Origin of the sequence: Parabacteroides sp. AM58-2XD (assembly GCF_003463685.1) — a bacterium.
GTDB lineage: Bacteria > Bacteroidota > Bacteroidia > Bacteroidales > Tannerellaceae > Parabacteroides > Parabacteroides segnis.
Window position 1 is genome coordinate 1 of the sequence record NZ_QSDP01000012.1, and the last position, 57,671, is coordinate 57,671.

The 57,671-nt window shown below is 43.1% G+C and carries 32 protein-coding genes and 1 pseudogene (1 of these 33 running past the window's edge); 30 read left to right on the top strand and 3 right to left on the bottom strand.

All coding sequences use genetic code 11. The features are described from left to right. Nucleotides 1-173: 173 nt before the first annotated feature. From DXA15_RS04520 to DXA15_RS25940, 3 genes are all read left to right on the top strand, one after another. Nucleotides 174-2,564, top strand: a complete 2,391-nt coding sequence (locus DXA15_RS04520; protein WP_128133263.1) for a TonB-dependent receptor — start codon at nt 174-176, stop codon at nt 2,562-2,564. 172 nt (nt 2,565-2,736) lie between these two features. Beyond that, nucleotides 2,737-3,648: a hypothetical protein gene (locus tag DXA15_RS25935; RefSeq protein WP_233566812.1), complete on the top strand. Its 912-nt coding sequence runs from the start codon at nt 2,737-2,739 to the stop codon at nt 3,646-3,648. 92 nt (nt 3,649-3,740) lie between these two features. Then, a complete protein-coding gene (locus tag DXA15_RS25940; protein ID WP_233566813.1) occupies nt 3,741-5,339 on the top strand; it encodes an ATP-binding protein in 1,599 nt (532 codons plus the stop codon). Between the two features lie 7 nt (nt 5,340-5,346). On the opposite strand, the gene DXA15_RS04530 is transcribed toward DXA15_RS25940, so the two are convergent. Both DXA15_RS04530 and DXA15_RS04535 read right to left on the bottom strand, forming a co-directional pair. Then, nucleotides 5,347-6,348 (bottom strand): PAS domain-containing sensor histidine kinase, encoded by a 1,002-nt coding sequence (locus DXA15_RS04530; RefSeq protein ID WP_128133264.1) that lies wholly within the window; start codon nt 6,346-6,348, stop codon nt 5,347-5,349. Beyond that, nucleotides 6,345-7,709, bottom strand: a complete 1,365-nt coding sequence (locus tag DXA15_RS04535) for a sigma-54 dependent transcriptional regulator (RefSeq protein ID WP_128133265.1) — start codon at nt 7,707-7,709, stop codon at nt 6,345-6,347. Before DXA15_RS04535 ends, DXA15_RS04530 begins: the two co-directional genes overlap by 4 nt. A gap of 283 nt (nt 7,710-7,992) precedes the next feature. Here DXA15_RS04535 and DXA15_RS04540 point away from each other — a divergent pair, with 283 nt between their 5' ends. From DXA15_RS04540 to DXA15_RS04600, 15 genes are all read left to right on the top strand, one after another. Further along, nucleotides 7,993-9,363 (top strand): TolC family protein, encoded by a 1,371-nt coding sequence (locus tag DXA15_RS04540; RefSeq protein ID WP_128133266.1) that lies wholly within the window; start codon nt 7,993-7,995, stop codon nt 9,361-9,363. Nucleotides 9,364-9,367: 4 nt separating this feature from the next. Beyond that, the gene (locus tag DXA15_RS04545; protein ID WP_128133267.1) at nt 9,368-10,618 is read left to right on the top strand and encodes an efflux RND transporter periplasmic adaptor subunit; all 1,251 of its coding nucleotides are present in this window, start codon (nt 9,368-9,370) and stop codon (nt 10,616-10,618) included. Nucleotides 10,619-10,640: 22 nt separating this feature from the next. Next, nucleotides 10,641-12,167 (top strand): ABC transporter permease, encoded by a 1,527-nt coding sequence (locus tag DXA15_RS25945; protein ID WP_128133268.1) that lies wholly within the window; start codon nt 10,641-10,643, stop codon nt 12,165-12,167. After that, nucleotides 12,116-13,045: an ABC transporter permease gene (locus tag DXA15_RS25950; RefSeq protein WP_128133269.1), complete on the top strand. Its 930-nt coding sequence runs from the start codon at nt 12,116-12,118 to the stop codon at nt 13,043-13,045. Before DXA15_RS25945 ends, DXA15_RS25950 begins: the two co-directional genes overlap by 52 nt. A 24-nt stretch (nt 13,046-13,069) precedes the next feature. Further along, nucleotides 13,070-13,621 carry an ABC transporter permease gene (locus tag DXA15_RS25955; RefSeq protein WP_233566814.1) on the top strand — a complete coding sequence of 184 codons (552 nt, stop codon included), beginning with the start codon at nt 13,070-13,072 and terminating at the stop codon, nt 13,619-13,621. 62 nt (nt 13,622-13,683) lie between these two features. After that, nucleotides 13,684-15,468: an FtsX-like permease family protein gene (locus DXA15_RS04560; protein WP_233566815.1), complete on the top strand. Its 1,785-nt coding sequence runs from the start codon at nt 13,684-13,686 to the stop codon at nt 15,466-15,468. A 25-nt stretch (nt 15,469-15,493) separates the two neighbouring features. Beyond that, nucleotides 15,494-16,402: an ABC transporter permease gene (locus DXA15_RS25960; RefSeq protein WP_233566817.1), complete on the top strand. Its 909-nt coding sequence runs from the start codon at nt 15,494-15,496 to the stop codon at nt 16,400-16,402. Further along, entirely contained in the window at nt 16,399-17,892 is a 1,494-nt protein-coding gene (locus tag DXA15_RS25965; RefSeq protein WP_233566818.1) for an FtsX-like permease family protein, read from the top strand. The genes DXA15_RS25960 and DXA15_RS25965 overlap by 4 nt, the downstream gene beginning before the upstream one ends. Before the next feature lie 110 nt (nt 17,893-18,002). Next, nucleotides 18,003-20,372 carry an ABC transporter permease gene (locus DXA15_RS04570; protein WP_233566820.1) on the top strand — a complete coding sequence of 790 codons (2,370 nt, stop codon included), beginning with the start codon at nt 18,003-18,005 and terminating at the stop codon, nt 20,370-20,372. Between the two features lie 189 nt (nt 20,373-20,561). Continuing rightward, nucleotides 20,562-21,134, top strand: a complete 573-nt coding sequence (locus DXA15_RS04575; protein ID WP_128133271.1) for an RNA polymerase sigma-70 factor — start codon at nt 20,562-20,564, stop codon at nt 21,132-21,134. Between the two features lie 191 nt (nt 21,135-21,325). Beyond that, a complete protein-coding gene (locus tag DXA15_RS04580; protein WP_128133272.1) occupies nt 21,326-22,249 on the top strand; it encodes a FecR family protein in 924 nt (307 codons plus the stop codon). A 35-nt stretch (nt 22,250-22,284) separates the two neighbouring features. Then, on the top strand, nt 22,285-25,671 hold the full coding sequence (locus tag DXA15_RS04585) for a TonB-dependent receptor (RefSeq protein ID WP_158579638.1): 3,387 nt from the start codon (nt 22,285-22,287) through the stop codon (nt 25,669-25,671). A 26-nt stretch (nt 25,672-25,697) separates the two neighbouring features. Next, the gene (locus DXA15_RS04590) at nt 25,698-27,143 is read left to right on the top strand and encodes a RagB/SusD family nutrient uptake outer membrane protein (protein WP_128133274.1); all 1,446 of its coding nucleotides are present in this window, start codon (nt 25,698-25,700) and stop codon (nt 27,141-27,143) included. Nucleotides 27,144-27,149: 6 nt separating this feature from the next. Beyond that, on the top strand, nt 27,150-29,123 hold the full coding sequence (locus DXA15_RS04595) for an FAD-dependent oxidoreductase (protein WP_128133275.1): 1,974 nt from the start codon (nt 27,150-27,152) through the stop codon (nt 29,121-29,123). A 34-nt stretch (nt 29,124-29,157) separates the two neighbouring features. Further along, complete coding sequence (locus tag DXA15_RS04600) at nt 29,158-31,488, top strand: hypothetical protein (protein WP_128133276.1); 2,331 nt, start codon at nt 29,158-29,160, stop codon at nt 31,486-31,488. An 802-nt stretch (nt 31,489-32,290) separates the two neighbouring features. On the opposite strand, the pseudogene DXA15_RS04605 reads toward DXA15_RS04600, so the two are convergent. Continuing rightward, nucleotides 32,291-35,160: pseudogene (locus DXA15_RS04605) on the bottom strand (hypothetical protein). Nucleotides 35,161-35,416: 256 nt separating this feature from the next. Between DXA15_RS04605 and DXA15_RS04610 the strand changes: the two are divergent. The 12 genes from DXA15_RS04610 to DXA15_RS04660 all read left to right on the top strand — a co-directional run. Continuing rightward, a complete protein-coding gene (locus tag DXA15_RS04610) occupies nt 35,417-37,744 on the top strand; it encodes an ABC transporter permease (RefSeq protein WP_128133277.1) in 2,328 nt (775 codons plus the stop codon). 27 nt (nt 37,745-37,771) lie between these two features. Then, a complete protein-coding gene (locus tag DXA15_RS04615) occupies nt 37,772-40,186 on the top strand; it encodes an ABC transporter permease (protein ID WP_128133278.1) in 2,415 nt (804 codons plus the stop codon). A gap of 17 nt (nt 40,187-40,203) precedes the next feature. Further along, nucleotides 40,204-42,516 carry an ABC transporter permease gene (locus DXA15_RS04620; RefSeq protein WP_128133279.1) on the top strand — a complete coding sequence of 771 codons (2,313 nt, stop codon included), beginning with the start codon at nt 40,204-40,206 and terminating at the stop codon, nt 42,514-42,516. Nucleotides 42,517-42,654: 138 nt separating this feature from the next. Further along, nucleotides 42,655-44,841 carry an ABC transporter permease gene (locus DXA15_RS04625; protein WP_233566826.1) on the top strand — a complete coding sequence of 729 codons (2,187 nt, stop codon included), beginning with the start codon at nt 42,655-42,657 and terminating at the stop codon, nt 44,839-44,841. Nucleotides 44,842-44,847: 6 nt separating this feature from the next. Then, nucleotides 44,848-47,235, top strand: coding sequence for an ABC transporter permease (locus DXA15_RS04630; protein WP_128133280.1), 2,388 nt, complete (start codon nt 44,848-44,850; stop codon nt 47,233-47,235). 16 nt (nt 47,236-47,251) lie between these two features. After that, on the top strand, nt 47,252-48,304 hold the full coding sequence (locus DXA15_RS04635) for a BF3164 family lipoprotein (protein ID WP_128133281.1): 1,053 nt from the start codon (nt 47,252-47,254) through the stop codon (nt 48,302-48,304). Between the two features lie 67 nt (nt 48,305-48,371). Continuing rightward, on the top strand, nt 48,372-48,929 hold the full coding sequence (locus DXA15_RS25975) for an ABC transporter permease (protein WP_233566828.1): 558 nt from the start codon (nt 48,372-48,374) through the stop codon (nt 48,927-48,929). Next, on the top strand, nt 48,877-50,748 hold the full coding sequence (locus DXA15_RS04640; RefSeq protein WP_233566830.1) for an ABC transporter permease: 1,872 nt from the start codon (nt 48,877-48,879) through the stop codon (nt 50,746-50,748). The genes DXA15_RS25975 and DXA15_RS04640 overlap by 53 nt, the downstream gene beginning before the upstream one ends. A gap of 144 nt (nt 50,749-50,892) precedes the next feature. After that, a complete protein-coding gene (locus DXA15_RS04645; protein ID WP_128133282.1) occupies nt 50,893-53,289 on the top strand; it encodes an ABC transporter permease in 2,397 nt (798 codons plus the stop codon). A 12-nt stretch (nt 53,290-53,301) separates the two neighbouring features. Continuing rightward, nucleotides 53,302-55,707, top strand: coding sequence for an FtsX-like permease family protein (locus tag DXA15_RS04650; RefSeq protein WP_128133283.1), 2,406 nt, complete (start codon nt 53,302-53,304; stop codon nt 55,705-55,707). A gap of 433 nt (nt 55,708-56,140) precedes the next feature. Further along, nucleotides 56,141-57,055 carry a TlpA disulfide reductase family protein gene (locus DXA15_RS04655; RefSeq protein ID WP_233566832.1) on the top strand — a complete coding sequence of 305 codons (915 nt, stop codon included), beginning with the start codon at nt 56,141-56,143 and terminating at the stop codon, nt 57,053-57,055. Nucleotides 57,056-57,311: 256 nt separating this feature from the next. Then, nucleotides 57,312-57,671 carry the 5' portion of a DUF4858 domain-containing protein gene (locus tag DXA15_RS04660; RefSeq protein ID WP_128133284.1) on the top strand. The gene runs 174 nt beyond the window's last position, so 360 of the gene's 534 nt are visible here — the first part of the coding sequence; its start codon is at nt 57,312-57,314; its stop codon lies off the right edge, out of view.

The following is a 57,671-nucleotide window of genomic DNA, read 5'->3' on the forward strand; positions in this document are numbered from 1 at the left end:
TGTAGACAGCGACCTGTTACACGAGGATCTGTCACTTCTGAAAAATAATTAGAGGTATTCATTTTGCAATGATAAACTTTTTAGAGGAATTTTGGTGCGGTCGCCCTGGTTCATATCCTATTAGAACCAATCCTTCCCTAATATTATAGTATCTTTGCAAAAAACTGATAGCGATGTATAAAAGAGCATATCTCTTCCTGGTATTATTTATTATTTGCATCCAGTTCATGCAGGCCCAGAAAAGCTATTCCATAAAAGGAATCGTAAAGGAAGCTGCAAGTGGTGAACCGGTGCCTTATGCAACAGTGGTGATCTGGAACACAACACAAGGAACAGCAACCGATTCCGTCGGTAATTTTGAGATCACCGGAGTCGCCCCCGGCAGTTATCGTCTTCAGGCCTCCTTCCTGGGATATAAGCCGGAAGTAACCGCCGAGTTCCGCGTTGCCAATAAAGACATATTTTTTCCGATCGAGTTGGAGCCGGGTAGCGAAAACCTGCAAGAAGTCAGTGTTGTAGCTTCTCCGTTTCGTAAAACAGCCGAAAGTCCGCTCGGACTGCGCGTTATAGGCTTCAAAGAGATAGAAAAGAGTGCCGGAGGTAACCGTGATATATCGCGTGTCGTACAATCTTTTCCCGGAGTCGCTTCCACGGCTGCATTCCGGAACGACCTGATGGTAAGAGGCGGCGGTCCTTCCGAGAACCGTTTCTTCCTAGATGGAGTAGAAATTCCGAATATCAATCACTTTTCAACACAAGGCGCTTCGGGCGGACCGGTCGGAATCATTAATCCTGATTTCATACGCGAAGTAAACTTCTATTCGGCAGCATTTCCCGCTGCCAGAGGGAATGCATTAAGCTCCGTGCTGGATTTCAAACTACAGGACGGGAATAAAGAAAAGTTCTCCCTGCGCGGGGTGGTCGGAGCCTCCGATGTCGGACTGTCGGTCAATGGGCCGATAGGCGACAAAACAACCTACCAGGTCTCTGTCAGGCGTTCATATCTGCAATTTCTATTCGATATGATCGGACTGCCGTTCCTGCCGACTTTCACCGATGCCCAATTCAAGATCAAACATGCTTTCAACAAGAAAAACGAACTCACTTTTCTCGGATTAGGAGCCATAGATGATATGAAACTGAATACCGGAATGAAAGATATGAGCGAAAAGAACCAATATATCCTGGCTTACCTGCCGGTTGTAAAACAAAAGACCTATACCCTGGGAGCCGTCTACAAGCATTATACCGGGAAAAACATCTATTCAGTTATCGTCAGCCGTAGCCAGATGAACAACAAAAACATCAAATACCGGGATAACGACGAAAGCATGCCGGAAAATCTTACGCTCAATTACCGCTCGGACGAAATAGAGAACAAACTCCGTAGCGAAAATATCTTCCGCCTCCCTTACATACAACTCCAGGCAGGTGGCAACATCGATTATTCGGAGTATACAAACCATACATTCCAGAAGCAATTTACCACTATTCCCCGTGAGATCACCTATCAGACCGACCTGGGAATCTGGAAATGGGGATTGTATGCCACCGCCATCTACGAAAGCGACAATGAGCGTTTTACCGCCTCGCTGGGACTTCGTGCCGACGCCAACAATTATTCTTCTAAAATGAAGAATATGCTTGACCAATTGTCGCCACGCCTTTCATTGTCTTACCGGATAGCCAGCGATATCTACCTGAATGCCAACGCCGGACGTTACTATGAGTTACCTCCGTACACCGTTATGGGGTTTAAGGACAACGACGGGAATTATGTCAACAAGGGAAACGCCCTTCAATATATCCGCAGCGACCAGGCCGGACTGGGACTGGAATATCGTCCCTCCTCTTTCCTTAAATTCACAGCCGAAGGGTTCTACAAACATTATAACCGCTATCCGATGTCGGTCATCGACAGCATTCCTTTGGCCTCGAAAGGAACCGACTACGGTGTTCTGGGAAACGAAGCCGTCACTTCCACCGCTACCGGACGTGCCTACGGTATGGAACTGATGGGACGCTGGTATAATTACAAAGGACTCACTTTCATCGCTTCCTACACCTATGTCCGCAGTGAATATAAAGACGGAAGAAATACAGGCATCTACCTTCCTTCCGCTTGGGATAACAAACATCTGTTCACCTTCAGCGGCACCTATTCACTCCCCAAAAACTGGGACATAGGCGCCAAACTCCGGGTAGTAGGCGGCGCGCCATACACGCCTTACGATGTGGAGAAAAGTAGTTATGTGGAAGCCTGGGATGCCAGCGGCAGCCTTTACTACGACTACAGCCGCTTCAACAGCGAACGCCTGAAACCATTCACCCAGCTGGACCTGCGCATAGATAAAACATTTTATCTGAAAAAAGTAATGCTCGGGTTCTATATCGATCTTCAGAACGTACTTAATTCAAAGTACAAAGAACAGGACGTCTATATAAAAACAGGTAAAATACTGAACCCCGATGCCCCTAAAGGAGAACAACGATATGAATTGAAACCGGTAGAACGCATGACGGGAACGATGTTGCCCAGTATAGGAATCATGATAGAAATATAATACCCTTGATTTTCTTCTGTTTTTATTGACCATAGTTCTACATAGATCACAAATAATTCCTATTTTTGTAGCCGGGAAACGGACAGTAATAGAGAAGATATCAATGTTGAAAGTGATTCTAAGAAATATTATATGCCACATACAAATACTACTTATACTTGTATGTCTCATTATGGTCGTTCCTGTTCATGCCGAAGATACCCATCCGATCCTTATTATCAGTTCCTATAACCCGGATACCCGTAATACCACACAAAATATCTCCGAATTCATGGAGGAGTACAAACGTCTGGGAGGTACAGCTCCGGTCATCATAGAAAACATGAACTGTAAAAGTTTGCCGGAGGCTCCTTTATGGAAAGGAAAAATGGCAACCTTGCTAAAAAAATATAACAACGAGAACACTCCGCAGGCCATAGTCATTCTAGGCCAGGAAGGATGGTCTTCTTACCTGTCGCAGGATGAACCGATCCTAAAAGATATTCCAATCCTGTGTGGAATGGTTAGCCGAAATGCAGTTATTCTGCCGGACTCCAATACCGTAATGGCAGACTGGGACCCGGAGAGTATCGATATCCAAAGTTACATAGACAACGGATTCTATCTATCTGGTTTTATCTATAATTATGATATAAAAAAGAATATAGAACTGGCTTTGAATCTTTATCCCACAACAAAGCATTTTGCTTTAATAACGGATAACAGCTACGGAGGTATCTCCTTGCAAGCACTGGTAAAAAAGGAAATGAAGAAGTTCCCGGACCAGAATCTCATACTGCTGGACGGCCGGAAAAATAATATCTACACCATTGTCGAACAAATAAAGAAACTTCCAAAGGAAACCGTAATCCTACTGGGAACCTGGCGTGTAGATGTAAACGACGGGTATTATGTAGGTAACGCAACCTACACCATGATGGCAGGTAACCCGAATCTTCCGGCTATTACACTAACTTCTATCGGGCTTAGCCATTGGGCAATAGGCGGTTACATGCCTAAATACCGTTCCATCGGTAAAGATCTTGCCAAACAGGCTATCGATATCCAAACAAAGAAAGTACTCCAAAAAGAGATGAAGCAGTAAGTATTCCCAACGGATATACTTTCGATGCCAAAAAACTAAGAGAGTTCAATATAGAAAGAGACCGTCTGCCTGCCGATTCCACGCTGATCAATATGGAGGGGAATCTGTTTATCAAATACAGATTTGAGATCCTGCTGATCGTTGCATGCGTATTGTTACTTTTCCTGATAATGATCCTGTTCTTCCTGTTCAGAACCAACCGGTTGAAAGACGAACTGATGGATTTGCAGAAAGACAATGTTATTATCATGAATAACATACAGTCTTCTATCCGTTTCATCAAACCGGATTATTCGGTCAAATGGGAGAATCAGATAAAGATGCCATGCGCGCCACAATATGGTCCTAGAAACTGTTGCCTGGTTAAAGACGGGCAAAAACCATTTTGCGATGAATGTGCACTGATTTCCGCCATGGAAAGCCGGAAGCCTTTCGAGCTCGTCAAGCAATGTGCCCCAGGTGAATATACGCATGTATTTGCCAACCCCATACTCGATGCAAAGGAAAATCTTTTGGGTGTAGTATTCAAGAAAGAAAATGTCACCAAGCAGAAACTAGCTGAGAACGAATTGAGACTGGCTAAGGAAAAAGCGGAAGAATCGGATCACCTGAAATCGGCCTTCCTTGCAAATATGAGCCATGAGATACGTACGCCCCTTAATGCGATTGTCGGTTTCTCCGGCCTGCTTGCCATGACCGAAGAATTGGAGGAACGCGAAGAATACATCAATATTATCAATAACAATAATGAACTCCTGTTGCAATTGATCAATGATATTCTGGACCTGTCCAAGATCGAAGCCAATACGCTCGAATTTGTTTATTCAGATGTCGATATCAATCAGTTATTATGTGATATAGAGCAGACCTCCCGCCTGAAAGCGGCAGAAGGCGTACAGGTTTCATTTGTCGAAAAGATGTCCCATTGCATCATCCGGACAGACAAGAACCGCCTGTCGCAGGTAATAACCAACTTTATTAACAATGCCATCAAGTTCACCAAAGAAGGCGGAATACGTTTCGGCTATAAACATAAGGACGGCAAATTACTATTCTTTGTCTCCGATACAGGATGCGGTATCGATAAAAAGATCAAAGACAGCGTTTTCCAGCGCTTTGTCAAGTTAGACAGTTTCGCTCAGGGAACCGGGCTCGGACTGTCTATCAGCCAGATGATCGTACAGAAGCTGGGAGGAGAGATCGGCGTGGAATCTGAACTGGGGCAAGGTTCGACTTTCTGGTTCACCCTGCCTGATACAGTGATCGAAGAATCGCACGTTGCTACGGTTGAACCTATACAAATAGAAATACAGAATAATACCCTTATTGAGAATAACAATAAAAAGTCAACCTTACTGATTGCCGAAGACAACGAAAGCAACTACACGTATATAAAAGCAATCCTCAAGGAATATAACCTGATACATGCCTGGAACGGTCAGGAAGCAGTAGACTTGTACAGAAAATATCATCCGGACATGATCCTCATGGATCTAAAAATGCCGCTTATGGACGGATACCAGGCAACGAAAGAGATACGCAAAGACAATACCGTTATCCCTATCATCGCCGTGACAGCTTTTGCCTTTGCCGAAGACGAACAACGGGTGAAACAAAGCGGATTCAGCGATTACGTAGCCAAACCGATCAAACCCAACGATCTGAAAAAAAAGATAACAGAACTTCTGTAGACTATTGTTATATGGAACGTGTACCCGGAAATTGCAGGGTGAACACCGTCCCTTTCTCCATTTCCGAAGTAACGGTTATATTTCCCCCATGACGATTCAATATCTGACGGCAAACGCTTAATCCGATACCCGATCCTCCTTGTTTCGTGGTAAAGAAAGGAACAAAGACTTTATCCAAAGCCTCGGGAACAATCCCGCTGCCATTATCCGAAACCGTTATCACAGGCATCCCATCCTGCCGGAAAGCCTCTACACGAATCTCAGGGGATTCACTGTCGCAGCACGCCTCAACGGCATTTTTCAGTAAATTGATCAGAACCTGCTCGATCATGCTCCGGTCTGCATACAACCGTAATTCTGCCGGGCGGATAGAATAGACAACGTGTATACCGTCAGCCGGGACCAGTTTCTGCAAATCGCTGAATAAAACAGATATCGGGAATATTTGCATGGTCGGAGTCGGTATACGCGTCAGTTTGCGGTAATTCTCCACAAAGTCGAGCAATCCCTTACTCCGACGGTGAATCGTTTGTATCGCTTGCAGCATAATCGCATAATCGCGCTCATTCATACCATTCAGAGCGGCACGCTCCGTCACCGTTTCCGACAGGGAAATAATAGGAGCGATCGAGTTCATAATCTCATGCGTCAATACGCGGATCAACTTCTGCCAGGCTTCTGTCTCAGCCTCCGCCACCACCGAATTATAAAGCCGGGAACGGAAAGCATTCAGGGCCTCATTCATCGAACGGGTTAACTCGGCTTCCGCCCCTCCGGAAGTAGGAACCGGAAAAGACAGATTCAGGTCTCCGTAATGAATATTCGCAATCAGATGTTCCATCCGGCGAATCGTTTTCCGTTGGTCCAGATACAATGAGAAAGCCAATACGATCAGGATAGCGCCCATCATTACCGAAGTAAAATAGAGGCTTTTCAGTATCAGGAACGCGATTGTCAGCGACAACAGGACGATCAGGACGATCTTTATCAGGATGGTATACCGTTTCATAGGCCCAATTTATCCAATTTCCGGTAAAGGGCAAAACGGGTGATACCCAGCAACTCGGCGGCACGGGTCACATTCCCGTCGGCACGCCGCAGAGCACGCTCGATCGCTTCTTTCTCCAGAATGCTGAGGTTGAGTTCTTCCAGTTCCGCCTTCTTTTTGGTAACGGAAGGCTGGAGCATAAAATTCTCAGGTTTCAGCATCAGTCCGTCAGAAAGGATCACAGCCCGCTCAATGGCATGTTGCAACTCCCTGACATTCCCCGGCCAGTTATAGTTTTGCAGTTTGCTCCGGGCTTCGCGGGATAAACCTTTTATCTCTTTTTTATATTTACGGGCATAGCGTGTCAGAAAATAGTCTGCCAGCAACTGGATATCATTACCACGTTCCCGAAGAGGAGGAATATGCAGTTCGATGGTATTGATACGGTAAAGCAAGTCCTGGCGGAAAGTCCCCTCCTCCACCATTGCACGAATATTCATATTGGTAGCAGAGATCAGGCGGACATCTATCGAAACCGGACGGGTAGCCCCCAGCCGGGTGATCTGCTGCTTCTCGATCGCAGTAAGCAGTTTGGCCTGCATCGGCATGCTCAGGTTCCCTATCTCATCCAGAAACAAAGTCCCGCCGGTTGCCACCTCCATACGCCCCGGCTTATCACGGCGGGCATCCGTAAAAGCTCCCTTTTCATAACCGAACAGTTCACTTTCAAAAAGCGATTCGGGAATACTTCCCAGGTCGATACCCACAAAGACCTGTCCGTTACGCGGCGAATGATGATACAGGGCACGGGCAACAAGATCCTTACCTGTTCCGTTCTCCCCCAGGATCAGGATATTGGCATCCGTATGACGTAACTTCTCGATTGTCACAAAGATTTCCTGCATGGCATTACTCTCACCGATAATCTCGAAACCTTCCTCATCCGAACTCTCCAAAGCCGCTACCTGGCGTTTTAGCGACCGCACTTCCGTACGGCTTTCACGAAGTTTCAAGGCGGCGGATAAGGTGGCCAGCAACTTCTCTTTCTCCCAGGGTTTAGGGATAAAATCCGTCGCTCCGGCTTTGATGGCACGCACGGCTTTTTCCGTATCGGCATAAGCTGTTATAAAAAGGACGACGGCATCCGGATCCGCCTTCTTGATCTTCTCCAACCAGAAAAAACCTTCCTGCCCGCTAATGGCATCCCTTCGGAAATTCATATCCAGCAGGATCACATCCGGCACATAGCTTTCCATAAAATGCTCGATACGCTCCGGCTGTGTGGTCACACGGATTTGCTCCACATAAGGCTCCAACAGCAGATTCAGTGCAAAAAGCACATCTTCATTATCGTCGATGATCAGTATTTTCCCTTGTTTCATATCGTATGCGTATATTAAATATGTGGGGGTAAAGATAAGCATTAAAACAACAAACAGGATGTGCGAATACGAACGTTTTTTGTGCGCTGACGCACTGACCACAAAAACGAGCACACTACTTACTATCTAATATTCAAGATATTAAAAACATGGCATACTATTTGTTTTTAATAATATATGAAACATACGAGAAGTCACATATTATCAATAATCCTGCTGCGCTGCTGCTTTCCCGGCTTACTCGCAGGATACGCTACGCCTCACTTTATCTGAGACCGTACGCATGGCCCAGGAACAATCTCCACAGGCCATCGCCGCCCGACACACTTTCAGGGCGGCTTACTGGAATTGGCGTTCCTATCGTGCCAACATGCTACCCAGTCTGACCTTCACCTCCAGCCCTTCACTGAACCGGTCAATCAGTTCGGTGACCTTGCCCGATGGAGGCGAAAGTTTCGTACACCGCAACCAGTTAATGGTGGATGCCGGACTCACGATCAATCAGAATATACCATTCACCGGAGGAAGCCTTTTCGTGAAAACGGCCTTGCAAAGACTCGATCTGTTTTCGGAAAAGACAAGTTCGTATAACACCACTCCCATCGTGCTCGGCTACGAACAAAACCTGTTCGGATATAACCAGTTCAAATGGGATCGGAAAATCGAACCTATCCGTTATACCGAATCAAAAAAGAACCTGACAGAAACACTCGAACTGGTCGCCGCACAGGCAACCCGACAGTTTTTCCAATTGGCCACCGCACAGACCAACTGGGAAATCGCACAATATAATTACGCAAATGCCGACACCCTCTATCAATATGCTCAGGGACGGTACAATATCGGGACGATCACCGAAAATGAAATGCTACAACTGGAACTGAACCTCCTGACCGAACAGACTAATATGATGAACGCGCGTATCGAAGTAGATGACTGCATCCAATCATTGCGCAGCTACCTGGGTATCACCAATGCGTCGGAACTGGTTGCCAGTTTAAACGAAGAAATCCCCCGTTTCAATGTGGAAGTAAAGCAAGCGCTCGAACTGGCTTACGAGAATAATCCGGAACCGGAATACCTCCAGCGCCGCCGGTTGGAGAGCGAAAGTGCCGTAGCACAGGCAAAAGCATCCCGCGGCTTCAAAGCCGACCTCTATATGCAATTCGGCTTGACGCAGACAAACGAAAAACTGAAAGAGGCTTACCGGGACCCTTTGGATCAACAATTAGTCAGCCTTGGCATACGCATCCCGATCCTGGACTGGGGTGTCGGTAAAGGAAAGGTAAAAGTTGCCCTCAGCAACCGCGACAAAGTATATACCGAGGTGGAGCAGTCACGCAACGACTTCGAACTGAATGTCATCAAAATGGTCAAACAGTTCAACCTACAGGCTGATAAAGTGATGATCGCACAGAAAACCGACCAGACCGCCCAACGCAGGAACGATGTTGCCCAAAAACTGTACCTGCTGGGTAAATCGACTATCCTCGACCTCAATGCTTCCATCAGCGAAAAGGACCGGGCACGAAGAGAATATATTACAGCCTTATATAATTATTGGAGCCTGTACTACGGCCTGCGCAGCATGACCGGCTACGACTTCGAACGGAACCGTGAACTGACATTCGATTATGAACAATTAATGAAATAAGATAATGGACAAACCTATTGAAAAGAAACCCGTATATTACCGTTACCGCTGGCATATCGCCGGATGTGTCGCTTTTGTCATCCTCCTGGTGTATGTATCGATCGTTGCATCAGGCGGACGCAAACTGCGCACCGAAGCGGACAACCTCATCATTGGCGAAGCACAGGCCGATAAATTCATGGAATATGTGGATGTGGAAGGCGTGGTTCAACCCATCCTCACCATTAAGATAAACGCCCGCGAAGCCGGTAGCGTCGAACGCATCGTAGCTGAAGAAGGTACAATGATGGAGAAGGGCGACACCATCCTTACCCTGACCAATCCGGACCTGATACGTACCATCGACGACCAGCGCGACGAATGGGAAAAGCAGTTGATCTCCTTCCAGGAAAAAGAGATCGAAATGGAACAGAAAAGCCTGGACCTGCAAAAACAAACATTGCAGACAACCTATGAACTCAACCGCCTGAAAAAGAGCTTCGCCCTCGACGAAGAGGAGTTCCGCATGGGTGTAAAGAGCAAGGCGCAACTGGAAGTACAGCGGGACGAATTCGAATATAAAACCCAAAGCACCGCCCTGCAACTGGAAGGTCTGCGCCACGACAGCGCTGCCACCATCCTCCGTCGTGAGTTAATGAAGAATGACCTGGAACGTGAACGGAAGAAATACGACCGTGCCCAGGAACGCATGGAGAACCTGATCGTCCGCGCCCCATTGGCTGGACAACTCAGTTTTGTCAAGGTAACTCCGGGCCAGCAGGTACAAAGCACCGAAGCCATCGCCGAGATCAAGGTTCTGGATCAGTTCAAAATACATACGTCACTCAGCGAATACTATATCGACCGTATCACAACCGGCCTTCCCGCCACCATCACCTGGCAGGGAAAGAAATATCCGCTACGCATCACCAAGGTCGTACCGGAAGTAAAAGATCGTAACTTCGACGTGGATCTTGTCTTTACCGAAGAATCACCCGAGAATGTCCGCATCGGAAAGAGCTTCCGCGTACAGGTCGAACTGGGACAACCCGAAGAGGCGCTGGTCATCCCACGCGGCGACTTCTTCCAGACGACCGGCGGCCAATGGATCTATAAGTTGAACGAGGCCGGGACAAAAGCACACAAAGTAAACATCAGCATCGGCCGACAGAACCCGCAGCAATATGAGATTACCGGCGGATTGCAAGCAGGCGATAAGGTTATTGTCACCGGATACAGTACTTTTGGCGACGCGGAAGAATTGATTTTGAAATAAAAAAGACAGAAGAAGAACTACCATGAAAATATTACTACTTGCTATCCGGTCTCTTTCACGTTTCCGGCTCTATACAGTCATCAACATATTAGGACTGGCAATGAGCCTGACATGTGTCATGATCATATCACGGCACGTGTACAGGGAATTGACAGTAGACCATTTCAATAAAAACCTGGATCGTATATGTCTGGTCACACAACATTTCGAACAAGAAATAATGCCTCGTTTTTATTACAATTTCAATCCCGGAACAGGCATAGGAGACGCCCGGTTGGTAAATAATCCATCTGTCGAGAAAGTGGCCCCGTTCTCTTCTTTTACAGAAGACTATATAACAGTCGATGATAAAAAATACAATGCACGTATCCTGGTTGCCGATACTGCCTTTTTGCAGATTCTGGATTATCCGGTAGTATCCGACAATAAACAAATCCCGTTGCAAGACCCGCAAGGAGCTGTTATTACGCGGAACTTTGCCCGTAAACTGTTCGGCACAGACAAAGATATAGTAGGAAAAAGCATACAGCATTCCAACGGTAAAACTATTACGATCACCACGGTTCTCGACGAACCTGTCGATAAAAGTTCTATTCAGTTTGACCTGCTCGTTTCCTTGCAACTGCAAGAAAGGTGGGGACGTGCTTTCCACGCTCTCGTATTACTGGCTCCCGGTACTGATATCGATAAACTGAATAAAGAATTTATCAGTAGCCGGGAAGAAGGAAATAAGGAAACACCCAACCAACTGCTTCCCCTCGGCAAATCGTACTTCGACAAGACCGTCAATATGTTTGATGATACTTACCTGCGAGGAAACTATAACAATGTCCTGGTGCTCGCCGGTGTCGCTTTTTTAATTTTACTTATCGGCATCTTCAATTTTATCAATATCTACACCGTCCTGATGCTGAAACGGGCACGCGAATTGGGAATGAAAAAAGTATTTGGAGCAAGAGCCTTCCAAATGCTGGTTCAACTCGTCGGTGAAAACATTGTAATGATAGGCTGTGCCCTCTTTATTGCCTGGATATTAATCGAGATAAGCGGAGGAGCTATCGAATCGACCCTGGGTATCTCGCAGGTAAATAATCTGACATTCGATCTTTTGCTTTCAATAGGTATCCTGTTATTATTACCGGCCATAACCTCCGTGTATCCTTTTATCAAATATAATTACACACCGCCCATAACCTCGCTTCGCTCTGTAAATACCAGCGGTAATTCAGTGGTCTCACGTGCTGTTTTCATCGTTTTTCAGTATATTATCACCTGTTGCCTGATAATTGTTTCCCTGTTCTTTATGAAACAGCTTCATTTTATGCTGAATGCAGACTTGGGATATAAAACCAAAGATATTATAAAAGCCCAGTTCATCAAGCACCCCAGCAACGTATGGAGTATGCCCAATGAAGACCGGCAAAAATATTTCAACAACATTAACCGGCTGGATGGCGAGATAAAGCAGAAAATGAATGCCAGTCCCCTTTTCCTTCAATGGGTATATGGAGACAGCCTCACACGATACAGGAAAGTGGTATCCGTCTGAAAACTACGGAAGGGGAATATAAAGAGGTTTGCTCAGCGTACATGTCCGCAGAAAATATACAGATGTATGGTTTGCAGTTAAAAGAAGGACGGTTCTGGAATGACTCCATTGATAATACATATGGTTACCAGTTCATCATTAACGAGACGGCACAAAAACTGTTTGGCATAACCAATATAGAAACTGCATCATTACAGCCGGAGAGCCGTTTATGGATAACCAGCCGGAATGATATGAGTACCAATCCTCCCTATCAGGTTATCGGTGTAGTAAAGGATTTCAAGTTCACACACTTGTCAAAGCCCAACGCCCCGCTAGTCATTTCCAACTCCGGAAGTTACAACAGCCAAAAGCTAATGGCCTCGATTGTCCCTGGAAAGAAACAGGAAGCGATCGCCTTTCTGAAGAAACTCCACAACGATACCGTTGGCGGCGAATTCGAGTATTCATTTGTTGAAGACGAAGTCAGCGCTCTTTACAAAGATGATAAAAAGGCGGCTTACATCTATTCCTTATTTACAGTCATAGCCATTCTGATCTCTTCATTGGGGTTATTCAGTCTGTCTCTATTTGATGTTCAGCAACGATACCGTGAGATTGCCATACGCAAAGTGAACGGAGCAACCACCCGTATAGTCATGCAAATGATGCTACGCAAATATTTCAAACTATTGGGATTAGCTTTCGTCATTTCTCTTCCGGTTTCATTACTGGCTATTTTCAAATACCTGGAAAACTTCGCCAACAAAGCCCCTATATCCTGGTGGATATTCGCCGTCGCCCTGCTCATAACTGCCGGAATATCGCTGGCAACCTTGATCTGGCAAATACGGAAAGCGGCAGAAACAGATCCGGCTAAAGCGATGAAAGCAGAATAGTATTAATATATAATAAACTGGTAAATGAAAATAATTCTTTTGGCCATACGCCCCTTAATGCGTTTCCGGACCTATACATTTGTTAATGTATTAGGTCTGGCACTTAGCCTTGCATGTGTAATCATCATTAGCCGATATGTATACAGTGAGTTGCAGACAGACCGCTTCTATCCTGATTTGGAACGAATCTATACAACGATATACGAAGACGACAAACATCCAGGCCAGACACGTTACGCCGGGGTTTCCAATCCTAATAATGAAAAATCATTCAGTAGTATATTGGAACACCCGGGGGTGGAATGTGCCACTTCCATACGGAAAGAAGACGAGATCAGTTGCTGGTATAATGATAAAGAATATACCAGCCAAACATTAATAGCCGACAGTAATTTTTTCAAGATCACGAGGTATCCGCTAATCGTAGGGACAAACACATTGAAGAACCCCGAAGATGCCGTGATCACCGAACAATATGCCCGGAAAATATTTGGCAAAGAGACGGCCTTGGGAAAGCAACTCCGTCTCTCGATGGAAAAGACTGTAACCATTGCCGGAGTAATAGGACACCGGTAACAGCCAGCAGCTTAGCGTTCGACATTGTCATTTCCGAACAACTGGCCCATAGCTGGAGACGTATGAGTAATAATCTGGTACGGCTCCATCCACATGCAGATTACAAACAGATCAACAAGCAATACAACCAATTTATGCGAATGGATTTATGGAACTACAGTGTTCGCTATCAGCTCCATCCATTCTCCGATGTGTATTTTAACAAGACGATCGACAACTTCTTCTTCCGTACCGGCAATTTCACCTATATCTGGATCCTGTCGCTAGTCGCTTTTATGATACTTCTTGTCGGCATCTTCAATTTCGTCAATATTTACTCTGTTGTCGTTTTGAGAAGAGGACGTGAATTCGGAATGAAGAAGGTATTCGGTGCCGGAGCAAAAATGATGTTCGCTCAGTTATATATCGAGAACCTCTTGATGGCAGCCACAGCCATCCTGCTCGGATGGGTCATCATTGAAATCACCAATCCTCTGGTTCACAATCAACTGGGAATCATACCTGTTTCCAACACGAGATTTGACTTGTTGTTGACAAGTCTTATTTTATTTATCCTCCCGCTATTCACCTCGCTGATCCCTTTCATCCGGTATAACTATGCGGCACCGATCACCTCGTTGCGTTCTGTCAACTCAAACGGAGGTTCCATCGTTTCACGTAAACTATTCCTCCTGATACAGTATATCATTACATTTACATTGGTCATCTGTTCTCTCTTTTTCATCAAACAGTTAAGATTTATGCTAGACACAGACCCCGGAATTCGAATCAAAGATGTGATACAAACTCAATTCCTAAAGTCAGAGTCAACTAACGACAGAATGAGCCGCGAAGCATGGGAAGAGAAACGTAAAAAAGAAGACCGTATCGTCGATGTGATCAAACAGCGTCTGGACGCTTCACCTTTGATTGAGCATTGGACATACGGAGACAGTCCGATAGGCAGAAGGAGCAGAGGATTCAAATTCAAGTTACCAAACAATGAGTTCAAAGATTTTACTGTCATGTTCGTCTCCCCGGCATGGATGCAGCTATTCGAAATAGAAGTAACAGAAGGGGAAGCAATTAACCTTCAAAAAGAGGCAAAACTCGATTATGAACTATACATCAGTGAGTCTGGGAAAAAACTGCTCGGCATCACAGAGATCCGGTCTGCTGAAATGCAACCGGAAAACCGATTATGGTTTTCCTCGGATGGTGATATGAGTAAGAATCCTCCTTATCATATTATCGGGACGATTAAGGATTTCAATGCAAACCACCTGGCCGAAAAGGCGAATCCCATGATATTGCTTCCCAGCGGTTCCTGGTATGAAGCACCTTTACTTGTTTCCGTTGTATCCGGACGAAAACAGGAAGCCATACAATTCCTGAAAAAGCTGCATGACGAACTGATAGGCGGTAGCTTTGAATATACTTTCATTGAAGACCAGCATCAAAAGCTGTACCAGAAAGACCTTCATATCACATTGATATATTCCGTCTTTACCCTGATAGCCATCCTGATTTCTTCACTCGGATTGTTCAGCTTATCCCTCTTCGACGTACAGCAGCGTTACCGTGAAATAGCCATCCGTAAAGTAAACGGGGCAACCACTATCGTCGTCATGCGGATGCTTTTACAAAAATACTACATGCTTTTGGGAATAGCCTTCCTGATAGCCGCACCAATCTCCTGGCTGGCAATCAACCGGTATCTGGAGGACTTCGCCCATAAGGCACCCGTCTCCTGGTGGATATTCGCCGTCGCCCTGCTCATAACTGCCGGAATATCGCTGGCAACCTTGATCTGGCAAATACGGAAAGCGGCAGAAACAGATCCGGCTAAAGCAATGAAAGCAGAATAATATTCATCTTATTAAAAACTGGCAAATGAAAATAATATTTCTAGCTATACGCTCATTAATGCGTTTCCGGCTTTATACAACAATTAATATAACAGGGTTGGCACTAAGCCTAGCCTGTGTCATCATCATCAGTCGATATGTATACAGTGAATTACAAACAGACCACTTCATCCCCGATCTGGAACGAGTTTATACCACTATATACGAAGAAGACAAACACCCCGGTATGATCCGTTATTCCGGAGTGTATAACCCGAATAATGAAAAATCATTCAGCAGCCTGTTAGAGCATCCGGGGGTGGAATGCGCCTCTTCGATACGAAAAGAAAACGAGATCACGTGCTGGTACGGCGAAAAAGAATATGCGAGTCAGACATTAATAGCCGACAGCAACTTTTTCAAAATCGCCCGATATCCGTTAATCGTCGGGACAAACACATTAAAAAATCCCGAAGATGCCGTAATCACTGAACAATATGCCCGGAAAATATTCGGTAAAGAAACCGCCTTGGGGAAACAACTCCGCCTGTCAATGGATAAAACAGTAACTATAACCGGCATCATAGGTGAACCGGAAACCGCCAGCAGCATAGAGTTCGACATTGTCATTTCCAAACAACTGGCCGAGAGTTGGAGACGCATAAACAACCACTTGGTGCGGCTCCACCCCAACACAAATTACAAACAGATCAACAAACAATACAACCAATTCATGCGGATGGAGGCATGGGACTACAGTGTCCGCTACCAACTCCACCCATTCTCCGATGTCTATTTCAATAAGACAATCGTCAACTACTTCTTCCGTACCGGCAACATCACCTACATCTGGATCTTGTCGCTGGTCGCTTTGATGATACTACTCGTCGGACTCTTCAATTTCGTCAATATTTATTCCGTAGTCGTTTTAGAAGAGGGCGCGAATTCGGGATGAAGAAAGTATTCGGTGCCGGAGCCAAAATGATGTTCAGCCAACTCTATATGGAAAACTGTCTGATGGCAGCCGTTGCCATCCTGTTCGGATGGGTGATCATAGAAATCACCAACCCGTTGGTTCATAAAGAGCTGGGGATTATACCTGTTTCCAATGCAACATTCGACTTGTTATTAACGGGGATTATTTTATTTATCCTTCCATTATTCACCTCACTGATACCTTTCATCCGGTACAACTATGCGGCTCCCATCACCTCGCTACGTTCCGTCAACTCCAACGGAGGTTCCATCGTTTCACGTAAATTGTTCCTCTTGATTCAATATATCATTACATTTACCCTGGTCATCTGTTCCCTCTTTTTCATCAAACAGTTAAGATTCATGCTAGACACAGATCCCGGTATCCGGATCAAAGACGTGATACAAACCCAATTCCTGAAATCCGAATCCACCAATGACGGAATGAGCCGCGCTGCGTGGGAAGAAAAGAGAAAAAAAGAGCAACATATCGTAGATGTACTCAAACAACGCTTGGACGCATCGCCGTTGATCGAGCATTGGACCTACGGAGACAGCCCCGTCAAATACAAAAGTAGGGGATTCAAATTTAAGTTACCGGGTGATGAATTTAAAGAGTTCAACATCATGTTCGTCTCCCCGGCATGGATGTCGCTATTCGAAATAGAAGTGACAGAAGGGGAAGCGATTGATCTGAAAAAAGAGTCAGAACTCAGTTACGAGTTATACATCAGCGAGGCCGGCAAAAAACTGCTCGGCATCACTGATATCCGGTCTGCCGAAATGCAACCGGAAAACCGGTTATGGTATAACTCCGGCGACGACATGAGCAAGAACCCTCCTTACCGCATTCTCGGAACGATCAAAGATTTCAACGCAAGCCATTTGGCTGAGAAAACGAATCCCATGGTACTGCTTTCCTCAGGCTCTTGGCATGAACAACCTTTGCTTGTATCCGTTGTTCCCGGACGAAGACAGGAAGCGATACAATTTCTAAAAGACTTGCACGACGAACTGATTGGCGGCAACTTCGAATATACTTTCATCGAAGACCAGCACAAAGCGTTGTACCAAAAAGACCTTCACATCACACTGGTGTATACCGTCTTTGCCCTCATCGCCATCCTGATCTCTTCATTGGGATTATTCAGCCTGTCTTTGTTTGATGTGCAGCAACGTTTCCGCGAAATAGCCATCCGTAAAGTGAACGGTGCCACTACCTCCGTCGTCATGCGGATGTTGTTGATAAAATATTACAAACTTTTAGGCATCGCCTTCCTCATCGCCTCGCCCATCGCCTGGCTAGCAATCAATCGTTACCTGGAAGACTTCGCCCACAAAGCACCCGTCTCCTGGTGGATCTTTGCCGTCGCCCTGCTCATAACTGCCGGAATATCGCTGGCAACCTTGATCTGGCAGATACGGAAAGCGGCACGGACCAATCCGGCGGAGGCGATAAAAGCGGAGTAAGACAATCTGTTTGCGATGCCTAAACACCTTTGTTTGTGATGGGCAAACAGGTGTGTTTAGGCATCGCAAACAAGCTTGTTTAGGGATCGTAAACAATAAAAGCAATATATATGAAAATCATCTTACTAGCCATACGCTCACTGATGCGTTTCCGTTTATACACCGTTATTAACGTCCTTGGTTTAGCGCTAAGCTTGGCCTGTGTGATCATTATCAGCCGGTATGTCTATAGTGAGGCGACAACCGATCATTTCAATAAGAACCATGAGAGGATATATCTGAGCGTACGCTATTGGGAGAGCGGAGAACAGATTCCCCTCCTATTTACAACTGATAATGTAGTCCTGAAAAAGAACTATATCAATCCGCTGGATATACCGGAAATAGAGAAAAGAACCTCCTTTGTCTCCCTCAGTAATGTCGAAATACAGGTAGATGAGAACAAATTCAAAGCACATGTATTGGCTACAGACACCGCTTTCCTTCAAATACTTGATTTTCCGCTGGTAGAAGGGAACCGTGCCCAACTGTTAGCCGACCCTAAAGGAGCCGTTATCACAAACCGATTCGCCCGGAAACTGTTCGGTAAAGAAAATCCGATCGGTAAGAACGTCGACTATAACGGAAACATACTGACCGTCCAAGGAATTATCGGAGAAACAAACACCCCCAGTTCTTTAACCTTCGACCTGCTGATATCTAAAGAACTGCAATGGCGTTGGCCGCCGGTTAATTACTTTAGTGTTGCTTTAGCCTATCCCGGTATCGATGCGGATCGCATTAACGACAAACTCAAGGCAGAAAACCATAAAGCCGCCCAAAAAACGTTCTCTTTCCAGGTTATTCCGCTGGATAAACTATACATAGATAAAGCTGTCGACAAAGGAGTAAATACGTTCCGCCAAGGAAACCCGGACAGCCTGAAAATCCTCTCATTCGTTGCGATCCTGCTTTTATTGATCGGACTGTTCAACTTTATCCATATCAGTTCGGTCGTTATCATTAAACGAGGCCGGGAGCTGGGAATGAAAAAGGTATTCGGGGCAAGGCCAGCACAATTATTCATCCAGCTATACGCAGAGAATCTGGTACTGACAACCATCTCCCTTTTTCTCAGTTGGATGATTATCGAAATCACCCTGCCGATACAAGAAAACCAGTTAGGTATCACTGCCACCGTCGGCTCTTCTTTCAATATGATATTAACCGTTATTCTTTTGCTGGGGCTTCCACTGATTATTACGTTATATCCATTTTTCAACTATAGCTTCCGGCAAACCATCCGTTCACTTCAGGGAGTCACCCCCGGAAAAAACAAGATGGCTACCCGTTCGTTGTTTCTGGTCGTGCAGTATGTTATCACTTGTTGCCTGATCATATCTTCCATCTTCTTTATGAAGCAGCTGCACTTCATGTTGCATGCTGACCTGGGATACCGGACTAAAGATATTATAAAAGCTTGGTTTATACGTCCTTCTTCAAAGATGTTCTATGGTGAAGAAGAACAGAAACGAACCGAAAGCGTTTCCTCCGCCATACAGGAAACACTCAAAGCATCCCCTCTGTTCCAGTCGTTCTCCTATGGAGAAAGTCCGTATGAATTACCAACTGATAACTACGATAAGGTCAGTATGCGCATCCCCGGAGGAGAATGGCAGGAGGTACTTCATGTCAGACTATATAAAAGTTTCTTTGATTTATACCAAATACCAGTTTCCGCAGACGGCTTTCCAAAGAGCGAAAAAGAAATCCTGATGAATGAAACGGCTAAAAAATTATTCAGTAAAGGAGGAATCCCTCCTACGGAGCTGGAAAAAGATTCATATGATGGTATCAGTTCGCTTCTGGTAAAAGGTTTTACTCCCGAATTTCAGGTAGTGCATCTCTCCCAGCGTAATCTACCCGTCATCATGACTTTCAAAGATGTGCAGGATGAACTGTTCTATCCGGGGAAACTCATGGCATCCATTGTCCCCGGACGCCGGCCGGAAGCGATCAAACTTCTGAAAGAACTCCATGACAAGACTATCGGAGGAGAATTTGAATACACTTTTGTAGAAGACGAAATCAGTGCCATGTACGAAAAAGACCGGTTGGTTGCCCGGATCTATTCCGTTTTTACCCTCGTCTCCATCCTGATCTCTTCTATGGGATTATTCAGCCTTTCCCTTTTCGATATTCAACAGCGTTACAAAGAGATAGCGATCCGCAAAGTAAACGGGGCAACGACAGGAGCCATCATGAATTTGTTATTGCGGAAATATTACAAGCTACTCGTATTCTCTTTCCTGATAGCCACTCCTCTTTCCTGGCTGGCAATCACGAAATATCTGGAAAACTTTGCCAATAAAGCTCCGTTATCCTGGTGGATTTTCGCTATTGCTTTCCTGATCACCGCAGGTATTTCCCTGCTCACCCTGATCTGGCAAATCCGAAAAGCGGCACGGACAAACCCGGCAAAAGCGATCAAGACGGAATAGCCGGTTAAAACAGACCGGCTATACAAAAAACACCCGTTCAATTAGGGTACACTCCTTCTAATTCGTATTTATATAAAGCAAAAGAAATCCGGACATTTCTTTACTTCAGACCAATTTAGTTAAAAGTAAAGATAACTTTTTTTATTTAGTCCAAAATGCTAAATTTGTACATAAAGAGTTATAAGGAGAATGGAATTACACAAAGAGACCCTTTCCAAAACAATCACTTTTAGTGAAAATTACCCTGATTATTTTCACCGCAGCTTTGTATATGCACAATCCTATTTACATGACCAACATTTGTCAGAGGATATTGCATCCGAAGCACTCATAAAGCTGTGGGAAAACTGGGATGAATCATACACCACAGTCCAACGTAAAGCTTTCCTTTTAACTATTATCCGGAACAAATGTCTGGATCATTTAAGAAAGATACAAGTCAACACAAAAACACATGAAGAATTAACGGAAATCTCACAACGCGAACTGGTCTTCCGGATTTCATTACTCGAATCGACAGTACCTCAGGAACTATTTATATCTGATATCCAAAAGATAGTAGATAATACACTGAAACAATTACCGGAACAGACACGACTAATATTTAAACTCAGCCGCATTGATAATAAATCGGCTAACGAAATAGCCGGCGAATTGGGAATAAGTATAAAGTCCGTAGAATACCATATAACGAAATCATTGTCTTTACTGAGAAAAAAACTGAAAGATTATTTACCTGTAATACTATTCTTGTATGCTTAATATTTACAGGGAAACAACATATATCCTATTTTATTTCTGAAAAACCGCCCCCCCAAGAATAAATCACCCTTTAAGTTTAAAGGATTTACATCCAAACGCCCCTGATTATTTCAAATAATAAGGGAGAAATTATATACACCCTTTTAGGGATAGCTCATTTCATCCGTATTAATTATATAAAAGCTACAAAGATGGATCAAAAAACGATTGAGAAATATCTTAAAGGAACAATATCCACCCGTGAAAGAGAAGACGTCATGGCGTGGATAGAGAAAGAAGAGAAGAATAAAAAGGAGTTTCTGGAACTTAGAAAACTTCATGACATCTCCATTTGGAATACGGAATACATTCCTGATAAGAAAATCAAGAGACATTCAACGGTTAATGTATTATGGAGAGTAGCCGCAGTATTTCTGGTCTTATTAAGTTTGGGATTAAGTTACCTCCTGGTATCGGATAAAGAATCGCAAATGGCAGTAAAGACCGTTACCTGTCCGCAGGGACAACGGCTGGAACTGGTTTTATCGGACGGGACTAAAGTCTGGCTGAACTCTAATTCGATACTGTCATTTCAGAACAATAAAAAAGAAAATACCCGGATAGTGGAATTAGACGGAGAGGCTTATTTCGAGGTTACTCCCGATAAAAAGAATCCTTTTATCGTTCAAACAGAAATGTATGATATTACGGTATTGGGTACCTCCTTCAATGTGTTCTCTTATCAGAAGTCCGGATTATTTGAATGTTCCTTAATAGAAGGAGCTGTCAGTCTTCAGGATAAAAGCCAGACAGTAGATATGCGTCTTCAACCCAACGAGAAAGTACGGCTGTCCAATGGAACCCTTATCCGTTCTTCCATTGATCCGGATGAAAATTTCTTATGGAAGGTCGGTATCTATTCTTTCAAAAACCAGCCGTTATCAGATGTTTTTGCCCATCTGTCCCTATTACATGAAGTCAGTATAGAATTGAAAAATCCGCAGATAGGAGCACAAATGTGTACCGGCAAATTCAGGAATAAGGATGGCATCGAACATATACTCCTGACATTGCAGAAAAACTATCAGTTCTCTTTCACGAAAGAAGAAGACACCCACACATACATAATCTATTGACAATGATAATAAAAACCATAAAAAGAAAATACAAGATGAAAAAATCAACCCGTTGTAACACTTTTAGTTTGTTTTTCCATTTGTTGGCAGTGACGTTCCTTTTTATCCACACCAACATCTGTGCACAACCTATCCAATTGCCCAAAAGTAAAATAACTTTAGGCGAACTGATTCAGCAGATTGAAAGACAATCCGATTATTTATTTGTTTATAATGAGACAGAGATAGATATAAAAATGATGCTATCGTCCGTCCCTTTAAAAACCGGCGATGTAAAAAGCCTGTTGCATTCCGCACTTGTAAATACCCCCATCCATTACCTGGTTGAGAATAAAAATATCATTCTCAACACCCGGAAACACCTGGAAGAAAAACAGACAATATTGGTTTCAGGAGTTGTAACGGATGAGACCGGAGAACTTCTGATAGGAGCCAGTGTATCTGTTAAAGGTTCTACACAAGGAGTGATAACCAATGCGAATGGCGAATTCATACTGAATACCCGGCCTGATGCAGTTTTAGTTGTATCTTACTTGGGATACATCTCCCAAGAGATCCCTGTCCGGAATAAGACAAACATCAAAGTCGTTCTTAAGGAAGATCAGAAAACACTGGAGGAAGTTGTCGTTATCGGATACGGGACATTGAAAAGAAAAGAAATCACAGGTTCCCATACCAGTGTAAAAATGAACACCATACCACCTATAGGAGGAGCAACCGTCACCCAATTTCTCGGAGGAAAAGCAGCGGGGTTAACCACAACATTGGCCTCCGCCCAACCGGGAGGAAGGGTGAATCTTCAGATCAGGGGAGGAGCCTCTAACCGTCAGCCGTTGATTATCGTCGACGGATTCCCGATCACTTCTTCCTTTTCGAATGTATCCACCGGAGAATACAGCACAGGAGACACAGATGCCGCACTTGCCTCAATCAACCCGAATGATATATTGAGTATCGATATACTGAAAGATGCCTCTGCCACTTCCATCTACGGATCTAAAGCGGCAGGAGGTGTTATCCTCATAACCACCAAACGGGGAACAAGCATCGAGCCGCGTGTAGAAGGAGTGGCAAATATAGGATGGTCACATGCTTACAACACTCCGGATTTATTGAATGCGTCCGATTTTATGTCTGAAACGAACCGTGCAATAAAAGAACGCTTCATGTACGACAACCAAATAGCCCCTTACGGCAACAGGCAGTGGGGCGATGCGGGATTGCCGGAATACAGGGACCGGTATCTTGCGGACGATTTTGACACATGGAAAGGACGGCAAGGAACTGACTGGTTTAAAGAAATATCCCGGGTCGGCATGATTCAAAATTACGGGGCAAACATACAGGGAGGAAGCCAGTCTTCAAAGTATTATGCCTCATTCGGCTATTTTAATCAGGAAGGAGTGATAAAAAACAATAATTATAAGAAGTTCACTGCCCAGATTAATATCGACCAGAAGTTTGGTAATAAAGCGACCCTGGGAATAACCCTCCATGCCAACCGCACCAATATGGATAATGTACCTCTGCAGGACGGATTTGCCGAAGCATCCGATCTGTTGCGGACAGCCTATCAGTTTCCTCCTAACCTTGAGGTCAAAGACAACAATGGTACCTACACGATCAACCAATATGCTTCTTTTCTATCGAATCCGGTTTCAATACTTGAAATGTCGAATAAAACCAAGAATGACCGTATAATAGGGAATATCTACTTCTCATATAATTTGCTCACGGGACTCGACCTGAAAATCAGAGGAGGCACGGATATATACATAAGCCAGGGATTTTCATATATTCCCACTACAACAATCGTAGGGGAAAAGACCCGTGGCCGTGCAGACAAGGCTGTCGGAGAAAAGAATGATTATCAGTTCCAATTTACAGCAAATTATCACAAATCATTTGTGGATAAACATCACCTCACTGCCATGTTTGTAACCGAGTATATCCAGACTAACCGGCAGGGCACCCGTGCAACCGGATGGAATTTCCCTTCTGATAACTTCTCATGGAACTATCTGGGGTTAGCTACCGACCGGCCGAATATAGGTTCATACGGAAGCAAATCGGAAGCATTGGCTTATATCGGACGAGTCAATTATTCATATGATGAAAAATATTTCCTGACAGCCAATTTGCGTGTAGATGGTTCCTCTAATTTCGCAAAAAACCACCAATGGGGATATTTTCCCGGCGTCTCACTCGGGTGGGATATCGCAAAAGAAAAATTCATGGATGATACGCGCTCCGTTATTAACCAAATGAAACTGCGTATCGGATATGGACAAACCGGAAATGACAATATCGGAACAGCCTTTTCAAACTATTATATTCCCGGTGACCTTATTGTCTGGGGAGAGCAGATCGTTTCTTCCATCAAATTAGGCGGATTGGGGAATCCTGATTTAAAATGGGAGACACAAACAGATTTCAATCTCGGACTGGACTTTGACTTATGGCAGGGAAGATTGTCGGGTACGTTTGATTATTACAACCGGGTAGTCTCCGATATCTTAGGATGGAAACCACTTCTGTCGACAGGCGAAGCTACCGGTATCACCGCTAATCTCGATCAAAAAAAACAAACCTACGGATTTGAATTTACATTGAACAGCCAGAATATACGAAGTAAAAACTTCTCATGGGAAACCAACTTGACCTACACCTACTACCGGGACAGATGGCTTAAAAGAGATGATAGCTGGCGGCCGGATATATATGATTCGGAAAAAGCATATTTCGGAGAATTATGGTATCATCAATCCGACGGACTGGTGCAGGAAGGGGAAACTCTTCCTTATACTACCGGGGCTATTCCCGGAACAATTAAATTCAAAGACATCGATGGCTACCTGAAAGATGAAAACGGTAACCTGGTGCTCGATGATAACGGAATTCCCAAACGTCTCGGCAAGCCTGACGGTATTCTGGATAACGCTGATAAGGTACGCATTGGAGTCAATACCCCTTTCACATTAGGCTTGACAAACACATTCAGATACAAAAGCCTGGATATGAATATCAGTATGTACGGCGTTTTCAACCGATGGATGACCAATGCGACTTATTCATTGCTGACAGATGTCACCAACTTGGAACAAGGTTTGAATCAGATGGTCGATGTAAAAGACCGTTGGAACAGCGATAACAGGCAAGGAACTCTTCCTTCCTCTTTACAGAGGTTCAGCGGATATGGCATTGGCGATTACTACCTGCAGAAGGCTTGGTTCATCAGGGTTAGCAACATCGACTTCGGATACAGGCTGCCCCTCCGGAAAGGAAGTTTAAGGTTTTTTGCCTCTTTACAGAATCCGATCCTGATCACACCTTATAAAGGATTAGATCCTGAATCGGATAGCCGGGCAGCATCCTATCCCAATCAACGGACTTATTCCGTAGGGTTTCAATTCAGTTATTGATTTTACATCTATTAAATCTATTATATATGAAAAATATTTATCTGTTAGTATTATCCCTCTTCTGTTTCAGTTGTACACTGGAGATGGAAGAATATTCAAAGCTGGAAGAATCGAATTTCTTTAAAAATGAGAATGATTGTAAAGCGGCACTGGCATCCCTTTACGAAATCATGCAAGGTCCCCATGGCGGCTGGATTAATGGGAATCAATTAGGTGCATTTCTGATCAGTGACATGGCTGCCGACATTCTGGGAGGAAACAACGGATGGGATTGGTTCATGGAGCACCGCTATAACCCGGATAATTTCGCACGGCCTGAAATGGACTTGCTTGACAAATTTTCCAAAGTCAAAGAAGTCACGACTTGCCGCGCGTTTGTTCTCCGTTTACAGGCTCTCGACAATATCTCCGAAGATGTCAAGAACCTCTATATTGCGGAAGCAAGAGTGATACGCGCCTATCTCCTACACCATTTTTATATTTATTTCGGTACGGTCCCTATCGTTCCGGATGAATTGGTATTGAATCCTAATATCGTGGAATATACTCCCCGTCCCTCCAAAGAAGAATACATCAAAATTATCCAGGAGGAGATAAACCAGGCATTACCTTATTTGAAACATCCGAAAGATCAATCACCCGAGGAAGAATACGGCCGCATGAACAAAGGAATAGCTTATATGATCCTGATGCAGCTTTATATGATCGAAAAAGACTGGGAAAAGGTGTCAAAGTATGGGCAGGAGATCATCGACCTGAACTATTATGAACTGCAAGATGACTATTTAAGTATTTTCAGCATTAATAATCAACGGAACAAGGAAGTTATTTACGGAGTGCCGCGTAAACAGAGTATCCCTAATAACGGCAACACCTGGCATGCCATATCCCTTCCTTCATCTTATCCCTGGAAAGGGACAAAATGGGGGGTCTATTATGTAAGATGGTCTTTCATAGACACATTTGATCCGGCAGACAGTCGCCTTTCAGGATTACCCCAATCTTATATTGGAACAGACGGGAAACAATATAACCGGAGTAATATGATCGGTGCTATTGCGATGAAATATGATGAAGATCCAGCAATGGTCGGACATAACTCAAACCATATCATTGTGCGTCAACGATATGCAGACGTATGGCTTTCCATGGCTGAAGCAGAAAACGAACTGAACGGGCCAACCAATAAAGCAAGGGCCTATTTTAATAAAGTACGCCCACGGACGGGACTGGCCAATTTACCCAACGGACTTTCACAGCAGGAATTCAGAGATGCAGTACTTATGGAGCGTGCACATGAATTTTATCTGGAAGGACACCGCTATCAGGATCTGGTCCGTCACGGCAAATTTTATGAAGTAGCCAGCAAGATGCCCAACAGCGTTTTACGCCCGGAACAGATACTGTTCCCGATACCAACCCAATATATCATTGAATATAAAGGGATATTGAAACAAAATCCAGGATATTGAAATACGATGAAACACTATATTGTATCCATATTATTTCTGATTTTCTGTTTTTCCTGTCAGGATAAACAAACAGAAGTGGATGTCTGTATATATGGAGGAACCGCATCCGGCGTCATAGCAGCCTATTCAGTTGAAAAGATGGGAAAATCAGCACTGTTGATTGAGCCATCCGATCATCTGGGAGGTATGACTACGGGTGGACTGGGTTATACGGACATCGGCAATAAATATGCCATTACAGGTCTGTCCCGCTTATTTTACAGGAAAATAGGGCAACATTATAAGAAATTCGAACAATGGTCTTTCCCGCCTAGTGTCGCTCAAAAGGTACTCGACGAATACATCGACAGTTCTGAATTTCCTGTTTTAAAGAACCACCGGCTTATATCGGCTGTGAAATCAGGTAAACGGATAAGATACGTCCGTTTACAACGAATAGGAGAAGAAGGCACTCCCGAATTCATCACCATCAGAGCGAAGCAATTCATCGATTGTTCTTATGAAGGAGATCTTATGGCTGCGGCAGGTATTTCATATACCGTCGGCAGAGAGGATAATTCAATATACAACGAAACATTAAACGGGGTTCAGTTACTTGACAAGCACCAGTTTCCCGACAGTATCGATCCATATAAAGAGAAAGGAAATCCTCCTTCCGGATTGTGCTGGGGAATCAGCGATCATCCTTTAGCTTCCAAAGGGACAGGAGACAGTAGTGTACAGGCATACAATTACCGGCTGTGCCTGACAAATGACCAACAACTCCGGCGTCCTTTTGAAAAACCGGAAACGTATAACCCGGATCAATATGAATTACTCCTTCGTATGCTGGAGAAAAAGGAATATAAATTGGAAGAGATACTTTCGATCAACCGGGACATGCCGGATAAGAAATACGACATAAATAACAACGGTCCTTTTTCTACGGACCTGATCGGCATGAATCACTCTTATATAGAAGGCAGTCCGGAAGAACGTAAAAAGATAGCCTATGAACACGAACTTTACATCAAAGGATTATTATACTTCCTGGCAAATGAAGAAAAAGTACCGCCCAAATTACGGAAAGAAGCCTCTGAATGGGGATGGGCAAAAGATGAATTCACAGCCAATGACAATTTTCCACCCCAACTATATATCAGGGAAGGCCGGAGGCTGAAAGGTGAATATGTAATGACACAACATAATTGCCAGGGAAATGAAATTGTAGAAGACGGCATAGCACTGGCTGCCTATGGTATGGATTCTCATAACTGCCGGAGAATAGTCGTGAACGGAATGGTAAAGAATGAAGGAGACGTGCAATACCATGGCTTCCCTCCCTACCCTATTTCATACCGTAGCCTCTTTCCACGGTATAATGAATGTCAGAATTTACTGGTTCCCGTCTGTCTTTCGGCATCACATATAGCGTATGGCTCCATAAGAATGGAACCAGTGTTTATGATGCTCGGACAAGTTGCAGGCATGGCTGCATCCATCGCCGCAGAGACAGGTTGCGCCATACAAAAAGTAAGTTCAAAAGAACTGAGAGAAAAGTTAAGGGAAGACCCTTATCTGGATGGCTCAAAACCAGACATACTCGTAGACGATACAGATATCGATAAAATAAAATACTCGGATAATTGGTTCAAACGTTTTGGCGATCATTATAAAAACAGCTTTATGTTTTCATGGGCCGCCCCGAACGATTGCTTCTTTTCCTTTTTTCCTGTGATCAGGGAGTCTGGGAATTATTCTGTTTATTATTACTGTACGCCCATGAGTCCGGAAGAGATGAGTTCCTGTATTTCCTTTGAGATAACGGCTAACCGGAATATATATACAGCAACTGTCAATCCAACGGAGAAAGCAGGGGACTGGGCTCTCTTGGGTTCTTACTGGCTGGATAAAGATTCTGAAACTCAACTAAAATTAGTAGGAGAGCGATCGGTCGGACCATTCTTTGCCGATGCCCTTCTACTGATTCCTGATTATTGAAATACTTTCATATTTTACCTAATTATTATCGTTTATGAATAAGAAAATTACTTTTATTATGGCAACGCTCCTTTTGGGGAGCGCATCGTATGCGACTGTTGATATCACCAGTATCTGGCAGATATCCCATGTTCAAAACACGTTAGACAAGGCAAAAGACTTTTCAGGAGTTGACGGCTTAGGGGAAAACCTCAACAGAGGGCTGGCTTATGGGAAATTCGGAGACAAAGAGTATGTCTTTATAACGACAGGCAGCAATACCGACGGCAATGCTATCAATTATTATGATGCCGGAACAGGTGACTGGGCAGGCAGGCTGAATATGGACCCGGTTAATTCCTCCACATTAGGTTCCATCCATAAGATTGCCGATATTGAAATCGCAGAGGGGAAAATATATACCGTAAGTCTGTCGGTTATCGGAAACAGCCTTGATTTCTGTATGTGGGACGGACTCAATGCAACACCTGTTATTACTTCGCTTCCTGAAACGACCGACATACGTGTGGAAAAACTAAGTATTGCCGGGAATATCGCTGACGGGACTGCCAAACTCTGGATAGCCGGATCAACAGAAGGCCTGGGAAATCCCAATCCGGACAAACCGGTATATATCCGTCATTTCGCTTTGGGGAAAGACGGATCAATTTCTACTTCAGCAACCGACTTCGGACAAGTTCCCGACAATAACACACTTTACAACTGCACTGTCAACCCGGATGGCAGCATTTTAGTAAAAGGGAGCCACAAAGCATTGCATATGCTTACACCCGATGGCTCTTATGCCGGCAATACACAGAACATGACTCCGGAGTTAACCCTTTCCCAGACAATCCGATATATAGGAACAAATCCTCATAACGGACGGTATTATTACCTCTTAAACTCCTATAGCAATGCCTCAGGTATTTTTCCGGGCAATGGCATCGTGACTAAAATCTATTCCATGCTTCCGGGGAATTTACATTCATTCAATTGTGTTGCCCAATGCCCTACTTTAGGTGATCTGAGCGGGAACATGGGGGATATCGATTTCAAATGGAAAGAGAATGACTTGTATATTTATTGCTTATCTTCAAACAACGGTTTTGCCGCATTTAAAGTAACGGGATTATACGACGCACCAGCCAATCGCTCGAACGATCATTTTACTCTGTTATGGGAAAATTCAATAGAAGGGAACAATCTTCCCGGTTTCTATTCAGACCTTGAATCCAACCAGGATAAAACAACAGGAATGGCTTATGGAACAGTGGGCGGAGAGAAGTGCATTTATATTGTCAAGAATCTTTATATCGACCCGGACCAGCCTAAAGATTGGGAAGACACCTGGGGACCAAGCGGAGAATACCGGAAAAATATATTCATATATGATGCCGAAAAAGGGCACATAAAAGGGGAACTTTCAATAAGCGGCATCTGGGGTAGGGAAATGCATGATGCTACTGTTACAGAAGATGGAATACTAATGACCACTTTTGTCGTAGAAGAGACAGAAACCATGAATGCTTTTTCATTCCCGGACAATACACATCAGGGAAGTCTCAATGACATTACTTTTTCCTATGATTCTGAATGTCCTGCATTTTTAGGAGGAAACATCTTTGCCTCAGGCAGTGTGAATCAAGGTACAGCCAAAATATATGCAACAACTGAATCAGAAACGGAAAACTATGTCTATACATTTGGCATGGGTGCTCCCAATAAATGGGATGGCTTTTACACGGAGGAAGAATTTACAATCTCTTCATCCGGCAAAGGGCATCTGGCCGTGAAACCTGATAAATCGTTTTACTGGAACGCAAACGGAGGAAAGTTCCTGTATTGTAACGGGAAACAAATAAGTGAATCGCAATCCACATTGGAAGGTACAGCTATCCGGTATATTCTCACTCAGGATGGATTGGACTATCTGGCCGTTTTAAATGAAAACAAAGTAGATGTTTACACATTGGAGCCAGGCAAACCAGATACAAAAACATTATGGGCTTCTTCTCCCGTTTTAGGAAATAAACCAAGCATAGCCGGAGATATAGAGATCGGAATAGCTGCAGATAATTCTCCTATCCTATACGTCCTTTCAGCAAATAACGGTTTTGCTGCATGGAAATTAAACTCACTGAAAGCAACCGGCAATGACAGAATAGCTAAACAGCCGGAAACTTCTGTCTATTTCGATTTAGTTTCCAACAATCTTATTTTCTCTGAGACAGTCAGAAAAGTAGATCTATTTACGATGGATGGCAGGCTTATCCGATCTGCCTCTAATGTAAATACAATTCATACGAATAATAAAGGTACTGTTATAGTACGCTTTACAGACCAGTATGGGTTAAGCGGAACTCAAAAGATCATGTTAAGATAGTCTTTGGCAGCTATTTATTTAACGGGAAATAAATAGCTGCCTATGAGGATACCAGGGTGGTTCAGTTCTTCCGTCATGAGTACCACTCCTAATAAAAGTTTTCTAATATTTTTCCTTCATTCCTTCATCTCACATGGTATAATACTAATAAAAAGCTTATTACAAATGAAGGCAATGAAGATTAGCATCCAATATCTTACCATAATTCAAATTTCCCATCGCAAATATGGGTAAAGGGGATTTATCTGCCTATCTACAAGAGGGCAAGTAGTATGCCGCAAGCATGTATCCTACTAATATTTAAATCTTTAGTCGGAACTCTTTTCTTTATTTGCATCTGTCATACGCTTGTTTGACAGCTGTCAAATAAGCGTACGACAGATACTGAACAAGCGTTTGACAGCTGACAAACAAGAAAGAATACGGGACTTTGGGTATAGAAGTATATCTGTTACTTCTTAGATATCTACCAGTAAGTAGATAGGATATACCTTTTATACCACTATGCCACCAGGTACATTGGATGGATTTTGGGGGTAACTTATATCCGCACGTCGTTCGCTGCGTGACGATAAAATATGAAATTCATCATGTGGCAACCCTCATTGTCTTCATCGCCTTCATCTTCTATTAGCTGATTTACAAATATATAAATACAGACATGAAGGAATGAAGGAAAAAAACTAGAAAACTTTTGTTGGTGATAGCCATTGTTTCACTCCTTGTCAGATATAGGCCATAACATCACTTCGCTATGGTACGTTGATGACACAGACCGGATAGATGAGCACTTATTAATTTCCTAAAATGTGATAGAAAACAGTGCCTCGACCTGGAACTTGCCATAATCGATCGGTTGTATCAACCGTACGCCGGTTGTCAGCGGGAAACTCATCCGGAAGACATTCCAGTCGAAAATCAGGTCGGTACCGAATGAACTTTGTGTTGTCCAGTCACGGCCTTTGGCAGCCTGATTACGGTTCAGGTCGTAAAATAGGTTGGCCCGCAGGCGGCGGATATAAGCCAGTTGCCCGAGGCTGAGATCCGGTGAAAAGACTGAAAAAGCATAATCAGCCTTAAAGGCTATCTGCTGACGGGTCTGATACATGAAATTATACCCGCGAGGCTTATCTATCAAATGTTTGGGTAAATACAGGGTTTTATTGTCCACACTCTGGTATTGGTATCCCATACGCAACATCAATCCGTGATTACGCAGGATACCCGGCCAATAAGTCGTCAGGCGTCCGGCATACAGGCTTCCGTAGTTTTCCTTATTGAAAGGAGACTGGAGATACTGCAACCGCAACTGATATCCCCAGCGGGGCAGGATATCACGCTGGGCTTTCCGGCGGTAACTGTAAAACAATACTTCCGGCAGGATATACTGGAAATTGCTGTATGTACGGCTTTCATATTGCTGATACCTGTCGTTGGTAAAATAATAGGCAACCGCCGGTTGTATTCCCCGGATATAATGGTTGCGGGTGAGGTTGAAAGGGAGGTAGACACGCGCCTCAGCCTCCAGCAAGGTGCGTCTTACGGTTGCCGCCTGTGCCACTTCCTTATCCTTGTCGTTGGTCACCCAGGTCACATCGAATGCTTTACCGCCATAATCGGCAGCGATATCGATGACCGGAAACCAACCTTTATAGGTAAATGATAATTTGCCATGATGTTCACCCTTACGATAATACCATCCTGCCTGCATGATAGCCGTGTTCAACGTGTTTTGCGAAAGGACCATACCCCCCGGTTTCACGATCGTACTCAGATCGTCAGCCCCCGTATTCATCGCTTCCGCCACATCATAATAGAAGGGGGCCCAACTATGTAACTTAAACGTATGCGCTCCTTTGCGGTAAGGACGCGGATTAAACTCGATAGGAGTCAGTTTGGCTGAATCCAGATTGAACTGCTCCTGTTCAACCAGCGAAGTAACCAGCGGAGAATGATAAGGATCGCCCAAGTCCGCCTTTTCCGCTTCCAGGCTATCCACCGCCAAAGAACCGATACGATACCCGTCTGCCTGGTAATCCGAATAAAGCAGTTTGTCTTTACCGGGAGTAAAAGCCGGATCGAAAGCCCCGAAACGGGCAGATGTCAACCGGTAAGTGGCTGTATCCGACGGATTCAGATAATAGATATTATTAGTTCCGTTGGCTCCCGATTCAAAAAACAGTTTGCCGTTGCTCCAAAGCGGGGCGGTAATATTTACGGAAGTGGTTGCCAGCAATTCACTCCATGCACCGGTCTGCGTATCCAGTTGCAGCAGACTTATGCCGGTAGCGGTTACGGCTACGGCAGTAATCGTTCCATTATCATCGTAGGTTAACTCTTTGATGAAGGCATTATCCGGAACAGTAAAATAACGCTGTTCCTTTCCCGTTGCCAGGTCGACCAGCACCAACTGGTTTTCACCGCTTACCGTAAAACGGGAAACGGCTGCCGTCCGGTTGTCCTTGTCGATAGCCGGAGCCAGATAACGTCCGCGGGGAGTAAGTATCGTCACCTTTCCCGTTTCTAAATCATATTGTTTTATAACGGAATAATTTTCATGTGTCCAACGCAGGCCCGGAACAATCTCTGTCCAGTACACCTTATTGCCGGCCAGGTTCAAACGGCTGTTGATCGTTCCGAGATAGCACAATCTCTTTTCCTTTCCGTTCGTTACCGAAACCAGCGAATTGATATCCTGCAAACCTGATTTAACGGCAATAACCGTCGAGTCGTTCACAGCCTGCGGATAACGGTAAGAAGTATATTTTCCGGGTTTCGGCGAAAGATAATCGGGAATAACGGCAGCAGTGTCCATCTTCCTCCATTCTTTACGCAAAAAGTCGAACGTCTCATTATACAGTCCGTCAATACTTATCCCGGCATTATGTTTAAAGGCATTGCTGAACATCGGGATCGCAAAGAAGCGGTTCACATACCGGGTGGTCGTCTTATCCCATATATCCGGTCCGAAACGGTGGCGGGCAAAAGAAGTCAGGTTATAACCCAATGCATAATAATCGCCCGTATAATCTTTATAAGAACCCAGATACCATTTATCGAACGAGTAATTTTTTCCTTCTCCCAACATCTGGGCACGGTAAGGCATACTGAATTCCGGCAACCGCCCTCTCCCGCCGTTCGACATGGAAGTCTCGGTTCCCACCGCATCGCCTTCCAGGAACCAGCTCGGCATGAAAAAGGCAGCAACACCCGCCGCCTGCTCGCCGATTATATAATATAAAGGTTTGAACCAACCACGCATCACCTTGCTGGTCTGGAGGACATGCCGCGACTCGTGCAGCACCAGATGTTTGTCCCAGCTCACCCCATCGAGTTTGGAGGAAGGCGTCGTGATCAGTTCCATACGGCGCGGCGCCCACGATACCAATCCGTTGGACGACATATTGGCCGGATGGAGAATCACCGGAAATTTCTTCTGCATCCCTGTCCCGATCGTCTTCTGCAAATGCGGATAAGCATTTTCCAGATAGAGGCGTAGTTATAAGCCATCGAATCATTACCCTGCGGATACACCAGGTTATAATGGGGCAACTTGACAATGTTCCATTTGAACCGTGCCGGATCGGAGCCGTAATCCAGAAACTGAGCCTGCATATGAAGACTAACAAACAGAGAAATCGCCACTAAAAAGATATATCGTGATACGGGTATCTGCATACTTATAGAGTTATAAACCGCAAAACTATAAAATATAACCAATCCGCTTTACATTTTCTACGGCAAAGTAGAAGGAAGAATACGTTAATTATTCCGTACCATCCGCACAGCACCGTGCGCAAACGAACGTAATTCGTGCGGATACACACACAGACCCCAACACCATACAGCCGATAACAACATATCCACCAAGCAGTTATCTATTTGGCACATCTTTTGTATTTTTCAATGTACAATTACAATTGAAACCATGTTAAAACATTACTTACTGATTGCTATACGCAACCTATTAAAATACAAAACACAATCGATTGTCAGCATCATCGGCCTGGCGATGGGATTTACCTGTTTTGCCCTGGCAACATTATGGATACGATATGAAATGACTTACGACAACTTCCGTGAAGGAGCCGAACGTATCTTCCTTGTCAGGAACGAAGACAAAAACAGCAAAGACGGTTTATCGACAGTCACCCCCTCCCCGCTGGCGGCTTACCTGCAAGAAACATTTCCTGAGATAGAACAGGCCGGCAATACACGGGGTGGCGATTCTGAATTCAAATATGAGGGAATTACCCATCAATCCAGTATAATAGATATGGACTCCGCCCTGATGAAAACATTTCCGGTCCGGTTGATAAGCGGAAACACCAATTTCCTGTTACCTGATAATAAAGAAATAGCCATCACCGAAGAACTTGCCGAAAAACTATTCGGTAAAGAGAATCCGATCGGAAAAGAATTGATGATTTATAATGAGAAAAGACCGGTCTGTGCAGTCGTCCAATCATGGGGAACACATACCAATATCCCCTTCGATATAATAGAAGCCAATCATCAATATGCATATTGGGGCGCTTTCAACTGGTCTACTTATATCAAAGTCAGGGAAGGGACAGACATCAAGGCTTTCAGCAAAAAGCTATATGAACATACGATTAAACAGGATCATACGCTACTGGAACATTTTATATTGACACCGATCACCCGGCTGCGTTACGATCATCCGATAGAAGAAGCGACCGTTAAATTCAATCATATCCTGCTGTTTGCATTATCGGACGGCCTGGTTATCCTCTGTTCGCTGTTCAACTATCTGACATTGTTCGTCAGCCGGATACGAATGCGCGGAAAAGAGATTGCCTTACGTAAAGTGTGCGGCTCCTCAGACCAGCATCTGATGGGTTTATTCTCCATAGAGTATTTACTGACCTTGCTGGCCGCCATTTTCATCGGCATGTTGCTGATCGAACTGGTATTACCGACTTTCCGGGAATTATCCGAAATCCATACGGCCACCAACGGAATCTATCTGGAAGCTATCTTTTATTCGCTTTTTGTGGCAGTACTGTCATTCTTTATCTCTTTATTCCCGATCCAATATTTCCGCCGCCAGTCGTTGAACGCAGCAATCAAGGGGACGGAAAAAGGGAACGGAAAGAATTATTTCCAGAAGTTCTTTCTGGTATTCCAGTTTATCATCAGTATCGGATTTATCTTCTGTACGGTCGTAATGATTAAACAGATACATTTCCTTTCACATTCCGACCGTGTCGTGGAACGGGCCGGAAGGGCTTCTCTCGTATTCAGTACCAAATCGTCCGAAGCCAGTCTGCGGGAAGAACTGAAACAAATACCTATGATTACAACAATTCTTCCGGGCAATCATAATGCTTTCATTCCTTTCACAGGAAAACAATATATGACAACGAAGGAATGGGATGAAAAACCGGCATCAGCAAATGAAATACGCTTGGAACTTATTCCCAGTGGCGAACAAATATGCAATTACTATAACCTGAAACTTCTGAGTGGTAAAATGCTAAAGGACGACGATCAAAAGGACAAAGTGATGATCAACGAAGCAGCAGTCCGGGAGTTCGGATGGCGGGACCCGATCGGCAAATATTTCCAAAAGTTCGATTCAACCCGTTTACAGGTTATCGGTGTTATACGCGACTTCTGTAAAGAATCGCCTACTATACCGGTGAAACCGATTGTGTTCACCGTTCAGGAATACTATTATTCGATCAGTTCCAGCGGAGTGCTGCTTTTCAAATTTCATGAAGGACAATGGCCGGAATGCAAACGACGGATCGACGCATTGATCAAAGAAAAGCACCCGGAGTTTACCTTCTACAGATTAGACAGTGCCGAAGAAGAGTATAACAAATTCCTCCAATCGGAAAATGCCCTGATCAAGTTGCTCGACTTCGTTACGGTAGTCTGCATCCTCATCTCTGTGTTCGGTATTTTCTCCCTGGTAACCCTCAACTGCGAACAACGCCGGAGAGAAATAGCCGTCCGCAAAGTAAATGGTGCTACTGCCCGAATGATTATACGCATGTTCTTTAAGGAATACATGTTGCTGCTTTGCTTGGCAGCATGCATCGCCTTGCCTGTCGGTTACCTCATCATGAAGCCCTGGCTGGAGAATTATGTGATACAAACAGAGATAAGCGCCTGGATTTATCCGGTTCTTTTGATCTGTCTCATATTTATTATTACCTTGTGCATAAGTTGGCGCATATGGAAAGCCGCAGGCAGGAATCCGGCAGAAGTCATTAAATCCGAATAGGAATATATTAATATAAGAACAAACAAAATGTTAAAGCACTACCTAACAATAGCAATTCGTAATCTGCTAAAGAACAAGCATCAATCACTAATCAGTATCGTCGGATTAGCTGTTGGCGTTACCTGTTTTGCATTTTGTTCCTATGCTTTGAGGGTTTCCCTGAACTGGGACAAAAACATCAAGGATATAGAAAGAATCTGTATCCTTTATTCACAATCAGAAACAGGCCCCAAAGAATGTTATGAAAATTATGCGGCTGATGCTTTAGCCAAAGATTTCCCAGAAATAGAATCGACCGTTTCCTATAGTCAAATGGGAGGCTACACAGATAAATTATGTGAAGTAAAAACAACAGATAGCATTGTCAACTATTTTCAGGAAACCTTCTTATTCGCAAACGATAATTTTCTGGATTTCTTCCATATTCATGTAATAAACGGAGATATAAGGAAGTTCAGTCAGACACCTAATGCTATTTTATTAACCGAGAAGACTGCTTATAAACTATTCGGTACCATTGATGTTGTAGGAAAATCTTTTACCGACATCAATGATTTCGACGATAAGAAAGAAACTTTTACAGTTCAGGGAGTAATAGAAAATTTCCCCAAGCAAAGTTCTTTGGAAAGATTTAGCGGCATTGAGTTAAATACGACCAACGATGATATATGCAATCCAAACTCCCCTATGAATTATCAAGGCTTTTGTACTTATGTCAAACTAAAAGAAGGAATAAACCTCAAACAACTAAATGAAAAGCTCAAAAACTATACACTCAAGTTCCCAAGATGGAAAAATGAGACAGCAGAACTTGCTATTCAACTACAACCGTTGGCAAAACGGGCAGAGCTTTATCCTAAAAGTGAATTCCAGCATATAAATACATTCTTCTTTATTATCGGTCTGCTTGTCCTGTTGACCGCTTTATTCAATTATGTCATCTTTATCATCGGCCGTATTGCCAACCGGATCAAAGAATGTGGTATCCGGCAAGTAAACGGAGCCTCCGGAACGTCTTTGTTTAAACTCCTGTTCACGGAAGCAGCGATGGCTTTTATTACAGCTTGCCAGTTGAGCTTCATACTCGCAGAGTTAGTGATGCCTTACGTTAACAGTTTCAATCTATATTTTACATTAGATCCGACGTATATCTTCCTGCTCTTAATTCAATATAGTCTGATAGGATTAGTGGGAATAGCCATTCTTTGTCTGCTTGTGATCTATAAAATCAGAAAAATATCAGTCAGACAAAGCTTGTTCAGTAACCAAACAATACGGCAGAACAGTCTCTTGCGTAATGCATTCATCTCCGTACAATTAATTATCTGTTTTCTATTTCTGGGAACAACCTGGTTCGTAAAAGAACAAAGTAATCTTATGGAATATCAATTAACCTTCGGACTGACTGAAGCAGACAAAGCTTCTATTATCGAAGTTTCTCTGAACGGAGACAAGCTATATCCCGTTCGACCGGAAGTTATAAGAAAACTAGAACAGAACCCACAGGTTGAAACAATCTGCCGTAGCGGAATGGGACTTTCCGGTGCCTGGCATCTGGGAGAAGGCCGTTTCACTTGGGAAGGAATCAGCGAACGAGAAGCCAAAGAGACGCTTACCCATATTTATACAGATGCCAACTACTTTGATTTAATCAATCAAAAAACAAAGGATGGACGTCTATATACAATAACAGAAACAGACAAGGCTGTTGTGAATGAATCTTTTGCAAAATCGCTGGGCAGAAACCCGATCGGTATGCAAATAGGCATTGATTACTGGAGAAATGGAATGACAAACTATCAGGTTGTTGGGATTGTGCCCGATATTATCAACAACCAGTTTGAGATGAATACTCGTCCGGTTTTACCTTGTATTTATTTACCTTTCCCTGAAAACAATATCAATATGACCTGTATCGTAAAAGTAAAACCGGAATACCAGAAAGAGTTTTCTAAGATGATAAAGACAACGTTATCCCACTATGTAAATCCAGCCACTCCCATTTACATCCACAGCATGAAAGAAGATGTTACAAGGCGGTTGGATGAAGAACAGAAAATCTTCCGGATGACCTCTATCTTCTCCGTTATTTGCATACTTATCAGTTTGCTGGGTATTTATGCATCCGTAACTTTATCGACAGAGCGGAGAAAAAAAGAGGTGGCCATACGCAAAATAAACGGAGCTACCTCCGGAACCATTCTATCCATATTCTGCAAAAGTAATCTGATACAGCTGGCACTTTCGGCTGCTATTGCTTTTCCGATATTAGTATTGCTGTTGAACAGATGGTTACAAAATTACATGAATCATATTTCCATAAGTATATGGCCGTTCATCATCTTATTTTTAGTCATGGCGATCATAGTTGCTTTCACTATTATATGGCAACTTTGGAAAATATCCCGGATCAATCCGGCAGAAGTCATTAAATCAGAATAAACAAAACAATTAATATCATGAACCTATTAAGACACTATATCAAACTCGCATTCCGTAATCTGAGAAAGTACAAATCACAATCCATTATCAGTATTATCGGACTGGCTATCGGCTTTACTTGTTTTGCACTGTCTACCTTGTGGATACGATACGAACAGACTTACGACACTTTCCATAAGGGGGCCGACCGGATTTATCTGGTACGCGTTGAATCATATATGTCCAGCAGCGGCATATCGGAAATTACGCCTTATCCGTTAGCCGGTTTCCTGAAAGCGACATTTCCAGAAGTGGAAGATGCCTGCAATATGCAAGCCTGGGGGATGGCATTCAAATATAAAGGAAAAGAATATACTTCATTTAAGATCGGAGTCGATTCTGCGACAGTAAACATGTTCGATTTTCAGCTAATCAGCGGTAGTCGGGATTTTATGCTTCAGAATAATAATAAACTGGCTATCACCGACCGGTTTGCCAAACAATTGTTCGGCGCAGAAGATCCTATCGGAAAAGAAATAGATATCTATGGAGATAAGGTCATCTGTGCAGTCGTTAAGCCCTGGGATACGCATAGTAATCTGCCGTTCGATTTTCTTGAATCAAACAGTTTCGGAAAAGAATGGAATGCCTCTGCCTGGCAAACATTTATCAGACTGCGGGAAGGTACCGATATTCAGGCATTCAGAAAAAAGCTCGATGAATATAAGACGAAGCCCGACCAAACATTTTCTGTCGATAAGATCGTACTGACACCTATTACCTCCATGCGCTATGACCGTCCCAATCGGGTGGTAACAGTCAAATACGAACATATCCTCCTGTTTGCCTCGGCAGGCGGATTGGTCATATTATGTGCCTTATTCAATTATCTGACTCTATTTATTACACGGATCCGGATGCGTAGCCGCGAAATTGCCTTACGGAAAGTTTGCGGATCGTCAGATAAAAACCAGATGGTTTTATTTGGAGTCGAATATTCGATCACCTTATTGCTCGCTTTATTCACCGGCTTAATCCTGATAGAACTAGCATTGCCGACATTCAGGGAGTTATCAGAAATAAAACTGGATAATATGGATATCTACCTGGCTGCCATTAAATATGCCGCAATCGTAGCCTCCCTTTCTTTCTTATTATCCTTATACCCGATCTATTATTTCAGGCAAAAGACACTGAATGCCATGCTAAAAGGTTCAACCGGAAGCAAAAGCAAAAACATATTCCAGAAAGTCAGCATGGTAGCACAATTCGTGATCAGTATCTGCTTTATCTTCTGCTCGGTAATCCTGATGAAACAAATCCACCATCTGAACCAGGCTGACTTTGGATTCGAACGGACAAACCGGGCCTGTATTAATACATATCCGTCCATCGACGGATTAAGAGAAGAAATGGCGAAAATCCCATTTATAACCGAAATATTTCCCGATAGCATATCAGCCATCTTCCCCCGCTATGCCCGTTCTTATAGTACAATAGACAGATGGGATGGACGCCAGGATTCCACTGCTTCCGTCAGCTTAGAGATGTTCGACTGTAACCAGGCATACTTCAAATTTTATGAATTCCAACTTCTTGAAGGAGAGATCCCTGCCGATGGGAACAGCGATCATATATTAATCAACCAAGCCGGAATCAAAGAGTTGAATATGGATCACCCGGTCGGGAAAACAATCGGAGGCGACAATCCCTGGATAATCTCCGGTGTCATTAAAGATTTCTATATTGCACCTCCGACAGTACCATGCAAGCCTGGCTTTATGGTATTCAAGAAAAAAACCGAATTTAACGACAGTTCCATCCTGTTCAAATATCAGGAAGGGACCTGGACTAACTGCAAACAACGGCTGGACGCATTAGTGAGAAAGCTAAATCCGGACGTCAGAAATTGCCGGATCAATAATATGGAAGAAGAATACGGGAAATTCCTGAAATCGGAAAACGCTTTGCTGATGATGCTGGATTTCGTGACGCTGGTCTGTGTATTGATCTCCCTGTTCGGAGTCTTCTCACTCGTCACCCTCGACTGTGAGAAACGCCGCAAAGAGATTGCCATCCGGAAAGTGAACGGTGCAGTAACACCTCATATCATGCAGTCTTTCCTATTGAAATATATGCTTTTGTTACTGGTCGCCTCTGCCATTGCTTTCCCGACCGGTTACCTCATCATGAAACCGTGGGTGGAAAGTTATGTACTTCAGACCCGGATAGACTTCTGGATTTATCCGGCAATAGGACTGGTATTAGCAGCACTCATCACTTTATGTACAGGTTGGAGAATATGGAGAGCAGCCAATCAGAACCCGGCAGAAGTTATTAAATCGGAATAAAACAGGTATGTTAAAACATTATCTCAAAATAGCAATACGCAATTTGCTGAAATACCGGTCACAATCGTTTATCAGCATCTTCGGCCTGGCAATCGGGTTCACCTGCTTTGCCTGGGAAGTCTATGGATCCATTATGAAATGACTTATGACTCATTTCACAAAGATGCCGACCGGATTTATCTGGTGCGGCAAAAAAGTATTCTTGACGAATCCGGAATGAGCAATACTCCTAGACCTTTAGCTGCATATTTAAAACAAACATGCCCTGAAATAGAGATTGCCTGCGCTACGACTTCATGGACAAACGACATTGCATTAAACGGTACACCTTATGAAACAAGGATACTAAAAGCAGATTCTACTGTTATGCATTTCTTCGATATAAAGATCATATCAGGCAATACTAATTTTCTCATTCCTTATAATGAAGAACTGGCTATCACAGAAGCATTAGCTAAGAAACTTTTTGGTAATGAAAATCCTATAGGGAAAGAAATAGAGTTCGGTGCCGATAAAGAAAAAAGGAAGATTTGTGCTATTGTAAAGGGTTGGTCAGAACACAGTAATATTCCATTCGGACTCGTTTGTAGTGATAGCGATAAAAAGCAATGGACCTACTTCTCACATGAGACATACATCAAATTATATCCCAAAACCGACTTTAATAAGTTTTCGGAAAAAATGGACAAAATGGAGATAAAACAAGATGATATAAAATTAGCACCACTGGTAGTAACACCTCTGACGTCTTTACGCTATGATCATCCGCAAACTAAAACAGAAATAAAATTCAATCACATCCTCTTGTTTTCATTAGCCGGTGGACTGGTTATTCTTTGCACCTTATTCAATTTCCTGACATTGTTTGTTTCCCGAATACACATGAGAAACAGGGAACTCGCTTTACGACAAATATGCGGAGCCTCTTTTAAAGGATTACTGGCACTCTTATCTACCGAATTTTTCACATTGTTCTTTATTGCACTTCTGGTTGGAATGGTACTAATCGAACTTGTGTATCCATCTTTCAAGGAACTCTCGGAGATTCATTCCAATAAAACACTCGTATTTACAGAAGCATTAGTTTATATTGGAGTTATCATACTCTGTTCCTATACATTAATATTAATTGTTCTTAGCTATTTCCACCATAAAACATTACAATCTTCCATCAAAAGGGCTACCAAAGGACAGGGGAATAATATGTTTCGCAAAGTGTGTATTATCTTCCAACTGATCATTAGCATCGGAATCATTTTCTGCTCCATCATCATGGTTAAACAACTCCACTATTTAAGAAATACAGATATTGGTATCGAAAGAAAAAATATCGCTTCCATCTCCATTTATCCTTATTCAGAAAAATATAAACAGACACTGACTCAAATGCCCGAAGTAACGGATATACTGACAGAACATGGCAGCCTATTACCTTACCGAAGCCGGATTTCTTATCATATTGAAGATTGGAGCGATAAAAAGGAAAATGATCAGCCAATCAGTCTGGAAGTCGTTTGCGGCACGAAATCGCTTGCCCAATTTTATAACCTCACCTTACTTAAAGGCGAGATGATCCACGATTCCGATCTGTCCGGTCAAGTACTGATCAATGAAGCAGCAGCTAAAGCATTCGGATGGAACGATCCCATAGGCAAAAGTATTATTCAACCTAAAGACGTATATCAAGTAAAAGGACTGATCAAAGATACTTATAATGCATCTCCTACGACACCAGTCAATCCGACATTATATTTGTCTCCGGAGAAATACAAACAACTATTTTATAATTCTCCCCAAGATATTATTTTCAAATACAAAGAAGGAAGTTGGACAACAATAAAAAAGCATTTGGAAAGCGTTAAGAAAGAGATGAAAGGAACATATACATATATCTACAATGCGACAGAAGAGTACGACAAGTACCTTAAATCGGAAGATGCGCTATTAAAGATGCTTCATTTCACCTCTGCTGTTTGCATTATTATCTCAATATTCGGTGTCTTTTCCCTCGTTACCTTGACTTGCGAACAGCGTAAAAAAGAAATAGCCATACGGAAAGTCAACGGAGCGACAACCAAAAGCATTCTGAAAAAATTCTTCAATGAATATCTTTTCCTTGTCGCAATAAGTACAGCCATAGCATTCCCTGTCAGCTATCTCGCAATGAGATACTGGCTGGAGAGTTACGTAAAACAAACAGTAATAAATATATGGATCTACCCTCTATTATTTATTGTAACCGAACTTATTATCATAGCTAGCGTCGGCTGGAAGATCTGGAAAGCAGCCAATCAAAATCCGGCGGTAGTCGTTAAATCAGAATAAATAAAAATGAAAATCATCCTGTTAGCTATACGAACCCTCCTCCGATTCCGGCTTTATACGGTAATCAACATACTGGGTCTGGCACTCAGCCTGGCCTGTTGTATATTGATATTCCGGTATGTCTACGGAGAAATGACTACCGATCATTTTATTCCGGAAGTAGACAGGGTTTGCTATACAGTGATGGAGGATGAAGTAACCCACCAGAAAAGACTCTACGGTCTGTTACCTGAATATGGATATACCCCAAGCCCATTGGAAGACCCGGCTGTAGAAATTGTATCTACGCTATTCCCGAGTGACAAAGATCAGATTACAGTCGATAACAAACTGTACAATGTTGCCTCTTTAGCCGCAGACACGAATTATCTGAAAATAGTACCGATCCCCATACTAAAAACGTCCCGGAATAAATTATTAGAGAATCCGCAAGACGCAATAATCTCGGAAGACCTATCCCGATTAGTATTCGGGAAGGAAGATCCGATCGGTCAACAAATCACTACCTCGATGGGAAAGATTGTAACTGTCGTTGCCGTCATGGGTAAACCGAATACCCGATTTTCCATGCCTTTCGACCTACTGATATCGAATGAATCGGCCAACTACAGAAAATATTCAATGCCCCATTCCCTTGTCAAATTACATAAAGGCCATTCTGCAGCCTCCGTCAACAAGGAATACGAAGCATTCCGTAAAATGTCCAATTTCACCAACCGCCTGCGCATCTGCTTTTACCCTTTACAGAAGCTATATTTCGATCAACAGGTAGTCACATACCTGGATAAACGATTGGTAGGGAATTATACACACGTACTTATCCTAATAGCAATTGCCGTATTGATCATGCTGGTAGGATTATTCAATTTTATCAATGTCTACACTGTGTTGATCCAGAAACGGGCACGTGAATTCGGTATGAAAAAAGTATTCGGAGCAAATACCCGGCAAATGGCCGTTCAATTGTATACTGAAAACTTATGTATGACTCTCGTAGCTTTATTTCTGGCATGGGTATTCATAGAAACAGGGACGTTGCTGGTCAATACTTTTCTAATGATCCGAATTCCTTCGCATTTTTTATTTGACGCCAGCCTTTCTGTAGGGATTCTATTCCTGTTGCCTTTTATCACGGCCATATACCCCTTCTTCCAATATAATTATTCTTCTCCGGTAACTTCTTTAAAAAAGATCGGGAGAGGCGGAGAATCTACTATATCCAGAAAAGTATTCCTTTGTTTACAATATATTATCACACTAGCTTTAACCATCGTATCTATCTATTCTATCCATCAGTTAAACTTTATGCTGAATACCGATCTTGGATATGAAACAGATAATATTATCAAAATCTCACCAATAGAAGGGCCACGGGGAAGCGATATGAGCATGTGGAATAAATACAATCTGATTGTTCGACAACTGGACAGAAACCTGAAAAATACTCCCTCGCTCATCAAGCTGCACAGCTATTCTCCCGGCCCGATCAGTCGTTTAGGGCAAAATTGCTGGGCACATATTCCGGGAAAAGAATGGACAAGTATAGGAACCCAAGTAAGCAATCAAAATTCCTTCCGTATTCTGGGGATAAAGGCGATTGAAGGACGGCTATGGAATGACTCCATCGATAATGATATGGATCTTTCGATTGTTATCAATGAATCGGCAAAAAGAGAACTGGGTATTACAGATATCGATGAAACACCAGTCATTCTGGACCGCCTGCTTGTTTACAGTCCGCAAACGAAAGAGCAACCGGCTCCCAGGTATCAAGTTATCGGAGTTATTAAAGATATGTGTACACAACATTTGTCTAAAGGCTATGAACCGATGATTTTCTTTTATTATAAAGAAGGCTTTTCATCCGGTCTATTAGTCTGTATCGTTCCGGATAAAAAACAGGAAGCAATCGACTTTCTTCGAAAAATATACAACGAGTCATGTGGAAATGAACTCCCTTATACATTTTTGAAAGATGAAGTGTTGTCTATTTACAAGGAGGATAAGCAATTGGTCAGTGTCGCCTCCCTTTTCGCGATTATAGCCATATTGATTTCTGCTATGGGCTTGTTTAGTTTATCCCTATTCGATATACAACAACGGTTTCATGAGATATCGATTCGGAAAATAAACGGAGCAACGACCAAAGCCATATGGCAAATGTTATTTATCAAATACAGTCAATTATATGGAATAGCCTGTCTGGTCGGTTTGCCTTTATCTTGGCTGGCCATCACTTTATATATGGTCGATTTTGCCTACAAAGCCCATATTGCCTGGTGGATTTTTGCCATCGCGATCCTTTTGACCGGAGGTATTTCATTTCTCACTCTGATCTGGCAAATACGAAAGGCCGCTCGTACAAACCCGGTAGAAATCATACGTTCCGAATAATAAATACATGACAAATATGAAACAGTTACTATGTCTACTCACCAGTCTCTCCGTATTCTTTGCCTGTTCCACCCCTAACAGCAAAGACAGTGTAAAAACGTATAAAGCGACTACGGATATTACAAGCAAACTATCCGGCGAAGTTATTTTCGCCGGACAAGGGATACATAACTATTACGATGTAGCGATTACCAACGATTACTACGCGTTTATGGACTATTATAGCGACACGCTTCTGCAAATAAGAAGTAAAAAAGATTTATCGCTTCACGGAATAGGAGAAAGAGAAAAAGATACTTTTATAATCGCCTATCCGTCTTTTACTAAATATGATTATATCAACAAGAATAATAAAAACAAGGTATCTGTCTGGGACAACGATTCACGTAAATTGAAACGTATGGATCTGGATCAAACATCTCCGGCTCTTTCTGCTGAATTGGAGTCTATGTCCGATTATGGCTTGGAAGACGCTTGCACGAACTGTTGTATCACTTCCAAGGAATTATATGCCGTTCAGTTCAATCCCCGCAAACCACAGGTATTCTTTTCGTCCAATAAAACAAACGGACAATATGCTGTTCCGGGTTATCCTCAGATCACGGTTCCGATACCGGCAACAGTCCTTCAAAAGGGGTATGCCAGCGACCTGACGCTCAACGAGGAAAAAGGAGTGATCGTTGCCGCCCTGCGATTTATCGACTGTGTCAACTTCTACGATATGAATTGTGATATGACTGCATCGGTTTCTTTTGCTGATTATTATACCATACCGGTTCCCGACATTTCCAATAAATACTTGGATGCAGAGCAGAGCAAGAAATGTTTCATCGACATTTGCAGTTCAGAACAATATGTATTCTGTCTGTTCGACGGATCGACAAACTTTACCGGTAATTCGGTTATTTACGTATTCGACTGGGACGGCAAACAACAAGCCGTATTACAAGCAGACCGCAATTTACGGAAAATAGCCACAGAGAAATCCGGCGAGTATTTATTAGCTTTGTCTCCCAACGGGCAAGGAGGCAGAGATGTTATTAAATACAGCTTAAAGAACAAAATCTGACTCTGCATCCGGTCGAAGTCATAAAAAGCGAATAACGAAATAAATAACTGATAAACATTCACCAAGCATGTTGCAACACTATCTTATCATAGCCATACGTAATTTCTTCAAATACAAATTGCAGACCGTCATCAGCATTGCCGGTCTGGCTATCGGATTGGTATGTTTTGCATACGGCATCAACTGGCTGAAATATGAAACCTCATACGATGGCTTCTATCCGCAATCCAAACAGATATACATGCTTTACGGGGTAGACAAACAGACCGGCAAGAAAACGGAAGAACTACCCCTGATATTGGCAAGAAGATTAAAACAGGATTTCCCGGAAGTAATAGAAACGACACAAATATACGGGAATTTTGCATCTGATTTTTCCTACAACGAGAAACGTATATCGAATCCCGATGAAGTATTTATCGACGAAAATTTCTTCTCTTTCTTCCCCCGAAAAGTAATTTGTGGGAGAAAAGACAATATCTTACAATCATTAAGCGATATCGCAATAACCCGTTCTTTTGCCGTTAAACTGTTTGGCACTCCCGAAAAAGCACTGGATAAAATAATAAGCAGTGCTTACGAAAAAAAATATCAGGATTGTTTCCGTGTTGGAAGATACACCTGATAATTCCCAGTTTAAAGGAGATGCCTTCGAACTGGATCGACACGCACGAAAAGCAGAACAAGAGATACCGGAGGCAAACCAGTGGATGTATCTGAATGCTAAAATATATCTGTTGCTGGATAAAAACACACATATCGACGCATTCGAAAAAAAGATAACAGACTACACCTCTATCCACAAATACAATGAGACCATCTTTTTGAAGCTGATACCCGTCACAGCCGTCCGGCATACATTCGGCAGCGAATTGTCCTTTAATCTTACTTATATCCAAACTTTTGCTATAACCGGATTATTATTGCTTCTATGCGTCTTTTTCAACTTTATCAATCTGCAAATCAACCGGACCTATATACGAATCAAAGAAATGAAACTGCGCAACGCTATCGGAGCCTGTAAAAAAGAAATGATCAGCCAGCTATTACTGGAATATTCATTGATGATATTTATAGCTACTTTATTTGCTTGGAGTTTAATGGAAATTACATTTCCCCTGTTCAAGCATATTTTCCATACGACAATTGATAGTAAAGAGTTGTATGTCGACATGATCAAAATCTCATTATTCAGCTGGATAATCACTCTTTCGATCTCGCTTCCTATATCATTCCGGTTTATCCGAACCTCTCAACTACTGGTATCCGGTGGTGTTGCACCTCACCGGAAAAGCGGATTCCGCAAAATAGCAATGACAATCCAACTGGGTATCTGCGTATTTTTCCTGATGTGCGCTTTCATCCTGCTCAAACAAACCTCTCTGATGAAAAACAAAAATCTAGGATTCGAAAAAGAAGGCTTGATACAGATTACCATGCTGAATGATGACAGAGAAGGTACCGCACGTGAGATCGCATCCCTTCCCATCGTAAAAGAACTGGTGGTTGCATCATTTTTCTCTATCATGCACGAACCTTATTCATTAACAGAAGTAGAGTGGGAAGAAAAAAGCCCGGATACTAAAGTGAATTTTCATATGCTGGAAGTCAGTAAAAACTTCCGGTCCGTATTCCAGATACCTTTATTAAAAGGACGGGAGCTTGAAGACACAGATCTGGCCAAAGGAAAAAGAAGACGGTTGGTGGGTTCCAAAGCACTTATTAACGAAGAGGCTGCACGCATCATGGGATATCATGATCCGATCGGAAAAAAGATCAGCTTTTGGAACAACGAACAACAGGACGTAGAAATAGTCGGCTTAGTAAAGAATTTCCAGTCCACCAGCCTGAGAAATCCGATTCTCCCTGTTGTCATTATATTAAATCCTTCCCAGTGGCGTAGTTACTTTTACTATGTCAAAGTAAATCCGGGGGATGAACAAACCGCCATCAAAGCGATCCGGAACGTTTACAAAAAACATACTTTCCCGTATGACCAGCAACCGGAAATAACGACGGTCAACGATGTCTTGAAAGAGTTAAGCCGGTCGGAAGATGCCAGCCTGCAACTTTTCTCACTGCTGGCGATACTTTGCACACTCATCTCGGTCTTCGGACTATACTCCGTATCCTCCAGCAATATCACCCAACGGCGGAAAGAAGTAGCTATCCGGAAAGTGACGGGGGCATCCTCCCGAACGATTATCGGCATGTTTATTCGCGAATATGTATCTATTGTAATAGTAGCCAATTTGATCGCTTTGCCTTTAGCTTGGCTATTCATGCGCGGATGGCTGGAACAATATCCATACCGGATCAATATCAGTGCATGGATGTATCTGACCATCCTGTTGTTTACAAGCATACTGATCATTTGCACCGTACTTTACCAAACTTTAAAAGCAGCAAAAGCGAATCCGGCTGTATCGATAAAAACTGAATAAAAAGTGCATATACGAACAATCACTGTGCGTATACGCACTTACCCAAGGAAAAACAACGAATTACAAATCGTTAGTTATCATATCATTATAACATTGGCACATATTTTGTATTAAGATCAAAACAAATACCATTAAAAGAGAATCATGATACAACACTATATCACTATCGCTTCACGCAATTTTATCAAATACAAATTGCAAATACTTATCAGCGTTATCGGACTGGCTATCGGACTCGTCTGTTTCACCTACGGGATGAAATGGCTCGAATACGAAACCTCGTATGACGGTTTTTATCCGAAGTCCAAACAAATGTACACACTCTACGGCATCAACAAACAAACCGGAAAAAAAGAGAGAGAATTGCCACTCGTTCTGGCCCGTAAACTCAAACAAGATTTTCCGGAAATAAAAGAAACGGCACTGGTATACGGAAATTTCGGTTCTACCTTTAAATATAACGATCAGATACTGGAAGACCCGGAAGAAATATTTATCGACAACAACTTCTTTACCCTTTTCCCCAGGAAAGTTCTCAGCGGCCGGCAAACGAATCTGTTACATTCGCTGGATGAAATTGTCATAACCCGATCTTTTGCTCTCAAATATTTCAAAAGCCCGGAAGAAGCGATCGGGAAAGTAATGAAAAACGGATACCGGGAAACACTCACCATCGTGGCGGTTGTAGAAGATGCGCCTGCTAATTCCGCATTCCAACAGGATGTATTCGAATTAGACGAGTTTACCACCAGAATGACGGACAGGATACCGGAAGATAGACAATGGAGTCAGTTGGATAACGAAATTTATCTGCTATTGGAAGACAATGTCAGTGCAAATATATTCAAAAAGAAGTTGCAAACCTATCTGGAGAAAAACAACTACCTGAATACGCTTGCGGTAAAGATGATTCCGTTAACAGATATGCGGCATACTTTTGGAAGCGAGCTATCGTTCAACTTATCCTATATCCGTACTTTTGCCATAACAACCATTTTGCTATTACTGTGCGTATTCTTCAATTTCATCAATTTCCTTCTAAACCGTATCTACCAGCGCATAAAAGAGATAAGGCTCCGAAATTCGATTGGTGCCGGTAAACGGGAGCTGATCATACAGCTATTGACCGAACTCACATTACAAACCAGCATAGCCTTTGTTCTGGCCTTTTGTCTGCTGGAACTCACTTCTTCGCTGTTCTGTAAAACCTTCGATACGAAGATAGCCGACCCTGATTTTTATACGAGTTTGATTATAATCACTTTAGTCAGTTGGGGGGTATTGATAGTTGTCTCATTCCCCTTATTACTGCGTTTCATACGAACATCTTCACTGATGTTGTCCGGAGGTATTTCTGCTAACCGGAAGGGTTCGTTCCGCAAAGTCAGCATGACTATTCAACTCGGCATTTGCGTATTCTTCCTGATGAGCACCTTCATCATGCTCCGACAGATTTCATTAATGAAACATAAAGACCTAGGATTCCAGAAAGAGGGGTTGATTCATCTCACAATGGATTATCGTGACCGTGAAGGAATCACCCACGAACTGGCAACTCTTCCTATAATCGATGAGTTTGTTGAATGCAGTGTCTTCTCCATCACCCACGAACCTCATACGCAAAATGAAGTACACTGGGAAGGAAAACCGGACAATTTTAACCCGAATTTCCAAGTAATCGGAGTAGGCAGTAAATTCCTGGATGCATTCAAAATAAGCTTATTAAAAGGTCGTTTTATAAACGATAGCGACTCGGATCCGGAACAGTGGCACATGCCAAGCAAGACAGCAGTCATCAATGAAGAAGCCGCCCGGATCATGGGTATGGACAATCCTATCGGGAAAAAGATCAGTGTATGGGATGGTTCTGTCCATGGTGATGGAACCCGTGGACGGAAAGAGTTTGAAATTGTCGGTATCGTTAAAAACTTCCAATCTGCCAGCTTGCGCAATCCTATACACCCGATGGTTATCACACTCGACGGAAGTAAATGGAACAGTTACTACTATTACGCTCGTGTAAAGCCTGAAAATGAACAGGCCGCCATAAAAGAAATACGTAAGGTTTTTGAAAAACACAAGAAAGAAGGAGACACCGTACCTAACATACAGACAATGACAACTATTTTCAACCAGTTGAACAAATCGGAGGATGCCAGCCTGCAACTCTTCTCCCTGCTGGCCATACTCTGTACTTTGATCTCGATCTTCGGAATCTATTCCGTTTCATCCAGCAACATTGCACAACGTCGGAAAGAAGTAGCCGTACGTAAGGTGATGGGTGCCTCGTCGAAAACAATTATCAGCATGTTCTTCAAAGAATATCTGACAATCGTAGTCATTGCCAATGCGGTTGCCCTTCCACTAGCCTGGTTGTTTATGCACGGATGGCTGGAACAATATCCTTATCGCATCAGTATCGGTTTATGGATGTATGCCATAGTATTGTTAGCAACAAGCGCTTTGATTATCTGTACCGTCCTTTACCAGACACTGAAAGCGTCTGAAACGAATCCGGCCGAAGTCATAAAAAGCGAATAAAAAATTAATCTTATGATACGTCATTATTTAAAAGTCACTTTCAGGGAATTTGCCAAATATAAAACCCAATCACTGGTCAGCATTATCGGACTGGCAATCGGCTTCACGGCCTTTATCCTGGGCGGTTACTGGCTGTGGTGGGAAACACACTTCGATAACTTTCATCCGAACGGCGACCGGCTTTATTGCCTGACCACCACCGGACTGGTGAAAAAAGCAACCGGAGCGGATGCCGACCTGGACCAGTTACATATGAACGATCTGGCCGAACTAACAAAACTATTGCCTGAGATCGAACAAGTATGCAAATTCGCAAACTGCAATTTCACGATAAAAGAAAATAATAGCAGCAAATATATTTACGGGCTTGTCTGCGATCATTCCTTTTTCGAAATGTTCCGTTCCGACTTTGTCGCCGGGACATACAAAGGGACTGTCCTCGACGGCCAATCGGTTGTTCTCACCCAAAGCACGGCTATGAGATTTTTCGGAACGACCGATTGCATCGGGAAAGTCTTTGATTTAACAGGGCAGTATCGCCCTACCATAGTCGGAGTGATCAAAGATTATCCGGATAATTCAGACTTTATCTTCGAATTCCTTTTAATCGATCAGGTAAAACCGATGACACACGTAAACCGAAATAAAACATATGTACGTTTACACCGGGATTGTAATATCAAAAAAGTAAAAGAAAAACTGGCAGCTTATAAAAGCCATGCTGATGATCCTTATGGAGACGAGCATGTAGACCAATGGAAAATAAACCTGCGGACTCCTTCGGAAGTTCATTTATATTGCCATCCGGAACTGGATAACAGGATACGGAACATTCATATCCTGGCGCTCGCCGGTTTAATGGCCTTTATGAGTGCCCTTATGAACCTGCTGGTCCTTTTTATCGGACAGCAACAACGGAAAAAGAATAAAAACAGGACATACCTTTGTATCGGGGCTTCTACCAAAGAGATGATGCAAAAAGGCTGGACGGAATTATTCCTCCCCATGTTCATCGCTTATTTATTGGCATTCTGCCTGATTGAAGTCATTTATCCCTATTATGACAGTTACACCACCTGGAATCGTTACGGAATGTACGAAGGCGTATCCCGCCATATCGACCAATCGGCATTAGTGTTTAATGCGATAACAGCAATCCTCGCCAGTACGCTATTATTCTGGATAATTACTTATCTGCCGATCCGCAGGATACTTTGCAGCCCTGGCACTCAGTCCGTTTCTCTGAAAAGAGGATTAATAGCCGGTCAGATATTTATCGGATCGCTGTTCTTCATTACATCTATTATTCTTTTCATGCAATTGCATTTTATTCTGAACAAAGATAAAGGTGTAGAGTATGAAAATGTGCTTCAGATGGATATGGGATACGAAAATGCATACGAGAATGACCTGAGAGTTCTCGAACCGGAGTTACGAAATCATCCTTATATACAAGAAGTCTGCTACACAGCTGTAAACTCTCCGGTATTTACGGAACAAGGAGACTGGTATGGAACAGAAATTATACATTTATCATTTGATCCGGCCGAAACTGATCCGTTCCGGGAAGATAATCTGATGCTGGTCAGTAAAGAATTTTTTTCACTGTTCCATATCGGCCTGAAAGAAGGAAAATGGCTGGACGAGAGTAATCCGGGTTCTTATCTCGTCAATGAAACCGGTTACCGTCAGTTGGGTTATAAAGACTTATTGGAAAGAAGCATTTACAGATATGATGAAAAACAATATTCGGCAACTACCCAAAAAGTATCGGGCATAATAAACGATTACATTTATGCTCCTATGCAATTTCCTGTATTAAGTATCTTTTTCAGTCTTTATACCGATAAAGATGCAAAGAATTATACGCCTGTTCAATACTTTTATGTCCGTTATCTCCCGGGACATAAAAAAGAAGTAACCGAACATATCAGGCAGGTAGCCAAAAAGTTCAACGTAAGCGGAGTGACAGACACTAGTTTATGTACTCCACTAACGGATTTAGTGGATAAGTTCAACCAGCCGGAAAAAGTCATTTTCAGTGTATTCAGTATTATTGCAATCCTTTGTATCCTGATCTCCACTTTCGGTATTTACTCCCTGGTCAGCCTCTCCGCCCAACAACGTAAAAAAGAGATTGCCATCCGCAAAGTGAACGGTGCGACTTTTTACCATATCCTGCAATTATTCTTCAAAGAATACCTGATATTAGTCGTGATCAGCAACCTGTTTGCCTTACCGATAGGCTATATCCTGATGAATCGCTGGCTGGAAACATATGCCAACCACATCCACCTGACGATATGGCCTTTCATCGCCGTATTCTTCATTACTTGCGTGATTGTCCTCCTTTCCATCTTCCGTCAGGTAAAGGAAGCAGCACTGGCAAATCCGGCGGAATCGGTAAAAGCGGAGTAAAAAGATTATGATATCAAAAAATATGAACAACTGCGCGATATACTGCGAACAGCCCGTATCAATCCGGCAGAAGTAATAAAGACCGAGTAAACGCTTCCGGTTTCCTATGTAGGAAACTGTAGTTCCCTAGCAGGAAACGCGCGTTCCCTCGGTAGGAAACCGCAGTTCCCCGCCCAGGAAACTAGCGTTCCCTAAGCACGGAACTACGAGGAAACTGTAATAAACTAACAATCAGCCACAAGACTCCAAATCGTCACGATCAATATTTGATCACATTTAAAGGGAAGAATTGGATAAGATTACTATTACATTAACACTTCCCAAAAAGAATTAATATTTTGATTCAACAGGGGAAATTATGCCGGATATAAAAGAATCTTTCCTACTTTCGTATATCCATTTAACCGGAATATATATTTTAATAATCAAGCATATGAAAACAAACTTTTTACTCACTTTGTTAACCGGACTACTGGTTTTTATCGCCTGTTCGGAAAAGCCTGCAACGGCTTATACCATAAACGGTACTATCCCCGACAACTCGCTGGACGGACAAACGATCTATATCTATAACCGTAACAACAATAACGTCTATGTAGACAGCACAGTTGTAACAGGAAATACGTTCACCTTTACCGGAAAAATGGACACCGCAGCTTACTGCCGTATCGATGCCAGCCGTGAATATTATGTCAATTTCATTCTTGAAAACGGAACAATCAATCTCGACCTCAGCAAACCGGTAACTCCGTCGGGAAGCCCTCTGAACAATGAGATTGCCCGTTTCTTTGCAGCACAGGACAGTATGTCTGCCGTGATCGATACCAAACGACAGGAATTCATGAAACAGACAGAGGATAAAGCCGAACGCATGGAATTGCAGAAGAACTTTTTCCAGAATGAATGGAAACCGGCTTACCTGTCTATGCTCGATGGTTTCTTCAATAGAAACCTGGATAACCCGATCGGTGCTATCGCACTGAATTATATGGACGGCTATCTTTCGCCGGACGAGATAAAAAACAAACTGCCTCAACTGAGCGAAGTAGTACGCAACACACCGAATATGCAGGAAACGATACAACGTTTCAACGCTTTGGAGCAGACAGCCGAAGGAAAACCCTTCGTCGATTTCACCATCGAAACGAAAGACGGTAACAAAGTATCCCTGTCCGACTATGTAGGAAAAGGCAAATATACCCTGGTTGATTTCTGGGCAAGCTGGTGCGGACCGTGCCGTGCCGAAACTCCGGTATTGGCAGAAATCTACAATCAATATAAAAACAAAGGTATTGAAGTGTTGGGCGTAGCGTATGGGACAGTCCTGAAAATACCCAAAAGGCAATAGAAGAACTTAAAATCACCTGGCCGCAGATTCTGAACGCCGGTGATAAGCCGACCAAACTATATGGTATCAACGGCATTCCGCATATCATTCTTTTTGGTCCCGACGGTACGATTATCTCCCGTGACCTGCGTGGCGATGCAATGAAAGCAAAGGTAAAAGAAGTCATCGAAACTAAATAAACCCAAATACGATGCAGTATTTCGACTTCCCGCACATTTCAATAAATAGAATATGTACGGGAAGTTGAACTTTTTAGATGAGTAAACGAATAATTACATTACTATTAATCTGCCTGAGCAATACGGGATACCTATATGCCCAATGGACAGAAAAGGACTCGGTATGGCTCCGGAATATACTCTCCGGCAAGGAGAAGCTGGAACTGAATCCCGAAGCGTTGAAAGCTATCCGGTCAGGTACACTGATCAATACGGAAGAACCGGCCTCAAATATGATCATGTCACCCGAGCTATCGCCCGCACAATCCATACAAAAAGATTTCACGGAATACGTACGTCCCAAAGATACCGACTATAACCCTAACCGTAAAGTGGCACCGAAAGACCTTCCTCCCGCCGTATTCATGTTATATGGAATGAATAAGCCGTTACCCAAA

Bases quoted from the DNA above. Each gene is read 5' to 3' on its own strand.
- DXA15_RS04560 (WP_233566815.1), top strand. From the start codon at position 13,684: ATGAGTAATAATCTGGTACGGCTCCATCCACATGCAGATTACAAACAG.
- DXA15_RS04620 (WP_128133279.1), top strand. From the start codon at position 40,204: ATGAACCTATTAAGACACTATATCAAACTCGCATTCCGTAATCTGAGA.
- DXA15_RS04615 (WP_128133278.1), top strand. From the start codon at position 37,772: ATGTTAAAGCACTACCTAACAATAGCAATTCGTAATCTGCTAAAGAAC.
- DXA15_RS25955 (WP_233566814.1), top strand. From the start codon at position 13,070: ATGAAAATAATTCTTTTGGCCATACGCCCCTTAATGCGTTTCCGGACC.
- DXA15_RS25940 (WP_233566813.1), top strand. From the start codon at position 3,741: ATGGAGGGGAATCTGTTTATCAAATACAGATTTGAGATCCTGCTGATC.
- DXA15_RS04575 (WP_128133271.1), top strand. From the start codon at position 20,562: ATGGAATTACACAAAGAGACCCTTTCCAAAACAATCACTTTTAGTGAA.
- DXA15_RS25975 (WP_233566828.1), top strand. From the start codon at position 48,372: ATGTTGCAACACTATCTTATCATAGCCATACGTAATTTCTTCAAATAC.
- DXA15_RS04630 (WP_128133280.1), top strand. From the start codon at position 44,848: ATGAAAATCATCCTGTTAGCTATACGAACCCTCCTCCGATTCCGGCTT.
- DXA15_RS04610 (WP_128133277.1), top strand. From the start codon at position 35,417: ATGTTAAAACATTACTTACTGATTGCTATACGCAACCTATTAAAATAC.
- DXA15_RS04535 (WP_128133265.1), bottom strand. From the start codon at position 7,709: ATGAAACAAGGGAAAATACTGATCATCGACGATAATGAAGATGTGCTT.
- DXA15_RS04625 (WP_233566826.1), top strand. From the start codon at position 42,655: ATGACTTATGACTCATTTCACAAAGATGCCGACCGGATTTATCTGGTG.
- DXA15_RS25945 (WP_128133268.1), top strand. From the start codon at position 10,641: ATGAAAATATTACTACTTGCTATCCGGTCTCTTTCACGTTTCCGGCTC.
- DXA15_RS04590 (WP_128133274.1), top strand. From the start codon at position 25,698: ATGAAAAATATTTATCTGTTAGTATTATCCCTCTTCTGTTTCAGTTGT.
- DXA15_RS04645 (WP_128133282.1), top strand. From the start codon at position 50,893: ATGATACAACACTATATCACTATCGCTTCACGCAATTTTATCAAATAC.
- DXA15_RS25960 (WP_233566817.1), top strand. From the start codon at position 15,494: ATGAAAATAATATTTCTAGCTATACGCTCATTAATGCGTTTCCGGCTT.
- DXA15_RS04635 (WP_128133281.1), top strand. From the start codon at position 47,252: ATGAAACAGTTACTATGTCTACTCACCAGTCTCTCCGTATTCTTTGCC.
- DXA15_RS04650 (WP_128133283.1), top strand. From the start codon at position 53,302: ATGATACGTCATTATTTAAAAGTCACTTTCAGGGAATTTGCCAAATAT.
- DXA15_RS25965 (WP_233566818.1), top strand. From the start codon at position 16,399: ATGAAGAAAGTATTCGGTGCCGGAGCCAAAATGATGTTCAGCCAACTC.
- DXA15_RS04600 (WP_128133276.1), top strand. From the start codon at position 29,158: ATGAATAAGAAAATTACTTTTATTATGGCAACGCTCCTTTTGGGGAGC.
- DXA15_RS25935 (WP_233566812.1), top strand. From the start codon at position 2,737: ATGGTCGTTCCTGTTCATGCCGAAGATACCCATCCGATCCTTATTATC.
- DXA15_RS04545 (WP_128133267.1), top strand. From the start codon at position 9,368: ATGGACAAACCTATTGAAAAGAAACCCGTATATTACCGTTACCGCTGG.
- DXA15_RS04655 (WP_233566832.1), top strand. From the start codon at position 56,141: ATGAAAACAAACTTTTTACTCACTTTGTTAACCGGACTACTGGTTTTT.
- DXA15_RS04530 (WP_128133264.1), bottom strand. From the start codon at position 6,348: ATGAAACGGTATACCATCCTGATAAAGATCGTCCTGATCGTCCTGTTG.
- DXA15_RS04540 (WP_128133266.1), top strand. From the start codon at position 7,993: ATGGCCCAGGAACAATCTCCACAGGCCATCGCCGCCCGACACACTTTC.
- DXA15_RS04585 (WP_158579638.1), top strand. From the start codon at position 22,285: ATGAAAAAATCAACCCGTTGTAACACTTTTAGTTTGTTTTTCCATTTG.
- DXA15_RS04595 (WP_128133275.1), top strand. From the start codon at position 27,150: ATGAAACACTATATTGTATCCATATTATTTCTGATTTTCTGTTTTTCC.
- DXA15_RS25950 (WP_128133269.1), top strand. From the start codon at position 12,116: ATGGGTATATGGAGACAGCCTCACACGATACAGGAAAGTGGTATCCGT.
- DXA15_RS04580 (WP_128133272.1), top strand. From the start codon at position 21,326: ATGGATCAAAAAACGATTGAGAAATATCTTAAAGGAACAATATCCACC.
- DXA15_RS04570 (WP_233566820.1), top strand. From the start codon at position 18,003: ATGAAAATCATCTTACTAGCCATACGCTCACTGATGCGTTTCCGTTTA.
- DXA15_RS04520 (WP_128133263.1), top strand. From the start codon at position 174: ATGTATAAAAGAGCATATCTCTTCCTGGTATTATTTATTATTTGCATC.